Annotated in this window: 39 protein-coding genes; 10 read left to right on the top strand and 29 right to left on the bottom strand. The window is 64.6% G+C overall.

All coding sequences use genetic code 11. The annotated features are described in order from the left end of the window. Positions 1-189 precede the first annotated feature (189 nt). Positions 190-1,425, bottom strand: coding sequence for an NADH:flavin oxidoreductase/NADH oxidase family protein (locus BO1_RS32645; protein ID WP_043287524.1), 1,236 nt, complete (start codon positions 1,423-1,425; stop codon positions 190-192). 68 nt (positions 1,426-1,493) lie between these two features. Between BO1_RS32645 and BO1_RS32640 the strand changes: the two genes are divergently transcribed. Next, complete coding sequence (locus tag BO1_RS32640) at positions 1,494-1,958, top strand: MerR family transcriptional regulator (RefSeq protein ID WP_028221151.1); 465 nt, start codon at positions 1,494-1,496, stop codon at positions 1,956-1,958. 32 nt (positions 1,959-1,990) lie between these two features. Here the strand turns inward: BO1_RS32640 and BO1_RS32635 are convergent, their stop codons facing one another. Continuing rightward, on the bottom strand, positions 1,991-2,353 hold the full coding sequence (locus tag BO1_RS32635) for an ArsR/SmtB family transcription factor (RefSeq protein WP_028221150.1): 363 nt from the start codon (positions 2,351-2,353) through the stop codon (positions 1,991-1,993). Then, the gene (locus BO1_RS32630) at positions 2,350-2,847 is read right to left on the bottom strand and encodes an SRPBCC family protein (RefSeq protein ID WP_028221149.1); all 498 of its coding nucleotides are present in this window, start codon (positions 2,845-2,847) and stop codon (positions 2,350-2,352) included. Before BO1_RS32630 ends, BO1_RS32635 begins: the two co-directional genes overlap by 4 nt. A gap of 383 nt (positions 2,848-3,230) precedes the next feature. On the opposite strand from BO1_RS32630, the gene BO1_RS32625 reads away from it, so the two are divergent. From BO1_RS32625 to BO1_RS32605, 5 genes are all read left to right on the top strand, one after another. Further along, positions 3,231-3,575: a DUF4148 domain-containing protein gene (locus BO1_RS32625; RefSeq protein WP_028221148.1), complete on the top strand. Its 345-nt coding sequence runs from the start codon at positions 3,231-3,233 to the stop codon at positions 3,573-3,575. A 215-nt stretch (positions 3,576-3,790) separates the two neighbouring features. Then, entirely contained in the window at positions 3,791-5,674 is a 1,884-nt protein-coding gene (locus tag BO1_RS32620; RefSeq protein ID WP_028221147.1) for an AMP-binding protein, read from the top strand. A 156-nt stretch (positions 5,675-5,830) separates the two neighbouring features. Continuing rightward, the gene (locus tag BO1_RS53705; protein WP_043287521.1) at positions 5,831-8,683 is read left to right on the top strand and encodes a LuxR C-terminal-related transcriptional regulator; all 2,853 of its coding nucleotides are present in this window, start codon (positions 5,831-5,833) and stop codon (positions 8,681-8,683) included. Positions 8,684-8,792: 109 nt separating this feature from the next. Further along, positions 8,793-10,361 carry a class I adenylate-forming enzyme family protein gene (locus BO1_RS32610; RefSeq protein ID WP_028221146.1) on the top strand — a complete coding sequence of 523 codons (1,569 nt, stop codon included), beginning with the start codon at positions 8,793-8,795 and terminating at the stop codon, positions 10,359-10,361. A gap of 240 nt (positions 10,362-10,601) precedes the next feature. Then, a complete protein-coding gene (locus tag BO1_RS32605) occupies positions 10,602-11,756 on the top strand; it encodes a CaiB/BaiF CoA transferase family protein (protein ID WP_028221145.1) in 1,155 nt (384 codons plus the stop codon). A 99-nt stretch (positions 11,757-11,855) separates the two neighbouring features. Here the strand turns inward: BO1_RS32605 and BO1_RS32600 are convergent, their stop codons facing one another. The 6 genes from BO1_RS32600 to BO1_RS32575 form a co-directional block, all read right to left on the bottom strand. Beyond that, positions 11,856-12,917 carry an MBL fold metallo-hydrolase gene (locus BO1_RS32600; RefSeq protein WP_028221144.1) on the bottom strand — a complete coding sequence of 354 codons (1,062 nt, stop codon included), beginning with the start codon at positions 12,915-12,917 and terminating at the stop codon, positions 11,856-11,858. Positions 12,918-13,089: 172 nt separating this feature from the next. Further along, positions 13,090-13,914 (bottom strand): SDR family NAD(P)-dependent oxidoreductase, encoded by an 825-nt coding sequence (locus tag BO1_RS32595; RefSeq protein ID WP_028221143.1) that lies wholly within the window; start codon positions 13,912-13,914, stop codon positions 13,090-13,092. A 33-nt stretch (positions 13,915-13,947) separates the two neighbouring features. Then, positions 13,948-14,367, bottom strand: coding sequence for a MaoC family dehydratase (locus BO1_RS32590; RefSeq protein WP_028221142.1), 420 nt, complete (start codon positions 14,365-14,367; stop codon positions 13,948-13,950). A gap of 14 nt (positions 14,368-14,381) precedes the next feature. Further along, on the bottom strand, positions 14,382-14,822 hold the full coding sequence (locus BO1_RS32585) for a MaoC family dehydratase N-terminal domain-containing protein (protein WP_028221141.1): 441 nt from the start codon (positions 14,820-14,822) through the stop codon (positions 14,382-14,384). A gap of 28 nt (positions 14,823-14,850) precedes the next feature. Next, the gene (locus tag BO1_RS32580) at positions 14,851-16,041 is read right to left on the bottom strand and encodes a lipid-transfer protein (protein ID WP_028221140.1); all 1,191 of its coding nucleotides are present in this window, start codon (positions 16,039-16,041) and stop codon (positions 14,851-14,853) included. A 31-nt stretch (positions 16,042-16,072) separates the two neighbouring features. After that, on the bottom strand, positions 16,073-17,212 hold the full coding sequence (locus BO1_RS32575; RefSeq protein ID WP_028221139.1) for an acyl-CoA dehydrogenase family protein: 1,140 nt from the start codon (positions 17,210-17,212) through the stop codon (positions 16,073-16,075). Positions 17,213-17,579: 367 nt separating this feature from the next. Between BO1_RS32575 and BO1_RS32570 the strand changes: the two genes are divergently transcribed. Then, positions 17,580-18,806: a porin gene (locus BO1_RS32570; protein ID WP_028221138.1), complete on the top strand. Its 1,227-nt coding sequence runs from the start codon at positions 17,580-17,582 to the stop codon at positions 18,804-18,806. A gap of 228 nt (positions 18,807-19,034) precedes the next feature. Here BO1_RS32570 and BO1_RS32565 read toward each other — a convergent pair whose 3' ends face one another. From BO1_RS32565 to BO1_RS32545, 4 genes are all read right to left on the bottom strand, one after another. After that, positions 19,035-19,310 carry a hypothetical protein gene (locus BO1_RS32565; protein ID WP_028221137.1) on the bottom strand — a complete coding sequence of 92 codons (276 nt, stop codon included), beginning with the start codon at positions 19,308-19,310 and terminating at the stop codon, positions 19,035-19,037. 228 nt (positions 19,311-19,538) lie between these two features. Beyond that, a complete protein-coding gene (locus BO1_RS32555; RefSeq protein WP_028221136.1) occupies positions 19,539-20,837 on the bottom strand; it encodes an MFS transporter in 1,299 nt (432 codons plus the stop codon). A 407-nt stretch (positions 20,838-21,244) separates the two neighbouring features. Further along, the gene (locus BO1_RS32550) at positions 21,245-22,450 is read right to left on the bottom strand and encodes a tyrosine-type recombinase/integrase (RefSeq protein ID WP_028221135.1); all 1,206 of its coding nucleotides are present in this window, start codon (positions 22,448-22,450) and stop codon (positions 21,245-21,247) included. Between the two features lie 200 nt (positions 22,451-22,650). After that, positions 22,651-23,427: an alpha/beta hydrolase gene (locus tag BO1_RS32545; protein ID WP_028221134.1), complete on the bottom strand. Its 777-nt coding sequence runs from the start codon at positions 23,425-23,427 to the stop codon at positions 22,651-22,653. Between the two features lie 346 nt (positions 23,428-23,773). On the opposite strand from BO1_RS32545, the gene BO1_RS32540 reads away from it, so the two are divergent. Beyond that, complete coding sequence (locus tag BO1_RS32540) at positions 23,774-24,127, top strand: DUF4148 domain-containing protein (protein WP_028221133.1); 354 nt, start codon at positions 23,774-23,776, stop codon at positions 24,125-24,127. Positions 24,128-24,173: 46 nt separating this feature from the next. On the opposite strand, the gene BO1_RS32535 is transcribed toward BO1_RS32540, so the two are convergent. From BO1_RS32535 to BO1_RS32510, 6 genes are all read right to left on the bottom strand, one after another. Then, a complete protein-coding gene (locus BO1_RS32535) occupies positions 24,174-25,739 on the bottom strand; it encodes a TolC family protein (protein ID WP_028221132.1) in 1,566 nt (521 codons plus the stop codon). Further along, positions 25,726-27,729, bottom strand: coding sequence for an FUSC family protein (locus tag BO1_RS32530; protein WP_028221131.1), 2,004 nt, complete (start codon positions 27,727-27,729; stop codon positions 25,726-25,728). Before BO1_RS32530 ends, BO1_RS32535 begins: the two co-directional genes overlap by 14 nt. Then, a complete protein-coding gene (gene mdtN, locus BO1_RS32525; RefSeq protein ID WP_028221130.1) occupies positions 27,710-28,762 on the bottom strand; it encodes a multidrug transporter subunit MdtN in 1,053 nt (350 codons plus the stop codon). The genes BO1_RS32530 and mdtN overlap by 20 nt, the downstream gene beginning before the upstream one ends. 1 nt (position 28,763) lies before the next feature. Next, entirely contained in the window at positions 28,764-29,051 is a 288-nt protein-coding gene (locus BO1_RS32520) for a hypothetical protein (RefSeq protein WP_028221129.1), read from the bottom strand. A 147-nt stretch (positions 29,052-29,198) separates the two neighbouring features. Further along, the gene (locus BO1_RS32515; protein WP_028221128.1) at positions 29,199-30,605 is read right to left on the bottom strand and encodes a heavy metal sensor histidine kinase; all 1,407 of its coding nucleotides are present in this window, start codon (positions 30,603-30,605) and stop codon (positions 29,199-29,201) included. Continuing rightward, positions 30,602-31,279 (bottom strand): heavy metal response regulator transcription factor, encoded by a 678-nt coding sequence (locus tag BO1_RS32510; protein ID WP_028221127.1) that lies wholly within the window; start codon positions 31,277-31,279, stop codon positions 30,602-30,604. The genes BO1_RS32515 and BO1_RS32510 overlap by 4 nt, the downstream gene beginning before the upstream one ends. Before the next feature lie 301 nt (positions 31,280-31,580). Between BO1_RS32510 and BO1_RS32505 the strand changes: the two genes are divergently transcribed. Next, a complete protein-coding gene (locus tag BO1_RS32505) occupies positions 31,581-33,371 on the top strand; it encodes an alpha-keto acid decarboxylase family protein (RefSeq protein WP_156992516.1) in 1,791 nt (596 codons plus the stop codon). 26 nt (positions 33,372-33,397) lie between these two features. On the opposite strand, the gene BO1_RS32500 is transcribed toward BO1_RS32505, so the two are convergent. The 7 genes from BO1_RS32500 to BO1_RS32465 form a co-directional block, all read right to left on the bottom strand. Beyond that, a complete protein-coding gene (locus BO1_RS32500) occupies positions 33,398-34,867 on the bottom strand; it encodes a Do family serine endopeptidase (protein ID WP_028221125.1) in 1,470 nt (489 codons plus the stop codon). Between the two features lie 316 nt (positions 34,868-35,183). Further along, entirely contained in the window at positions 35,184-36,326 is a 1,143-nt protein-coding gene (locus BO1_RS32495) for a porin (protein WP_028221124.1), read from the bottom strand. A 537-nt stretch (positions 36,327-36,863) separates the two neighbouring features. Further along, the gene (locus BO1_RS32490) at positions 36,864-37,997 is read right to left on the bottom strand and encodes an alpha/beta hydrolase (protein WP_407670029.1); all 1,134 of its coding nucleotides are present in this window, start codon (positions 37,995-37,997) and stop codon (positions 36,864-36,866) included. Between the two features lie 181 nt (positions 37,998-38,178). After that, positions 38,179-38,772 (bottom strand): OmpA family protein, encoded by a 594-nt coding sequence (locus BO1_RS32480; protein ID WP_043287512.1) that lies wholly within the window; start codon positions 38,770-38,772, stop codon positions 38,179-38,181. Between the two features lie 142 nt (positions 38,773-38,914). Then, positions 38,915-42,025 (bottom strand): CHAT domain-containing protein, encoded by a 3,111-nt coding sequence (locus BO1_RS56640; protein WP_028221120.1) that lies wholly within the window; start codon positions 42,023-42,025, stop codon positions 38,915-38,917. A 41-nt stretch (positions 42,026-42,066) separates the two neighbouring features. Beyond that, the gene (locus BO1_RS53695; RefSeq protein ID WP_043287510.1) at positions 42,067-44,799 is read right to left on the bottom strand and encodes an MGH1-like glycoside hydrolase domain-containing protein; all 2,733 of its coding nucleotides are present in this window, start codon (positions 44,797-44,799) and stop codon (positions 42,067-42,069) included. A 142-nt stretch (positions 44,800-44,941) separates the two neighbouring features. Beyond that, positions 44,942-46,948 (bottom strand): amylo-alpha-1,6-glucosidase, encoded by a 2,007-nt coding sequence (locus tag BO1_RS32465; protein WP_028221119.1) that lies wholly within the window; start codon positions 46,946-46,948, stop codon positions 44,942-44,944. Positions 46,949-47,146: 198 nt separating this feature from the next. Here BO1_RS32465 and BO1_RS32460 point away from each other — a divergent pair, with 198 nt between their 5' ends. Continuing rightward, complete coding sequence (locus tag BO1_RS32460) at positions 47,147-48,604, top strand: NCS1 family nucleobase:cation symporter-1 (RefSeq protein WP_028221118.1); 1,458 nt, start codon at positions 47,147-47,149, stop codon at positions 48,602-48,604. Positions 48,605-48,634: 30 nt separating this feature from the next. Here BO1_RS32460 and BO1_RS32455 read toward each other — a convergent pair whose 3' ends face one another. The 3 genes from BO1_RS32455 to BO1_RS32445 all read right to left on the bottom strand — a co-directional run bounded on the left by BO1_RS32455 (position 48,635) and on the right by BO1_RS32445 (position 51,489). Continuing rightward, positions 48,635-49,387 carry an alpha/beta hydrolase gene (locus BO1_RS32455; RefSeq protein WP_028221117.1) on the bottom strand — a complete coding sequence of 251 codons (753 nt, stop codon included), beginning with the start codon at positions 49,385-49,387 and terminating at the stop codon, positions 48,635-48,637. A gap of 71 nt (positions 49,388-49,458) precedes the next feature. Beyond that, positions 49,459-50,433 (bottom strand): cysteine synthase A, encoded by a 975-nt coding sequence (locus tag BO1_RS32450; RefSeq protein ID WP_028221116.1) that lies wholly within the window; start codon positions 50,431-50,433, stop codon positions 49,459-49,461. A 294-nt stretch (positions 50,434-50,727) separates the two neighbouring features. Then, positions 50,728-51,489, bottom strand: coding sequence for a bestrophin-like domain (locus BO1_RS32445; protein WP_028221115.1), 762 nt, complete (start codon positions 51,487-51,489; stop codon positions 50,728-50,730). Positions 51,490-52,092: the final 603 nt, after the last annotated feature.

Raw genomic sequence — 52,092 nt, 5'->3', positions numbered from 1 at the left:
TTGAGCGGCTTTCTTTTGCCTACTTTTCTTTGCCGCGGCAAAGAAAAGTAGGTGCCGCCCCGCACAGGGGCGACGCTTGCGGCCCGCCGCGAATACAAGTTAAGGCCAACGCATATGGAGCCCCACCAAAACTCAGAACTCCAAACGACCTAATGAAAATCACGCATCAAACCGCGTATCAATACCGCATCACCCCCGCGCCTGCCGCCACTGCAAATACCGTGCAGTCAACCTCCGCGTCCGCATCTGATCAACCACAAGACTATAAACAGCCGAATAACTACGCCCCGGCAGCCTGCCTGCCGCAATCACCCGCAGCCTGCGTTTGACGAGCGCCATAGTCGCCAGCCCAGCCATGGCCTTATCGCGCCACCCCACGGCAATCACCGGGGCATCGACACTTTGCCCGTCACGCCAGCGCCGTGGCAAATCCGGCACCGCAGCAAGCGCACTAGCCATACCCACAACAGCCACACCTTGCTCCAGCACGGCCTGGGCCACCGATTTCCTCCGAATGCCCCCCGTCGTCATGATCGGCATGCGTGCAACCGCGGCAATCTCCAGCGCAAACGTCAAAAAATAAGCCTCGCGCGCAAGCGTCCGACCATCCGCCGTGCGCCCCTGCATGGCAGGACTCTCATAGCTCCCGCCAGACAGCTCCACGAGATCGACAGCCTCGTCATTGAGCCACAGCACGATCTGCCGCGCGTCCGCCTCGGAAAATCCACCGCGCTGAAAATCGGCGGAATTGATCTTGACCGCCACGCTAAACGAAGCACCAACACGCGCACGCACCGCACGCACAACCGAGAGCAGCAGCCTCGCCCGGTTTTCAAGCGAGCCGCCCCACACATCGTCACGCCGGTTGGTCAGCGGCGAGAGAAACTGCGAAAGCAAATAACCATGCGCAGCATGAATCTGCACCCCATCGAACCCGGCCTGCTGCGCGGCCCGCGCAGTATCCGCGAAACGCGCGATCACTTCGTGAATTTCCGCTTCCGTCATCGCGCGTGCTTCAGCAAACAGCTTGCTGTGCCGCCCCATATCGAGCGGAACGGCTGAGGGCGCCCATGCATCGCGCCCCATCGCCGCCATGACCTGACGGCCCGGATGATTGATCTGCATCCAGATCCGCGCGCCGTGCTTGCGCGCGCCGGCCGCCCAGCGCCTGAACGGCTCCAGCGGCGTGCCGCGCTCCAGCACGACGCCGCCAGGTCCGGTCAGCGCCCGTGCGTCGATCATCACGTTGCCCGTGATCAGCAAGCCAGTGCCGCCCGCGCCCCATGCCTCGTAGAGGCGCCACAGCGCCGTGCCCGGCAGTTGGCCGGCATCGGCCAGGTTTTCTTCCATCGCAGCCTTGGCGAGGCGATTGGGCAGGGTGCCGCCATTGGGCAGCGTGAGCGGAGTGAACAGTGTGGTTGCCATCGAAAGACCTTTTCGGCGCAGGAGACCGGCGTATACTAAGTTTCAAGTTCACTTGAAGGTCAAGCGCGATGAAGATTGGAGAATTGGCGGCTCGCACGGGGATCGCCGCCTCGGCAATCCGCTTTTACGAGCAAAGCGGCCTGCTGCCGCCGGCAAGCCGCAGCGCGAATGGGTACCGGATCTATGACGCAGCGGCCGAGGAGCGGTTGAGGCAGATTCAACTCGCGCAGCGGCTTGGCTTTTCGCTGGAGGACATGCGCGCGAGTGTCGAGCAAATTCAGGGCTTCTCGAAGGAAGGGCTGCTCGAGCGCATCGAGCAGCGCTTGCACGAGATCGACGCGCTGCGCGTCCGGCTCGACGAGCAGCGCACGGCGCTGCTGGGCGTGCGCGAGGCGCTCGAGGCCGAATGGGCGGCGGGGCGTTGCTTCAAGGTGGACCGGCTCGAAACGCCGGCGCCGGCTGCCGCAAAGGGGCGTCGCGAGAAGCGGGCGCCAGCGCAGCGCAATCCGGCCGCGCGGGCTCGGGGCGCGTGAGCGCGCGCCAGGGTTTCAGGCTGCAAGCTGATTCAAGCCTCGTCGCGATCCTCGCGCTCCACGAGGGCCGCCAGCCGCACGAGCGCCTGATCCCAGCGCGCGGAGATCTGGCTGAGGTAGCGTTGCGCCTCCTCCAGCCGCAGCGGCTCGAGCCGCCACAGGCTTTCGCGGCCGCTACGCTCGCTGCATACGAGACCGGCGTCCGAGAGCGCGTGCAGATGTTTCGTCACGGCCTGGCGCGAGATGTCCGCGCCCTCGGTGAGCCGCACGATCGACAGGGGCCCCGATTCGCACAGCCTCGAGACGATCCGCAGACGCGCCGGGTCTCCGAGCGCCGCGAATACAGGCGCCGCGCTGAGAAGCCTTTTGGCGGCAGTTGATGAGGAGTGCGTCACGATGAGAATCGCTCGAGGTACTTCGCAATCAGCTGCGCCTGATGCGTCCAGCCGCCGTCGTTGCTCGTGAATGCCTTGGCCCGGCGCTCGAGCGGGATGGCATCGAAGCCCGATTCCGTGATCGTCAGCAGCGTACCTTCGTTCGCGTCCTGCAGCCGGAATTCGACTAGCGTCATGGGCTCGGCCGAATAGTCCAAGTTGCGGTCGACCGCGTTCGGATGCCAGCGAAACGAGAACAGATTCATTGGCTCGATCCGCTCGATATGGAAATCGAACGGAATGCCAGCACAGGGCTCCTGCAGCTTCGCCACCTCGGGGTCGACCTGGGTCGGGGCGATACGCCCGGTGACGCGGGCGCCGGCTGCGAATTCGCCGTCGAAGGCGACGCCGAACCAGGTGCCGAATTGCCGGGCCTCGCTGATCGCGCGCCAGACGCGCTCGCGCGGCGCGCGCAGGACGATACGTTTTTCGATACGGTCAGAAACAGAACTCATAGCGCAACCTCCAGGTTGCATGAAGACTAGCACGGGGTTTCTGGATTTGCAACCTGCGGGTTGCGTGATTTGCGTGCCGCTTGATTGAGCCTCGCGTGCTGGCGAGCGCATACCATCGAGCCAACTCGGCGAACGCGGGCGCGGCGACCTCGGGGCACGCTGTAATGGCGCACCGTCGGGCAGACGGTCAGCGTTGCCGCCGTGCAGACCGCGACGATCCTGCGCAGATAACAAAGCCGTAATGCGCGGGTCAGCTTCAGGACAGCAGCGGAGAGCCAGAATGTACTTAACCTTCGCGGGCACCGGATCACCGGCCCGGTCGAAGGAGGGCCAGAACTGCCTCGCTTCTGGATGCAGCGGCCACTCATGCAAAGGTGGACATCATGAAAGCATTCATTTCCGCATGGCTCGTTTCCTGCGCGCTGGCTGCCCCGGTTTGCGCGTTTGCCCAGTCGAGCGCCGCGGCCGACACGGCCAGCACCAATGGGCCGGTCACGCGCGCCGAGGTCCGTGCCGATCTCGTGCGCCTCGAGCAGGCCGGCTATCGTCCGGCGGCAAGAGACATCAACTACCCGGCAGACATTCAGCACGCCGAGGCGATCGTCGCGCAGCAATATACGCAATCGGCTGCCGGCGCCGTAGGCGGCGTGTCGATGTCGGGCAGCTCGGATTCGGGCGCACAAGCCCCGGCCGCCCCCGCAGGACAGTCGATCTACTTCGGGCACTAAGCCATGCTGCACCGCGGCGTCGGGCAAGGCCACCAGCCGGTGGCCTGGGAAACCACTCGCCGCGGGTGGTGTGCAGCGCGCAGGCCTTGCCTACACTCCATCGTGTCCTGCCGCGGCGTCAAAGCCGCCCAGGCACCCCATAGCGCCAGCAGTCGAATCGTCGCCATCGGGCAGGCGAGCGCCGGCGGAGTGTCCATCCCCAAGGAGAGAACAGCGTGCCACAGCCCACCATCGAGCACCCACCGGCGCCGCGCTACCGTTGCGCCCGCGTCCCGGCGTGGCATACGGAAATAAGGACGCTCCCCGACGGCACCCTCGTCCTGACTTCGCCGCCCGCGCCGGCGGTGCCGCAGAACGGCTTCGCCGATTTCGCGGCGTACTGGGCGCAGCGGCGCGGGGCGGCGCCGGCCTTCAGCGAACGCGATGCCCAGGGCGCGTGGCGCACGATCAGCTGGGCGGAACTCTGGGATCAGGTGAGGGCGGTCGCGGCGGCGCTGCTCAATCTCGGCCTCGGTCCCCAGCGCCCGCTCATGCTGCTTTCGGGCAACTCCATCGAGCAGGCGCTGCTGCTCCTCGCGGCCGAGCATGCGGGCGTGCCCACCGTGCCCGTCTCGCCGGCGTATTCGCAGGTGAGCCGCGATTTCGCCAGGCTGAAAGACGTGTTCGGCCTCGTGCGCCCAGCCGCGCTATTCGTGCAGGACCGGGCCGCATTCGGGCCTGCGCTCGCGGCGCTCGGCGTGGCCGATCTGCCCGTCATCGCCGTGAGCGGCGCCACCGAAAGCCGCCATGCGTGGTCGACGCTCGCATCGACGGAGCTGACACCGGCGGGGCTCGCCGCGCTCGCCTGCGCGCGCGCCGCCATCGAGCCGGCCGACACGGTGCGCCTGCTCCTCACCTCGGGCTCCACGGGCGTGCCGAAAGCCGTTGCCATGAGCTACGGCAATCTGAAGGCGGCGACGGCCTATCTGGCCTACCTGCTCGGCACGCTCGCCGATCCGCAACCGGTGTTTCTCGACTGGATGCCGTGGCACCACACGATGGGCGGCCTGGTGTCCTTCGGGCGCTCGATGGTGACGGGCGCCAGCCACCATCTAGACGACGGGGCGCCGGTGCCCGGACGTTTCGAGCGCACGCTGCGCAATCTGCGCGAAGTCTCGCCGACGATCTTCACCAGCGCGCCGGTCGCGTTTGCGATGCTCGCCAACGCGCTCGAACGCGACGAGGCGCTCGCGCAGACACTCTTCGCGCGACTCATGTGCTTCGGCTACGGCGGGGCGAGCCTCGCGCGCGACGTCTGGGAGCGCATCCAGCGCGTGGCCGAGCGCACCGTGGGCGAGCGCATTGCGTTTCGCACGTCGCTCGGCGCCACCGAGACGAACGGCATGGGCACGTATCTGGCGTCGCCCTCGGACGACCTCGGCAATATTGGCGTGCCGGGCCCCGGCGTCGAAGCCAAGCTCATCCCGCTCGCGGGCGGCGACGGACGCTACGAGCTTCGCCTGCGCGGCGGCGCGATCTTCGGCGGCTACCTCGACGCGCCTGAACTGAGCGCCGCCGCCTTCGACGACGAGCGCTACTTCCGTCTGGGCGACACCGTGCGGCTCGCCGATCCGCGCGACCCCATGCGCGGCATGCTGTACGCAGGACGCATCGCGGAAGACTTCAAGCTTGCGAACGGCACGTGGGTGCGCACAGGCCAGCTGCGGCTCGCGCTGCTGGATCTGTGCGCTCCGCTCGTCACGGACGCCGTGATCTGCGGGCACGATCGCGACTATGTCGCCGCGCTCGCGTGGCCCAACCTCGCGGCCTTGCAGCGTCTCGCGCCCGAGCTCGACGGACTCGACGCCGCCGCGCTCGTGCAGCACCCGCGCGTGGTCGCGGCGCTGGCCGAACGTCTGCGTGCCCCCGCAAACGCCCAACAGGGCGCGAGTCTCGTCGTCAGGCGCGTGCTGCTGATGGCCGAGCCGCCGTCGATCGACGCCGGTGAAATCGCGGACAAGGGCTATGTCAATCAAGCCGCCTGCCGGGCGCGCCGGGCGGGTCTGATCGACGCGCTGTTCCGGGATGTCCCCGAGGCGCATGTCGCCTGCGTGCGCTGAGGCGGCGCGTCCGCGTGCAGCCGCGCGGGCAGGGCTCGCCCGCGCGGCCGGCGCCATACGCAGCGCGTTACAATCCGATCACACCGGCCACGGGATGACCACCGTCCGCGCTGGCGTCGCCGGCGCGCGCCCCCCACCTTTCCTGTTCGCCTCAACATGGATTCTTTCCAGACCCCGCCTGGTTTCGAGACATCCAGCGTCAATCAAAGGCTGCGCCCGCCCAGGCGCAGTACGCGTGTCGTCGGCAGGGAGCGCCTGCTCGCGCAGATGACCGAAGCGCGCCGTCACAACTGCGTGGTGCTCGAAGGCGCGGCGGGCTCCGGCAAGTCCACGCTGCTCGGCGCCTGGTATCAGGCGCTGCTTCCATTCGGCTTCGACGTGGCCTGGCTCACGCTTTCACCGGAAGACAACGATCTGGCGCGCTGGCTCGACGACCTGATCACGAGCCTCGGTCAGGTCGATCAGGAGATCGTCCGCGAGGCCGCGTTGCTCGCCGGGCGCGGCGAGGACGAGGAGGCGACCGAGCGCACCCTGATCGCGCTGGTGAGCGGCATCCGGCGCCGCACGCAACACCTCGTGCTGATCCTCGATGATCTGCACTGTGTTACCAAGCCGGGCATCCACGAGACGCTGCAGTGGCTGCTTGACTACGCGCCGGCCAATTTCCATATCGCCATGGCTTCGCGCGCGGCGATTCCGGTCTCGCTCGGCCGGCTGCGCGACCGCGGCCTGGCGCTCGAGCTGGGTATGCGTGAGCTGCGCTTCGGCGCAGCCGAATCCGAAGCATTCCTGAAGGCCCAGCTGGGCGAGGTCAGCCGGCGCGACGCGCGCCGCATGCACGAATTGACCGATGGCTGGGTCGCCGGGCTGCAACTGCTCGCGGTGCATCTCGAGCGCAGCCGCGGCGCAAAGTGCACGCCGGGCACGGCGGGCGCCCAGCGCACCGAATCGCCGCCGCCACTCACGCGCAGCCATCTGCTGGACGCGCGCGGCTACGCGGAGTATTTCGAGCGCGAAGTGCTGGCACAGCTCGCCGATGTCGAAGTCGATGTGCTCGTCGGGCTCGCGAGCTGCACGACCTTCTGCGCGTCGCTTTCGGTTGCGCTGTCGGCCAACGGCGCGCAGCCCGCGCAGCACGACCGGGTGCTCGCCCTGCTGGCGCGGCTCGAAGGCGACCATCTGTTCGTCGAGTCGATTGGCGAGGCGGGCGGCGCGACGTGGTACCGCTTCAATCCGCTCTTCAGGGAAACGCTGCTGCAGCGCTTTCGCCAGTGGGACGATGTGCGCCAACGCGAGGTCCATCGCGCCGCATGGGTCTGGTTCCGCGAGCACGGCCGGCCCGACGACGCGGTTCGCCACGCGGTGCTCGCGGGCGAGATGACGGCGGCAGCCGATCTCGTGCTGCAGGTCGCGCCCCAGTTGCGCCTGAAGGGCGAGTTGCGCAAGCTGCTCGGGCTCATGCGCCTGTTGCCCGCGGAGGAAGTCCAGGCGCGTGTGGGCCTGCGGTTGTGGGAGACGCAGCTGCAGATCTTCACGCGCGATTTCGAGGCCTGCGCGGCCGGCATCCCGCACCTGCTCTCGGCCATCCCCGCCGAGGACCGGGCCGCACGGTTCCGGCTCGCGATCACGCGCAGCACGCTGGCCGTGCAGCATGACGACACCGAAGCGATGTCGGCGATCGTGCCGGAGCTGCTCACGGTGTCCGATGCGGCCGACAGCATAGGCATTGGCGGGCGCAACAACCTGCTTGCCTGGCATGCGATGCACGAGGGCGAGTTCGAGCGCGCGCGCGAGATTTTGGCATCGGCGCCCACGCTTTTCGTCGATGGCGTGCCACTCGTCGGGACGCCCGCCGGTGCGCTGTTCAGCCGGTGCATGATGGGCATGAGCTATGCGATCGAGGGCCGCTTCCTGCAGGTCGAGCGCATTTGCCGCGACGTGCTCGCGGAAGCCGACCGCCGCGGCAATGAAGCCGTCGAGGCCGCCTGCATCGCGAGCGCGCTGATGGGCGAGGTGCTGTACGAATTCAATGAGCTGGACGCGGCGAAGCAGTTGCTCGAGGAACGAATCGATGTGCTCGAACGCACCTCGATCCCCGATTCCGTGCTGCGCGTGCTCAAGGTGCTTTCGGCGGTGCAATGGATGGCCGGACACCAGCTCGATGCGTTTGCCTGGCTCGAGCGGCTCGAGGAGTATGGCGCGAAATACCGCCTCGACCGGCTGCTCGCGCACAGTCTGGCCGACCAGGTCCAGCGCCATCTGCAGTGCGGGCAGCATCGGCAAGCCGAGGCCGCTCTCGCTCGTCTGGAGACGCTCGGCGCGGGCATCGATCCGTTATCTCGCGGCACGCGCGCGCAAATCGCCGTTCAGGCGTCGCGTGGCCGCATCCTGTGGTCGATCGCCGAGGGCAATGACGAGCGCGCATCGGTGGAGATCGACAAGCTGATCGATGTTTGCGACGCGCACGGCTGGCAGCGCGATGCCGCGCATTTCCAGTTGCTCGGCGCCGTGGTCGAGCAACGGCGCGGGCAAGCGGAGAAGGCGCGGCAAGTGGCGGTGAGCGCGCTGCGCCGGGGGCATCGGCTTGGACTCACGCGCAGCATGCTCGACGTCGGGCCCGAGGTGCTCGACCTGATCGTCAGCGCCGCGCCGGCCGATCCGTCCGATGCCGTGCTGCCGTTCTACGCGAGCCGCCTGCAGTCCGCCCATCTCGCGGCGCAAGCGCCAGGCGGAGAAGGCGCGCAACGGCCCGGCGAGCCGCGCCAGCAGGCAAGCGCGCTCGATCTTCTCAGCGAGCGGGAGACCGAGATCGTCCGGCTCCTCATGCATGCGATCCCGAACAAGCGCATTGCACGGGCGTTGTCGATCTCGCCCGAAACCGTCAAGTGGCACTTGAAGAACATCTACAGCAAGCTCGGTGTGTCGAGCCGCGACGAGGCTGTCGCGCTGATCCGCAACCTCCATCCGGGGTCCGTCGAGACCTCGTGGTTCGCCGACGATCCCCTCTGATACCGGTGGGCCGCCCCCCGACGGGGGTGGCGCGTTCAGCCGGCGCGCTCGCTATGCTTCCTGGAGGTGCAGCCCCACTGGGCCAGCACAACCGAGGAGACAGACTCACATGAAGATGAACTTCGCCCGTGTCACTCAACAGCTCGCGCTGGCGTTCCGCGACCGCGAGGCGCTCGTGAACGTCGAACGGGGCCGGCGCTTCACCCATGCCGAGCTTGACGCGTTCACCAACCGCGTGGCCAACATGATGATGCAGCGGCTGGACTTGCGCCGCGGCGACGCCTACATGTGCATCCTCGACAACGACAACCTGTCGCTGCTGCACGTGTGGACGGTTTTCAAGGGCGAGGCCCGCATGGCCATGACCAACTACCGCGACTCGCCCGACGAGCACCGCTGGCAGTTCGAGTTCATTTCGCCGAAGGTCGTCTTCATCGAGAACGCGCTGATCGACACCCACGCGCCCTTCCTGCTGGAAAAAGGCATCCGGGTGGTCTGCATGGACCCGCCACCGCCGGGCCGCGCCGATCTGCTGTACTTCTGGGACCTGCTCGAGGGCGTCCCCGCGACCAACCCCGGCGTCGAGCATGAGGTCCACGAGGACATCATGGTCTTCCGCTTCACGGGAGGCACCACCGGCAAGAGCAAGTGCGCTCAATACACCCTCGACAACTGGCTGGCCTGTCGAGACTCCGCCTACGCGTTTGAAGAGCAGGGCATCTGCACCGATTCCCGCTTCCTGCACATGGCGCCCATCAGCCACGCCTCGGGGCTGTCGATCCTGCCCGTGCTGTTCCGCGGCGCCTGCAACGTGACGCAGAACGCGCCCGACCTCAAGGCCTGGTGCCGCAACGTCGAGCAGGAAAAGATCACCGTGAGCATCCTGGTGCCCACGCTGCTGTACCGGCTGCTCGAGCTGCCGGAGGCCGCGCAGTACGATCTCTCGACGCTGCAAACCATCAACTACGGCGCCTCGCCGATGAGTCCGGCCAAGCTGCGCTTGCTGCTCGCGCGCTTTGGCAACGTATTCGCGCAGGGCTACGCGGCCACCGAATGCCTGCAACGCGTGGCGACGCTCACGAAGGCCGATCATGTCGGCATCAGTGATGCGCGGCTGGCCTCCGCCGGGCGCGTCACGCCAGGCGTCGAGCTGATGATCGTGGATGAGGAGGGCAGGGAATCGCCGCGTGGCACCACCGGCGAGATCTGGCTGCGCTGCCGCGCCACCATTTCGGGCTACTACGGAAATCCGGAGGGCACGGCGGCCGAGTTCCAGGACGGTTTCTGGAAATCCGGCGACATGGGCTACCTGGACGAGGACGGATTCTTGTTCATCGTCGACCGCAAGAAGGACGTCATTATCACCGGCGGCTTCAACGTCTACGCCGTCGAAGTCGAAGCCGCGCTCAACGCCCATCCGGCGGTTGCCAACTCAGCGGTGGTGGGCGTCCCTCACGAGGAGTGGGGCGAGGCGGTGCACGCGGAGGTGGAGCTGCGTGTCGGCCAGCAGGTCGAAGAGCAGGCGCTGATCGATCACGTCAAGAGCCGCATAGGCCGCTTCAAGGCGCCCAAGTCGATCAGCTTCGTCGAACGACTGCCGGTGACGGTGGTCGGCAAGGTCGTGCGCCGCATCGTGCGCGAGAAGTACTGGAAAGACCAGGCCCGCAACGTGTCCTGAGCATGGATTCACGCGCTCCGGATCACGCGCGAATTCAGATGCCCGGGGAGGGCGGTGAGCGTGTCGGACTCCAGGGCCTGATTCAACACATTCGGATATCTAATTATTGCATGCAGGCCGACATGCTCGAGGCGTGCCGCGTTCGAATCGCGCCACCCGGCGAAGGTGGTCACATTCGCGTGCCGCTCTGGCTTACTGTGCCATCGATACCGGCCAGAAACTGAAAAAACGGAGGCAAAAGTGGGTGTATTAAGTGGAATTCGTGTCCTCGAATTCGAGGCAATCGGCCCCGGCCCGTTCGCCGTGATGATGCTCGCGGATATGGGCGCAGACGTCGTGCGCATCGACCGGCCGGTCGAGCCGGAGGACCTCGGCCCGAAACGCCAGGGCACGCGCGGCAATGTCGTCGGCCGTGGCCGCCGGTCCGTGACGCTCGACCTCAAGCAGCCCCAGGCCTGCGAGGCCGCGCTCGAGCTGATGTCGCGTGCCGACGTGGTGATCGAAGGCTTCCGGCCGGGGACGATGGAGCGTCTCGGCCTCGGGCCGCAGCAGGCGCTGACCCGCAATCCGGGGCTCGTCTATGGCCGCATGACCGGGTGGGGGCAGACCGGCCCGCTCGCGGCGCGCGCCGGCCATGACCTGAACTACCTCGCGCTCTCCGGCGTGCTCTCCGGCATCGGCCGTGCCGATGGCGCGCCGGTGCCGCCGCTGAATCTCGTCGGCGACTATGGCGGCGGTGGCATGCTGCTGGCGCTGGGCGTGGTCGCCGCCTTGCTGAACGTGCAGCGCGGCGGCGAAGGCCAGGTCGTGGATGCCGCGATGATCGAGGGCGCGGCGCAGCTGGGCTCGGTGATCTGGGGCCTGCTCGCCTCGGGAGACTGGCGCGAAGCGCGCGCGAGCAACCTCCTCGACGGCGGCACCCCCTGGTACGACAGCTACCGCACGCGCGACGGCGGCTACATGTCGGTGGGCGCTGTCGAAGCGCGCTTCTATGCCCAGTTGCTCGACAAGCTGGGCCTCGCCGGCGAGGACTTGCCGGGGCAGCACGATCGCCAGGGGTGGCCGGTTTTGCGCCAGCGTTTCGAAGCGGTGTTCCTGACCCGCACGCGCGACGAATGGTGCGCCGTATTCGAAGGCAGCGACGCCTGTGTCGCGCCGGTCCTGAGTTTCTCGCAGGCGCCGCATCATCCGCAGCACCTTGCACGCGGCAGTTTCGTGGAGTCGGGCGGCGTGATCCAGCCGGCGCCCGCTCCGCGCTTTTCGGCCACGCCGTCGAAACTCTCGGCACCCGCGCCCGCACGCGGCGAAGGCGGCCACGAAGCGCTGCGCGCCTGGGGTTTCGACGAAGCCGCCGTGACGCGCCTGCGCGAGAAAGGGTTGGGTTGCGCGGCTTGACGCGCGCGTGAGTCATGTTCAAACCGTTCCAGCGCGCCCAGGCGCGCTGGCTGCGTTTACGGGCATAAACCGCACCCGCAGCGCCGCTGATCGTAGCGTTTATCTTGCCGCGAGCGCGTACCACATCGCGCCGTCGTCGCGCAGCTCGCGGGTGAGCTCGCCCCGATGCAGCAGGTAGTTCAGGCAGGCCAGGCTCTCACCCGTGGCGAGCCCCATCTGGCTCATATCCGTGTCGGCGATCGGCCGGGCGAACAGAAGGGTGAAAACATCGACAGCGCGCCTCGCCTCTTTCAAGCCACTGCGCAGCCGCTCCAGGCTGCGCTGCTGGCCACGCTCCAGCCGGTCCAGACGCGCGTGCAGGCCGCGGAAGCAATCGTTGTGTGAAGGCAGCACCAGGACGTCGTCAGGCACCTGCGCCCTGAGCTTGTTGATTGACGCGAGCCAGTCCGCCATCGGGTCGGCGTCGGGCTCGATGGGATAGACCGATACGTTCGACGAAATGCGCGGCAGGACCTGATCTCCGGATATGAAGAGCTTGAGATCGGGACAGTAAAAACACGCATGCTCGGGCGAATGCCCATTGCCCGTGATGACGTTCCAGTCATGCGCGCCTATCCTGATGGACTCGCCATCCTGAATGCGCCGGTAGCTTGGCGGGAGCGCGTGCACGTGCTGTCCGAAGCGGCCGAAGCGCGCGCGGTAGAGGTCGATGGAAGCCGTGCTCCAGCCCGCCTGACGATAGAAGCGAATCGCGTCGTCGGGCGCCTCGAGGCCCGTGTCGGCCAGCGTCACGCGGCAATTGAAATACTCGCCGCGCGTCATCCACAAGCGGCAATCGTTCGTGCGCGACAGCCAGCCCGCCATGCCCACATGGTCGGGGTGCATGTGCGTGACGAACACGCGCGTCACGCGGCTACGTTCGCGCTCGCGTTGAAGCCAGTCGCGCCACACGGCGGCGGCGGCATCGGTGCGCGCGCCCGTGTCGACGACGGCCCAGCCGTCCTGCTCGGCGATCGCCCATACGTTGATGTGGTCCAGATCGTAAGGCAGCGGCATGCGGATCCAATGCACGCCCGGCGCGACTTCGAGCGCGCCGCGCGGCATGGGCGGTGTCTCGAACGGGTAGGTGAGTGCGGCGGCTGAGGAGGTGTCGTCGTTCATCGCATCGATTCCTGATGATCTGGCATTCGCGGGTCAAGCCCGAAAATAGCACGAAAAGAAAACAGGCAAGCAGACAGCAAAACGGCCCGTGCAACAACGCGCTTTCGGGCGTCCCTGCGCGGGCCTGGGTGTGGCCGCTCCCGTCACGCGCCCGTGGACGCGTGCTCAGGCGTTACTGCACGTTGCCGGCAACGGCAATTGTCTGGCCAGTGATGTAGTTCGACTCGGGCGTGCAGAACAGATACACGCCGCCTGCCGCTTCTTCGGGCGTGCCACCCCGGCCGATCGGATTGCGTTGCGCATGAGTCTTGAGCATCTCCGGATTCAGACCCACGCGGATCTCGCGTCCGTCGATGTTGACCGTGGTGCCCGCGTTCGCGTCGGTCGACGTCATGCGCGTGAGGATCAGCCCGAATGCCACGGCGTTGACGTTCACGTTCAGCCGGCCCCATTCGCGCGCGAGCGCGCGCGTCATGCCGATCAAGCCCGCCTTCGCGCCCGAGTAGTTGAGCTGGCCGGCGTTGCCGTTCAGCGCGGAGACCGACGAGATGTTGACGACCTTGCGATAGACCTCGCGGCCGGCTTCCTTGTCCGCGGCGTGAAGCGCCTTGATATGCGGATAGGCCGCGCGCAGGATGCGGAAGGGCGCGGTCATGTGGCAGTCGAGGATCGCGTACCACTGCTCGTCGCTCATTTTCTGGACGACGTCGTCCCACGTGTAGCCCGCGTTGTTGACGATGATGTCGATGCCCTTGTAGGTGTTCATCGCCGTGCCGATCAGGCGATCAGCAAAGTCGGGCGCGGTCACGTTGCCCACGCAGGCAACGGCCTCCGCGCCCATCTTGCGCAGTTCTTCCACGGTCTCGTGCGCCGGCTCGGCGTCGAGATCGTTGATCACGAGGCGCGCGCCTTCGCTGGCGAGCTTGGTGGCGATCGCATGCCCGATGCCGCGGCCCGAACCGGTGACGAGCGCCACCTTGCCGTCGAGTTTGCCCATGTTTGTTCTCCTGATGATCCAGCCGTAATACGTTTATTGAAGGGCGACCACCGCGTCGCCAACGACGCGCGGTTCGCCATATTGATTCGTGGTCTGAAGCTCGAGCTTCACCCGCTTCTCGCCATCGGCTTCGAACTTCTCGACCACACGCCCGGTGCAGGTGATGCGATGCCCGAGCTGCGTGATGCCCACGAAGCGCACAGCGAACTGGCGAAGCTGACGCTGGTCGACCCAGAGCGTGAGCAGGCGGCCCAGCCACGCCATCGAAAGCATGCCGTGCGCAAACACGTCCGGCATGCCGGCCTTGCGTGCGAAGTCGATGTCGATATGAATGGCGTTGTGGTCGTTCGACGCGCCGGCAAAGAGCGCCAGCGTGGTTCGATTGACCGGCTCGAGCGTGAGCGGCGGCAGCGTGTCGCCGACCTGGACCTCGTCGAATTTCAGTTGGCTCATGTCGTCTCTCCCGATCATCCAGCGCGATGCACGGTCACGCTGCGCAGATCCGCAACGTGCTCGCCGTGCTGGTTGGTCACGCACGTATCGCGCACGATGAACTCGAGTGCACCGCCTTTCTTCTCGTAGATGTCGGCGATCTGCGTCCTGAAGTGCAGCGTGTCGCCGGCATAGGCCATGCGGTGGTACGTGAACGACTGCTCGCCGTGCAGGATCCGGTCGAGCCGGATGCCGGCCTCGTCGCGCCAGCCGTTGGCCGGCGCGAGCATTTCCAGCGAGAAGAGGAAGGTGGGCGGCACCGGCAAGCCGGGATGGCCCGCGTCGCGCGCGGCGGCTTCGTCGAGATACTCGGCACGGGTCTCGCCCGTCGCCTTCGCGAAGAAGCGCAGCTGGCTCGCGGGAGCCGTGGCGCTGAAGTCGGCGGTGACCCGGCCGATAAACTTCTTGTCGATCATTTCGCGTTGCTCCTGAGGACCCGGCTCGTCACGCCACTTTCTTGTAGGCCGTCACGACGCATGCGCCGCCAAGGCCGACGTTATGCGAGAGGGCGTACTGTGCGCCTTCGACCTGGCGCTCGCCGGCGGTGCCGCGCAGCTGGTGCGTGAGTTCGTAGCACTGGGCAAGACCCGTTGCGCCGAGCGGATGGCCCTTCGAAAGCAGGCCGCCCGAGGGGTTGACGACCCATTCGCCGCCATAGGTGTTGTCGCCGTCGTTGACGAGCTTTTCGGCTTCGCCCGGCGCGCACAGTCCGAGCGCCTCATAGGTGATGAGCTCGTTCTGCGCGAAACAGTCGTGCAGCTCGATCACGTCGATGTCTTTCGGACCGATGCCGGCCTGCTCATACACGCTCTGCGCGGCGGCCTGGGCCATGTCGAAGCCGACCACGCGGATCATGTCGCGCGCGTCGTACGTGCTCGGCGTATCGGTGGTGAGCGCCTGGCCGGCGATCAGCACGTCGGCGCGCAGGCCCTTTTTCTTCGCAAACGCCTCGGACACGACGATCGCCGCCGCGCCGCCGCAGGTCGGGGGGCAGGCCATCAGGCGCGTGAGCACGCCTTCCCACAGCATCGGGGCCGCCATCACGTCTTCCGTCGAGACGACGTTGCGGAACACCGCGAGCGGGTTGCGCGCCGCGTGGCGGCTCGCTTTGGCGCGGATCTTCGCGAACGTTTCGAGCTTCGTGCCGTACTTCTGCATGTGAGCCTGGCCCGCGCCGGCGAACTGGCGAATGGCGTTGCCGAGGCCGCCCGGATCGACCACGAGCTCATCGACGAGGTTCAGCGCGCGCTCGAGCGCCGGGGCACGGTCGGTCCAGTTGGATTTGAGGGCGCCGGGCTGCATGAACTCGAAGCCGACGGCCAATGCGCAGTCGACCGCGCCGCTGGCGACGGCCTGGCGCGCGAGAAAGAGCGCGGAGGAACCGGTTGCGCAGTTGTTGTTGACGTTGATGACAGGGATGCCGGTCATGCCGACGTGGTAGAGCGCCTTTTGCCCGCAGGTGGAATCGCCATAGACATAGCCGGCGTAGGCCTGCTGCACGTCGTTGTAGTCGAGGCCGGCATCGGCCAGGGCCTCGCGCACGGCGGTCGCGCCCATCACGTCATAGGTTTCGCTGGTGCCGGGCTTCTTGAAAGGGATCATGCCCACACCGGCAACGAACACGTTACGGCTCATAGTTTGTCTCCTTCGATACGGTTATCTGGAATCACAGCTTGCGTGAGATGAGGTCGCGCATCACTTCGCTCGTGCCGCCGAAGATGCGCGTGACGCGGGCGTCGGCGAATGCGCGGGCGACCGGGTATTCGAGCATGTAGCCGTAGCCGCCGTGCAGCTGCACCATCTCGTCGAGCGCCTTGCCGAGCGTCTCCGTGGCGTAGAGCTTCGCCACAGCCGCCTCTTCGAGCGTGAGGCGCCGGCGCATATGCTCGGCGAGGTAGTGATCGACCATGAGGCGCACGGCGATCGCCTGGGCCTTGATATCGGCCAGCTTGAACTTGGTGTTCTGGAAATCCCACACGGTCTGATTGAAGGCGCGGCGATCCTTCACGTAGTTGATCGTGTGCTCGAGGCTCGCCTCGAGCCGCGCGGCCGCGCCGATCGCGATCGACAGGCGCTCCTGCGGCAGCTCGCCCATCAGATAGGCAAAGCCCATGCCTTCTTCGCCGAGACGATTCGTTACCGGCACGCGCACGTCGTCGAAGAAGAGCTCGGCCGTGTCCTGGGCGTGCATGCCCACTTTCTCGAGCTTGCGGCCGCGCCGGAAGCCCGCGCGGCTCGCCTCCACGACAATCAGGCTCACCCCCTTCGAGCCCGCGGCGGGGTCGGTCTTGCAAACCATGATGATCAGGTCGGCGCACAGGCCATTGCTGATGAAGGTCTTGCTGCCGTTGATGACGTATTCGTCGCCGTCGCGGATCGCGGTGGTGCGCACGGCCTTCAGGTCGCTGCCGGTACCGGGCTCCGTCATGCCGATCGCGAGGATGGTCTCGCCGCTGCAGCAGCCGGGCAGCCACTTGCGCTTTTGCTCCTCGTTGCCGAGGCGGGCAATGTAAGGCGCGATGATGTCCGAATGCACGCCAAAGCCGAGTCCGGACAGGTTCATTGCGCTGACCTCTTCATTCAGGACTGCGGCGTGCCCGAAATCGCCACCGCCGCCGCCGTATTCGGTCGGCAGCGTCGTGCAGAGCAGACCTTCGCGGCCGGCCTTGAGCCACGTTTCGCGGTCGACCTTGCCGGCCATGTCCCATTCGGCCTGTCTCGGCAGGCATTCCTTTTCCAGAAAGCGGCGCGCGGAAGTGCGCAGCATCTCATGATCGTCGCGAAAGACTGTGCGGGTAATGTGCATTGCGGATGTCCTGAAGGTTGGGACGGCGCCGGTCAGGGCGTGCGTCCCGGCGTTCGTTCGTGAGGGGCCGCGGCCGCATGGCTGCGAGGCCCGTGCCCCGTGAGCCAAGAATAGAGATTCGCGTGCCAGTCGGGCACCACCCTCGGGAGGGGGGCACAGCCGGTTTTCGGGCCACTCGGGCCGATGGCTTCGAGCGCGCAAGCCGCTTCGCACAACGTCCTCGGGGTATTCCCGTCCCACTCTCGGAGGGGAGGTGTTTCGTCCCGCCGTCACCGGCACCATGAGCCCAACCCGCCGATCGTGACGCATTGACCGGGGTTTGACATCCACGCCCATCGGGTGCGGCAAACATAAAGAGGAGACGTGCATGCGGTTTGTAACCAAGAGCCTTTGCGGAGCAGTCCTGATACTCACAGCGGGAGGCGCCTCGGCGCAGACGAGTGTGACGCTATACGGCGTCGTCGATGTGTTCGGGCAATACTTGCTCAACGGCAGTGGCACGAAAGGCGGTCCCGGGACCGCTTACGTGCCCGGATCCAATTCGTTATCCGAACGAAGCGGCGGATCGACCGGATCGATGTTCGGCTTGAAGGGCAGTGAAGATCTCGGCGGCGGCCTCAATGCCATCTTCGATGTGGAGAACGGCTTCAACGTCAACAACGGAACGTTCTTCGCCGATTCCACCACGCTGTTCTATCGGCAATCGTGGGTGGGGCTGCGCCACGACGAGTGGGGGCAGCTCACGTTCGGGCGACAATATGAGCCGAGCTTCCTCGCGATCTATCCGACCGATCCGTTCCGCGGCAACGAAGTGCTTTCGCCCATTGCGGCAGCCGATCTCGCAGGCGCACGCGACCGCGCGACACTCGCCACCCAGTATGTTTCGGGGCGCACCAGCAACTCGATCGCCTATCAGTCGCCGGATTGGCGCGGATTGCGCCTCTACGGCATGTACGCGTTTTCCGCGACGGTCACGCAGCCCGTCCAGATGACGTCGGGCAACATGCTCGACTTCGCAGCGACCTATTCCGGATACGGCCTCTATGTCGGGCTCGCTTATCAATTCCAGCACGCAGGCCAGGAGAGCGCGTCGCTCGGGCAATACCCGAGCGGCACACCGCTTGCCGGTCAGCCGCTGCCCGCGAGCACGTTCGACCTCGTTTCGACCGCGCACTATACGGCAGCGCTGGCCTACCGCATCGGCATCGTGAACCTGCAGTTCAACTACAGCTATAACAGCCCGACCGACCCGCCGCCCGGCGCACGCGTCACGGCGCCCGGCGTGGGCGCGCTCACGTCACTGGCGGCGCTGGTCCATCCGTACAGCATCATCGAGGCGGGCGCGACCATTCAGGCGACCGCTGTCGACGTGATCGAGATCGCCGGCATCTACCGCAGCGTGCGGGGTGTGGACGACAACACGCCCGGCTTCGAGATCGGTGCGGAGCACTTCCTCTCCAAGCGCACGAGCTTGTACCTGCGTGCCGGGTATATGAAGAACAACGGCATCGCGAATGTGAGCTGGCCCGGCGTCACGGCGGCGGACGGCTCAAAGCAGGTGCTGGCCGTACTGGGCATGTCACACCGGTTCTAAGGGAGTTCTAAGGGAGGATAGGGATGAAGACGCAACACATCAGGTCTCTGGTAGCGGGGCTGCTGATCGCGCTGACCCTTTCGGCAATATAAAGGCATCCGAACGATTCTGACGTGCGGCACGCGAGGGGATGAACGGCAACGTTCATCCCCTTGTCGTTTGAACCGGCGGCGGGCGGGCAGGCTGTGGGCCGATGCGACTGGCGACTCTACACCGCTGCGCCACGCCTCAGCCCTGATGCGATTCGAATTCGATCTTCTTCAAGATGCCCGAGTTCTTGTCGAAATAGAACGATGCGTTTTTGGTCGTTCCGACCGGCACGCCAACGAACACGAAGCCCACCGCGGCTCGTTTCGTGTACTGGTAACTCCAGATTTCGAAGTCGCCGGCATCCGTCTTTCGGGTCGGTATGCCCAGTTGCAGGACGACGTCATTGCGGGTCGCGACGCCCACTTCAAACTGCTTCTGCAGGGACTCCTGGGAGGCGTCGGAAATCTTCTGCACGCCCTCACCAGGGGCGACGGAAACGGCACATCCGGTTAGTGAAGCAGCGAGCAGGAGTGCAAAAAATTGAGTTTTCATACCATGCATGTCTCTGAATTTGCCAGTCGTGCATGTTCACAGAGACGCTGGACAGGGACAATCGGACGAATACGAAAACTCTGACGATGCTGCAAAAGCGCATGACCACGTCTCGCGTGGCCATGAACGTCGAGTGGATGTGCGTGCGCTTCAGGCAGTAACGGATTGCGCAGGGCGGTTCAGCGTGTGTTGAGTGCGCGCCGGATGGAGCCACCTCAGTGCGCTCAGCGCGGCGAAGATCAACAGTGCCGCGCTAACGGCAATGCCAATCTCATAAGCGTGGCTATTGCCGCTGCCATGCACCTGAACGATGCGCCCCATGACGACGGGACCGATGGCCGCGCCAAGGCTCGCGACAGCCGTATTGATCGCCACCATCGATGCGCGCTGTGCCGTAGGCACCATTTCCGCCAGCAAAGCCGGCGTGATCGAAAGACAGACCGCGGGCAACGCGCTGCCCACCGCATAGAGAGCGAGCTTGGCGCCCGGCGGGAGGTCGATTACGGCGAGCGCGATCATGAGCAGCGCCCCGGCAATCATCACGACGCACGTGAGATGCACGCGCGCCTGACGCGAGCTCGCACCGGCATTGAGCATTCGCTGCGAAAGGCCGCTCAGGCCGATATTGGCCAGTGCAGTCACAAGAATGACCAGCGCGAAGCAACGGCCTGAGGTGACGCCATCGAAACCGAGCCCTTTTTCGAACCACGTGGGCAGCCAGGTAAGGCTCTGACCCAGCAACCAGTAGGCGGAGAAGCAGAGCAGAAAAACGCAGAGCACGGAGCGCTCGGTCAGCAGTTTGAGGTAAGGCTGCCGAAGCGAACCGGACAAGCCCGTGCTGGCTGCGGCTGGGCGCGGTGCGTTGTCGAGCGTGCCTTCGCGCCCGAAGCATAGCCACAGCGCGCACCACACCACACCGACGGCGCCGAGCAGGAAGAAGTTCGCGCGCCAGCCCCATTCCCTCGTGATGAGCGGGATGCCCACTCCGGCGAGGATCAAGCCCATGGCCGCGCCCTGATTGATGATCGCGACGGGCAGATTGCGGTCCCGGTCCGGGAACCACTTGAAGATTGCGTGGACCGAGACCGGAAACGACGGTCCCTCCGCAGCGCCTAGCACCACACGGCACGCGAGCAAGCCCGCGGCGCTGCCCGCAAACGCCTGAGGCAACTGCAGCACGGCCCAACTGGCCGCCATGACAAGCAGAATCCAGCGCGTCGGAAAGCGGTTGGCGAGAAAGCCGACCACGACCGTCGAGACAGAAAACAACCAGAAAAAGCTGCCCGCCACCACGCCAAATTCCGCCGGAGACAAGTGCAATTCGGCGGTCAACGGCACGGCGATCATGCCAAGCACGATCTTGTCGAGGAAGTTGATCATGGCGAGACCGGTCAGCAGCGCGGTCATGGTCCACGCAGACTTTGGCTTGTAGCGGGTGTGGATGGTCATCGAGAGCCTCGAAGGCATCGGGTGTTATGGCGAGCAAGTGCCGGAGATTACCGCTCGAACGGCCGGATGCGATCACCATACGGCGGCCCCAAACCGCCAGGTACTACCCACACGGGGTGGGCAGGGAAATCCTGAACGGGCGCGCGCCGCCAGTCTGGATGGCATCAAGTTTTTCAGGAGATCGGTGTCTGGCCAAGATTGATTGATAATCCAACGTATTACGTATAATTTTTAACGCATTTATCCTTCATACACGACATTAGTACTATAATGTCGTGTATGTAGGATCGTCGACATCGCAGCTGGCGCAATGCCATCCGGAGGCTTCCAGCCGTGAAAAAAATCGACCTTGCCGCCATCCAGCCCGTTGAATCGCTCGAACCGAAGTCCGATTTGCGCAGAGGCTGTCATTCGCCGTTTTCGCTGGCCTGCTCCCAGCCCATTCGGTGACGCTCGACCGTTTCGCGATGGCGCTCGTCGTCTTCGGCGTGCAGATAGAGGCTGGTCGTGTTGAGCGATACGTGGCCGAGATTGTCGCGAATCGTGCGCAGGTCCACGCCGCCGTCCGCCATGTGCGATCCGGCGGTGTGCCGCAGCCAGTGCGCCGAGGCACGGTCGAGTTCATCGGCGCGATCGGCGAAATCCACTCCTTTGCCCCGCAGCCATGCAGCGGCGCCCGCGAAAATGCCCTTGATGGCATCGTGAACGGCGGAACGCGACAGGCAACGCGCCGTGCCCTTGAACGGAAGAATGAGCGGCAGTTCCTCGGCGCGCGTGGGAATGGCGGGCAGGCCATTCGCGGTGCGATACCGCCGCAACTCGGCAATCAGCTCGGGCGACGCGGGCACGATGCGCGCCTTGTCACCTTTGCCCACCGTTTCCAGCCACCACTGGTCCCGGCCATCGGCGCCGAGGCGCCGGAAGAAGTCGCCCATGCGGCCGCCTGCGACTTCCGAAATGCGCATGCCCTGGAGATAGAACAACGTCGTGAGCCAGCGGCAGCGTGCGTGATATTTGCGCTCGGCTTCGCTCTCCAGGGGGAGTTGTTCGACCCAGGTCTTGACCTCGTCCCATAGCGAGATCGACAGATAGCGAGTCACGCGCGGCGCCGAACGCTTCGCGCGCTGGCGCAGGAGCGCCATGGGATTGCCGCGCAAGTAGCCGGCGTTGACGAGCCACGTGAACATCGCGTTGAGGATGATGAGCGCCTGGCGCTGGCTGGCCGGAGAAAGCGGGCCGTTGAACGGGCGCCAGCGTGCGTCGCTGCGCGCGAATTTGCCGCCGGTGGCCGACACCCAGCGCTCCGCCGGCTGCGGGTTCACGAGAAACGCCTTGAATAGCAGCAGATCCTCGTGCGTGAGCGAGGACAACGGCTTGCCCAGTTGCACGACAGCCCAGAGCAGCAGCCGCTCGGCTTCCTTGCGGTAGTTGTCGAACGTGGTCTTGGTATCGGCGTAGTTCGAGAGCCAGGCGCGCAAGGCGTCCAGGTCGTTGTCCGCCGCGAGCTGGCTGCTGCCGGCAACGCCGCGGTTGCTGCCGTCGCGGCCGTCGAGCGCGGACGGAACGACGAGCGATTCAACGGGCTCGATGGCGACGAGGTCGATATTGTTCACGACGGGAAGGCTCCGGATGGCGGCGCGCCGGCAGCGACATCGCATTTATCACACACGCGACATTATAGGCTCCGCACGAGTCCGATCTTCTGTTGTACGGTGAGAAACAAACCTCATCACATGCCGGACATTGCGCGGGTGCTCCCACACCCGCGCCCGCTCGGTTTCGACGACGACTTGAGGGCAACTGCTCAAAAACGTCACTGCTGCTGTTGAGCCGCCTGTTCGATCAGCGCAGCCACTTCCTTCGGATGCGACTCATACACCGAATGGCTCGCACCATCGACTTCCACCGTTTGAGCGTGAGCGCGTTTCGCGTACATGCGCTCGAGATCGGGGTTGATGATCTTGTCCGCCTTCGCAACCATGTAGAACGCAGGCTTGATCTTCCAGGCCGGATCCGGGATCTGCGCAGTGAATACGCCTGCCGCCGTCGGCATTTGCTCATGGGCTTCGAACTCAGCCTGTGCGATCGGAAGATCGGCCGCGAAATCACGCGGATAGTCGGCCGGATTCAAATACAGATAGTCGTCCGCCGTTTTCACGATGTCCTCGTGAGGCGTCGCATTCGGATAACGCTTGCCATTCGAGACCTCGGTTTCCCCGGCATCCAGTGCGTGAGCGGCAATGTAGACGAGCGACTTCACGTGCTCGTCGTTTCCCGCCTCCGTGATGATGGCGCCGCCGTAGCTATGGCCGACGAGCACGCACGGGCCGTCCAGACTATCGATAACGCGCTTCGTTGCCGTCACGTCGTCCTTGAATGACGTCAGCGGTTCTTGCACGAGCGTCACGTTATAGCCGTCCTTCGTGAGGATGTCGTACACCGGACGCCATCCAGCGCCACCCACGAAGGCGCCGTGCACGAGAACGATGTTCTTGACAGGCGCGGCCTGCACAGTCGTAGCGACGCCGGCAACCAGGCAAAGCGCCGCTGCTGCTTGCGCAACGGTAGTACGGAAAGAAGGGAAAGACATTGCAGCTCCTTGGAATGACGCGAAGTGAACGAATCGATTGACAACACGGCCAGTCTAAAAAGCTGCCTCGAACGAGAGGGTTACCCAGTCATTACGAAAAAATGACGTGTCTGCGTCCGTGAATCGAATCAAAGGGACGGAAGGCTTGTTATTTTTTTGTAACGCCTGGGTAACCTTGCCGATCGAGTCGCCTGCCTACACTGCAACCACGCAGTAACGCTTTGCCTCGCTTACGCCAGGTTTCAAGGTGTTGCTTCCTGAGCCAGACCTCGCATCCATGCACAGTCGATACTGCGGCTTTTTTCTCCCGACTCATCCGATTTGCAGATATATAGGAGTATTGATCATGTCCAGGCTTCTTCTCAGCGTTCTGGTTGCTGCCTCCGCCGTCGCCGTTCCGGCATATAGCTTCGCGCAGTCCACTCAACCCCTCACCCGCGCTGAAGTCCGTGCAGACCTCGTGCGTGTCGAGCAAGCCGGATACAGCCCGGGCCGCGGCGACGACATCAACTACCCTGCTGACATTCAGGCTGCCGAGGTCAAGGTCGCGGCTGGACAATACGCGCAAAATTCGGCGCAAACCGATATGGGCGGTGTGCCGATGCAGAGCACGTCGGCTGCGGGTTCACGCACGCGTATGCCTGCACAGTCCAACTGTGTCGGCCCGGCCAGTTTTTGCACGATCTATTTTGGTAGTTGAGCCGGCAAGCGCACGGTCTTCAGTGGTCCTGCCGAGACGGCCCGCCTTACATGGACGGCGAGCCGATCTCGCCCGTTGCCAAAGCGAGTGTCGCGGCAGCGGAAAGCGCGGCGCTGTAGCTGTCCGCATAAGCGTTCTGCGCGGCGAGCAACTGGTTCTGCGTGAGGAGCACGTCGGTAATGGTGCCGACGCCGTGCCGGTAGGCGGCGAACGCCGCGTCGTAGGTCGTCTTCGCGGCCTCCACCAGCGCCTTCGCGGCGTCGTTCGACGCGAGGCTCGTGGCAAGCCCGTTCTGCGCGGCAACGATCTGCCTGACGGCCTCTTGCCTCGTATGGGTCAGTTGCGCAGACGCACTGTCCGCGTCGTTGCGCGCCTGCATCAGCACGGCGGAACGCAAGCCGCCATCGTAAAGAGGAATCGTCACGCCGAGGAATATGCTGCCGCTGCGGCGGCTGCCGTTCAGGTTCACCGTGGCCGCCTGATCGCCAACCGGGGGGATCGCCGTGATCGACGTCGTGCCGGTGCCGTACGCGGCCGTCGCCGAGAGGAATATCTTCGGCATGAACGCCGATTCGGCCGCGCGAATCTTCGCCTGGTTTGCCTCCTCCAGCGCATACGCGCCCTGCACGTCCGGCCGCCGCGCGATCGCGTCCGCAACGATTTCGTCGACGCTCTGATGCAGCGCCGGCGTGAGCGTACGCGCCGGCAGCGGCGCGATCACCGGTTTCGACAACGGTGAAATGCCAAGCGCAGAGACGAGACTCAAATAGCTGTCGCTCAGGGCGCCGTCCGCCTGCACCTTCAGCAGATTGGCTTGTGCACGGTTCTGCGTGGCCTGCGCGACCTCGACCACGGTGCCCACGCCCTGCTTTCGCCGTGCGCGCGCAGCGCTGAGAATGCCATCCGCGTTGTCGAGCGCCTGCTGCGCGGTGTGTTGCCTCGCGCAAGCCGCTTCGTATGTGTAATACGCGATACTCACGTCGTGGATCACGTGCTGGTGAACCGACGTGAACGCGACGTTTGCGGCCACGGAAAGCTGCTTCGCAGCATCGAGGCGCGCACGGCGGCCACCGAAATCGAAGAGCAGCCATTGCAGCGAGAGCACCGAAACCGTACCGTGAATGTCCGAGCTGGTCGATGTGTTACCGAGCAACGGCGTCGATGTCGCGCCGCTCGCCGCCTCGTATCCGCCCATGGCGGTGGCCGTGAGCTGCGGCAAATACGCGGTTTTCGCAATGCCCGCCGCGAGCGCTGCATTGCGCGCGTCGTTCCAGGCGATGCGCGTGAGCGGGTTCGTGGATTCCGCAAGATCGATCAGCTCGGGCAGTGTGTACGCGTGGTTCGCATCGATCGCCGCCGCGGGTTCGATCGAGGCCAGCGCTGCGCTGCGCGGCAACGTATAGCCAGCCTGCGCCGCGTCGCTGGCGCTGCGCGGCGCACCGGGCACGATGTTGCCGTCGGCATCTGTCTGCGGCTGCCACGGCCGGTCTGCCGCGGGTGGCGCGAGATCGATCGACGACGTCGCGCAGCCCTCGAGTCCCGAAATAGCCCATGCGGCAGCCAACGCGGCGGCCACTGCAATGAGCCGGAGCGTCGGTTCAGGCGCGCGCATCGGTCGTCGTCTCCCTGGCCGAAGCCGGGCGCGTCATGTCGGCAATTTGTCCAAAGCGCTTTGCGATGACGTTCTGGAGCGCATCGAGGGCGGGGTCGGCCGCTCGGTCCTGCGCGGCCTCGGCGACACGCTGTGGGGCTGGCACGTGCGTGTCGTCACCAGCAGCAAGACGCCCGGCGATTTCACCCAACCGCGCCGCACCCGCCCGCCCTGCCGCGAGGACCAGTGGCGCCTCCAGCGCCTCCAGCTCCGCGAGCGCGCGACGCCGGCTCGCCACCCATTCCGGCTCGGGACGCACCCACGATGGCTCGTAGTGAATCAGGCCGAGATCCTGGCGCAGTCCCCCGTACTGGGCGAGTGCGCCTCCCGCGAGCGCACTGCGCGTGCGGGTGTCCGCTGCGTGCGCGATGCGGGTCCACTGCGCGACGAGTGCTTTGAGCGTCGCGTCGATGCGGCTGGCGATGCTCACGGGCCAGACGCGCGTAAAGACCAGATAGATCACGACGTTGCCGATCAGAATGCCGATCACGCGGTCGCGCGCAAGCGTGAGGTCGAACGCGGGCGCCGCGCCCTGGATCACGCACAGGAAGAAGGCGAACGCGATCTGCATGCCCGCATACGAGATCCGTGCCGACCCCATCGCCACCCATGCGGCCAGCCACGCGCCCGCGAACACCAGCGCCATCAGCTCGCCCGCCGAGGTTAGCCGGGGTGTCACGAACACGATCGCCGCAGTGCCGAGCAAAGCGCCGACGAGACAGCCCGTGATCCGCAGCGTCAGCTTCTCGACGGTTTCGGCTGTGGTGCTGAGCGAGACCATATAGCAGGTGATGAAGCACGTATGAATGCCCTGCCAGTCGAGCTGCTGATACAGCACGTAGCAGAACATCGCCGCAGCCGTGGTCTTCAGCGCGTAGCGGACGTGATCGGGATTCGAGAAGGCATCGGCACCGAAAAAGCCGCTGCGCGCGGGCGGCCCGGCGGTTTTCTCAGGAGCAGGAACCGGCTCCGCAGGCGGCACCGCGAAGCCCTCCAGCGCGGCGCGCAGGTCTGCGAGCACGAGCGCCTGCAGCGCGCTCCCCTCGGGCAGGTCCGGCACATCGAGCGTGACATCCACGGGATAGCCGCCCGCCTCGAGCATCGCGGCCATCTGCGTCATCGTTGCGGCAAGCTGCGCCGCGCATGCGTCGGGCAATCTCGCGCCGGGTTCGCTTGCCGCGAATTCCGTCGTCACCAGGATCGCCGTCGTGGATGCCGCCGCCTGGCGCAGCGCCGCGCCATCGGCCGGTGTCAGCGTGCCTTCGAGTTTCGAGAGCTTGAGCCACGAGAGGATCTGATGGTCGCCCTGCCGCATGCATGCTTCGAATACGGCGCGCTCCTCGTCGGTCGCCTTGTCCGTGAGGCGGCGCGCAGCGAGCCTCAGTCGCCGCGCAAGCTGCGCGGTGGCGAGCCGGCGCGGCGAAGGCGCCATCACCAGGTTCACGACGATCGCCACGCCGATCGGAATCGCCACCATCAGCCACGCGTACAGCAGGCCGCGCGTGGCCGCTTCGCCGACTGGCGCGAGGCCAAGCTCGTCGAGCCCGAAGCCGACGATCATCGCAAGGATCGCGCCGATTGGCCGAAGCTTGCTTGCCGACGTGGCGAATAGCAGTCCGAATGATAGAAGCGCCATGCTCGCCACCCGCAGCGGAGGCTGATCGATAGTGAGGATTGCGAAGATCATCACGACCCCGATGATCGCGGTCACGACCAGCATCAACGCGATCGACATGACGACGCTCGTCATACGGTCGGGCCGGTTCAGGAAGAACACGATATACACGGAAGTCGCGGCATCGGGCGTGCTGTAGCCGGTCGTCACGAGCACCGTAAGCGCGCAGATCAGCGCAATGCGCGTGACGATCGCGGCACGCCCCGGAAACGGCGCGAGCAGCTTCGCGATTTCGCGCGGACCGGGCCGCCTGATATCACCGGCAAGACTGGCCATGCCGGACCTCGACGATCGCGCTGGCGCCGATGCGCACCAGTCTGTTGACCGGCGCATCGATGCGCACGCGAACCGGGAAGCGTTGAGCCACGCGCACCCAGTTCACCGACTGTTGGACGTACGGCAGGCTGCGCGGCAGGTTCACGCGGTCCGTGTCCATGATGCCGGCGCCGATGCCGATCACCTTGCCGCTCATCGGCTGTTTGCGGTCGATCATCGAGTAGACAGTCGCGCAGTCGCCCACGTCGATCGCGCCGAGCGCCGTCTCGCGGAAATTCGCCACGGCGAACCATTCGCCCGAATGAATCAGCGTGAAAATGGACTGGTTTGGCGCGACCGTCTCGCCCGCGAGGATCGTCAGGCCCGTCACATAGCCGTCGAACGGCGCGCGCACGACCGTATCGTCGAGCGCGCGCTGGGCGATGGCCAGCGCAGCCTCACGCGCATGCAGCGCCGCGATGGCGTCGGAGTCGTCGCCTATCGTCTGCGCGGAAGCGCGCTGCTGCACCTGCGCCTGCGCGAGCGATACGCTCGCGTCGCGCTGCGCCACGACCGCCTGGTCGAGCTGCTGCGCTGAAACATAGCCTTGCGCCGCGAGCGGCCGTAGCCGGTCGACGCTGCGCGTCGCGAGGTCGTAGTTGTGCGTCGCACGGCGCGTCTGATCGGCCGCGATGGCCGCGTTCGACGTCTCGCCGATCAGCGTGCGGCGGCGCGTGGCAAGCGAGGCGCGCGCCAGTTCCACTTCGGCCTGGGCCTGCGCGACACCGAGCCGGTACGGCACCGGGTCGATTTCGAACAGCACGTCGCCCTTCGACACATGCTGGTTCTCCTCCACGGGAACGCGGATGATCCGGCCGCCCACGGGCGAGGCGACGTGGACGACATCCGCGTCGATCGACGCGTCGTCGGTGGACGGATAGCGCGACGAGCGATCGTACGCATACCCGAGCGCCGCCGCGCCGAGCAGGACGATCACGGCGGCGATCGCGCGGCCCTGCCATGCATGTCGAGGATTCTTGCCGGCCATTTTCATGTCAGAGCTGCCCCGCTCCCCACAACCACGCGAGCACCCCGACGACGATACCGATCGCGGTGCAGACCGAAAGCGGGTAAGGCACCTGGCGAACCCAGCCGGTCCCAACGAATACGCGATGCGCGACGATCGCGCCCACAATGCCGATCACGGCGCTCACGAGCCAGTACGGAAAGTACGCGCCGAAGAGCGACCAGGACGGCGCGCCGCGGGCCACGCAACCCGCAAGCGGCATGAAAGCCAGGAATGAACAAACGACAGCGCTTCTGGGCCATGTACGTTGTTTCATCGCATATTCAACGCTTCGTGACTGGAATACATGCTGAATTCCACTCGTACGAACAACCCACATGCGCACCAATGGGTTGCGTCCCGCATTCCCAATTCAAGGCAGCCCATCATAGCGCGGTTTGCCGCCCCGCCGCCCTTGGGGCGCCTACGGGTTCCCGCGCTCGCGCTGCCGCGGAAACACCAGCGTAAAGCGCGTCACGCCGTTGCTGCTCGAAGCGTGCCACGTGCCTCCGTGCAGCTGCATGATGCTGCGCACGATCGAAAGCCCGAGCCCGCTCGACTCCGATGACCGATGCCGCGACGGATCGGCCCGGTAGAAGCGATCGAAGATTCGTTCGAGATGATGCGGCTCGATCGTCGGTCCGCGATTCTCGACGTGGAGCGTCGTGGCGTCCGGTCCCTGATCCGCCATGGTCGAGATCGCCGTGCCCGGTTCCGCGTACCGCAAGGCATTCGCAAGCAAATTCCCCAACGCACGGCGCAGCAGATCCGGGTCCGCGCACACGTGGCCCTCGCCGCGCCACTCGAGGCTCACGTTGCGGTCCTCCGCGAGACCTTCGAAATACTCCTGCATGCGCTCGAATTCCACGGCAAGCGGCACTTCCTTGCGCTCGATGGCATTGTCGGCCTGCTCGGTGCGCGCAAGAAAGAGCATGTTGTCGATCATCTTCGACAGGCGTTGCAGCTCCTCGTAGTTCGAGCCGAGCAGCCGCTGGTAGTAGGCCGTGTCGCGTGTCTGGCTCAAGCCCACTTCGGTCTGCCCCAGCAGATTGCCAATTGGCGTGCGCAGGTCGTGCGCCATATCCGCGGAGACCTGTTTCAACTGCGTGAACCCGCGTTCGAGCCGATCGAGCATGCCGTTGAATGCCGCGATCAGTGCGTCGAGTTCGGGCGGCGCGGCGCGCTGCTCAATGCGCGTCGAAAGCGTGCTGACGCCGATCGCCCCGGTTTGCGCAGCGAGAATACGCAACGGCTGCATGTTGCGGCGGGCAAGGACAAACGCAAGCAAGGCGACGATGATCGCGCCAGCGGAGGCGAATAGCAGTATCTGATTGCGGTATGCCCGCAACAATTGGGTGCGCTCGGTCAGCAAGCGGCCGGAGATGATCTGCAGATCCTGCTTGCCGGATACGGCGTGCGCCGCGGCCGCGACGTAGATGAACGGCGTTCCATCGGCCGCACGCGTATGGTGAACGGCGCCGAGCGTGAGTGGCGCGTTCATCGGCACAGGCGCCACGTCCGGCACCGCCCTGTGCCCCGGATTCACCGTAATGAGAGGGGCTTCACCCGGAAATCCCACAATCAGCAGGGATTCGGTATTACCGAGCATGTTCGCGAAGAGATGAGGCTTGTCCCGAATCAGCTCGCGCACGTCGACATCGTTCATGAGCGTGCGAAGCTGGTCCACCCGCGTCACCAGCGCCGCATCGTCGCGCATGATTAGCTGCCGCTCCAGGCCGCGGTATAGCAAGGTCCCGAGCAGCGCCATCGCCGAAAATACGATGAGTGCGTATAACAACGCAAGGCGCGTGGTGAGCGAAAGCCGCTTCATGCTTCGTACTCGAAACGGTATCCCACGCCGTGAATCGTGTGGATCAGGCGAACGGGGAACGGGTCGTCGATTTTCTGCCGCAACCGGCGCACCGCGACATCGACCACGTTGCTATCGCTGTCAAAATTCATGTCCCATACGCGCGAAGCGATCAGCGCGCGCGATAGCACCTGACCTTGATGCTCCAGAAAGAACGCCAGCAGGTTGAATTCCTTGTTGGTGAGCGTAATGCGCACGCCGGCCCGGTCGACGCGCCGCTTCGGCACATCGACGCGCAGATCCCCGACTTCGAAGATCTGTTCATCCTGCTTTTGCGGCTGACCGCGCCGCAATATGATGCGGATGCGCGCGAGCAACTCGGCAAACGAAAAAGGCTTGACGAGATAATCGTCGGCGCCGAGATCGAGGCCCTTCAGCCGGTCCTCTAGCGTGCCGCGCGCGCTCAGAAACAACACCGGGGTTTTGGTGCGCGCGCCGAGCTTTTTCATGACGGTCCAGCCGTCCATCTCCGGCATCATCACGTCGAGCAGGATCAGGTCGTAGCCCATCTCCTGCGCAAGGTGCAGCCCGTCGATGCCGTTCGTGGCCACGTCCACCACGTAGCCCGCTTCCGTCAAGCCGTTCTGAATGTACTCGCTGGTCTTGGCTTCGTCTTCGATGACGAGGATTTTCATGGCGTCCGATCCCTGCACTCTATGCGCGTGTCACTGATTCTCTGCTTGTTTGCGCCCCTATACCAGCCGGGCGTCATTGCAGTCTAGGCAGTGCGCGCTATCAGGACCGTTACCCAATCATTACAAGGAAATGACGAAGTGCAGCGTGTCCCCTCCCTGATATTTTTTTGTAATGACTCAGTCACGCTGTTGTTTTTGCGCGGCGCCTAGACTCTGAATCCGTCGTACCGCAAACCGAATTACGCATCGGGCTGCTGGTGGTGAAGAACCACAGCCGGGATGGGCGCCTGCTTTCCGCGGAGTGCGATTCAGCATCGGTACCGCACATTCCTCCAATGATCCATCTTGGGAGTCCTCCATGGAAATCACGCAAAACACGGCTAACCCCACCCAACGTATGACGATTGGCGACTTCCTCCTTCGTCGCCTCGAGGAAGCCGGTATTCGTCATTTGTTTGGCGTGCCGGGCGACTACAACCTCACACTCCTGCAACAACTTCACGATAGTGGCGCACTCGAATGGATCGGCACCACGGGCGAGTTGACCTCCTCCTATGCGGCGGACGGTTATGCCCGGCTGAACGGCCTGGGCGCGCTGCTTGTCACGAACGGGGTCGGTGCCTTGAGCGCCCTCAACGGCGTGGCAGGCGCCTATGCCGAGCACGTTCCCGTCATCTGCATCAGCGGTTCGATCCCGCTGCGCTCCATCGAGCGTGGCCTGGGTATGCACCACACCATGGCTGACGGCAACTTCGACCACTTCCTGCGCGCCTATGCGCCGGTGACGGTGGCCCAGGCCAGGATCACGCCGCGCAACGCGGTCGTCGAGATCGACCGGCTGATCCTCACGGCATGGCGCGAAAAGCTCCCGGTCTATATGGAACTGCCCTCGGATATCGCATATCTCGAGATCGAGGTGCCGGCTGCCCCGCTCGTTCTTGCCCACGTTCCGGGCGATCCGGAACGGCTGCAGTCGTGCATCGCCGCACTCGCGCAACAGTTGTCCGCCGCCAGGGCACCGGCGATTCTGGTGGATACGGATGCCGACCGGTTCGACGTCGTGCCCGAGCTCGTGGCGCTGGCGGAAAAGCTGCAGGCTCCGCTCGCGGTGATCAACGCAGCCAAAGGCGTAATCGACGAGTCGCACCCGCAGTACGTCGGCATCTACGGCGGCAAAAGCAGCGAGCCAGGCGTACGTGAGACGATCGAGAGCAGCGACTGTTTGCTCGCCATCGGCTACCGGCCGATCGAGGTGACCACGGGCGATTTCACGGCAACGCTGCCCGTCGCCACGATCCACGCGCGCGCACATGCCGTGGACATCGGCGAAGACAACTATCAGGCGGTGACGCTCAAGGAAGTGCTGCGCGGCGTGATCGAGACCGTAACGCAGGTCGCGACGCACGTTCAGCGTCCGGTTGACGCGCCAGCCGCTCGCGCGCACGTCGAGGCTGCCGCGAAGCTGACGCAAGCCGCCTACTGGCAGGCCGTTCAGGACTATCTGCGGCCCGGAGACGTCCTGTATGTCGACAATGGCACGTCATTTTCCCTGCTCGGGCTGCAGCTTCCGCCGGGTTGCACCTTCATCGGTTCGATCAACTGGGGTTCGATTGGCTATTCGGTCGGCGCCCTGCTTGGCGCGCTGACTGCGGCCCCCGAGCGCCGCCACGTGTTGCTCATAGGCGATGGCTCCTTCCAGGTCACCGCACAGGAGTTGTCGACCATTCTGCACCACGATCACAAGCCGGCGATCCTGCTGATCAACAACGGTGGCTACACCATCGAACGCGGCTACCTCGGCAAGACCGAACCCTACAACGATATTGCGAACTGGTCTTACGCCGATCTGCCGAAAGTGCTCCATCCCGGTGCAATCGTGCAGTCGTTCGTGGCCCGGACCTGCGGGGATCTGCAAGCCGCCCTCGCCGCACCGAACGACAAACTGGTTTTCGTCGAATCGATCATGGACCCGTGCGACGCGCCCGCGGCGATCACGCGAAGCAGCAACCTGGGCGCAGAGCTCGACTACGGTCCGCGCGGCCCGCAGCACCGCGAGAATCTCCAGCTCCGGACCGGCGCAGCACAGCGCTGAATAGAAGCACGCCGCCTCGCAACAACTCAGGTTTGCGAGGCGGTTGGCGCTTCCAGGCCCAGATCGACCTGCACCGACATCTGCTCGCCGTCACGCTCGATGAGCAACGAGACGCTGTCGTCGGCTTGCGCGATCATCTGCCTGAGCTGATCGACGCTGTCGATCGGGTGGCCGTCGACCGCGAGAATCACGTCGCCCGACTGGATCCCCGCGTTCGCCGCGGGCCCCTGCGCCTGCTCGACGAGCAAGCCGGACGACAGTGACGGGTCGCTCTGCTCCTGCGGCGTCAGCGGCCGGACCGCGACGCCGAGCCGTGCATGGCCCGGTTGCGGCGGCGCGGGCTCGGCAGGCACAGTCTGCGCGTCTGGGGCCGCGTTCGCCGACCCGGTCGCGCCGGACAGCGCGCCAATCGTCACGCCGAGTCGCTTCGTGCCGCCGTTGCGCCAGACGCCGATCTGCGCGGTCGAGCCTGGCGTCAGCTGCGCGATCAGCGCCGGCAGCTCGGACGCGTCGGTCACCGGTGTGCCGTTGACCGATGAAATCACATCGCCGGCCTGCATTCCCGCCTTCGCGGCCGGGCCGTCCGGATCCACCGACGCGACCAGCGCGCCCTGTGGCCGGTCCATCCCCAGCGACTTTGCGCTCGCCTGATCGAGCGGACCCACGCCGATGCCAAGACGGCCACGACTCACATGGCCAGTGTTCACGAGGTCGTCCTTGACCTGCATCGCCTCATTGATCGGGATTGCGAACGATAGCCCCTGAAAGCCCCCGGTGCGCGAATAGATCATCGAGTTGATCCCGATTACCTCGCCCTTCATGTTGAACAGCGGGCCGCCCGAGTTGCCCGGATTCACCGGCACGTCGGTCTGGATAAATGGCGTGTAGGCCGAGCCCGGCATCGCGCGCGCCTTCGCGCTGATGATCCCGGACGTCACCGTATTGTTGAAGCCATACGGCGAGCCGATCGCGACGACCCATTCGCCCACCCTGCTCCGCGACGGATCGCCGATCTTGACGGTCGGCAGGTTCGTCGCATCGATCTTCAGTACCGCGACGTCCGACTGCTTGTCGGCGCCAATCACGCGCGCACGGAACTCGCGCTTGTCCTTCAGCTTGACCGTGACCACGTCCGCGCCGTCGACGACATGGTCGTTCGTCAGGATGTAGCCGTCCTGGCTGATGATGAAGCCGGAGCCCAGCGCCTCGCTCGATGCGCCACTGTCTGTGCCGTCTCCATTGTCTTCGCCTTGCGGATCCGGCTGGCCGCCGATGTGCTGGGCGCTGATGTTGACGACCGCAGGGCCGTAGGTCGCGACGATGTTAGAGAAGTCGGGTATGCCGGCGTTCGCGCCAGACCCGATCGGCATCGGGCCGTTTCCGGGATTGACGACCTGTGAGGCGTCGGCAGTGTGATGGCCGACCGCGTAGGCGCCCGCGAGTGCGGCAACGACACCGGCGGTCGCCGCACCGCGTGAAAGGATTTTGCTGCTCATGATTCGAGTACGGAGTGGGAAGCGGTTTTCGAGATTCGAACCGTACGCGTAATCGCTTAAAGCAGGCTTAAGCTCCCGTCGGGATTTGGCATGCCGGACGCGAACGACCGCTCATACAGGATCCCGGATATGCCACGTATACCGAGCAGGACCAACCTGCGAAGCGTTGCATTCCTGGCGTGCTGGAACCGTGCGTTAGCCATCCTGAGCGATTGCCGCTTTCGTCTGTAGATTGATCCCGCAATGCGCGCCGACGCGCAAAGCAGGACCACGAGAAGCGGCCGCGTAACCCGCAAACTCTTTTCGAGACCGTTTCTCAGAAGCGGTGTGTCATGGCTACGCGATACACCATCTGGTTGCCCGTCGAGGATTGGCCCGGCGAGCCGATGATGTTTGCATAGTCAAAGTCTTGGCCCGTGTTACCGTCCACATGCTGATAGGCCCCTTGCACATACACCGAGGTGCGCGCGCTCAGGTCGTAGTCGAGCATGAGCGAGAGCTGATTCCAGTTCGAATCCGAGCTACCCGTGACCGTCGAAATGTGGGCGTGCGTAAACGTATAGGCAGCGCCCAGCCAGAAGTCATGACGGAAGTAGTACTGACCGTTGATTTCGATGTTGTCGAACTTCCACGAATCCTGTGTCCCGGCGATCGGCTGGGTCGAGAAGTACGCATTGCTGGTCGGGTTATACACGTCGACATGCGAATACGCGAGTGAAACAACCGCCTTGTCGCCGAACTTGTATGACAGACCACCGTCGATGTTCTGCTGCTTCGACGCCGTAAACACGACCGTTGCGCTCGGCACCGCGCCGCCGGACGTCGCGCCGCCATTGTCGGTCAACATATACGCCGCAACAGCGGAGAACGGCCCCATCTGGTACTGAACCGCCGCGCTATACATCCGGTTGTTGGCAAAGCCGGTGTCGTTGCTAAAGCCATACATGGCTTCGCCGGTGAAGCCGCTTACGGTCGGCGACACGTACTTGACGGAGTTCTGGATGCGGTAATCCCAATCGGCGTTGTCGTTGTCATACGGATGCGAACCAAGGTCGCCTTCCCAGTTGCCGGCCGCGGTGTAGCCGCTCCACATGTCGATGGTTGGGTCGTATTGGCGCCCCAATGTGAGCGTACCGAACTGCGCCGACGACAGGCCAACAAAAGCCTGGCGGCCGAACAGCAGGCCACCTTGGCCCATTTCGCCATTATTGGTGTCAAACCCGTTTTCCAACTGGAACACCGCCTTCAGGCCACCACCCAGGTCTTCATTGCCCTTCAGCCCAAACCGGCTGCCAACCGTGTCACCGCTCACCATCTGATAGCCCCGATGGCCGTCCGTGTTGGTTGTGAAGTCAAGGCCTTCATCAATAATGCCGTACAGCGTGACGCTGCTTTGCGCGTGTGCGACGTTGCACAATACCAGGGTGGACAACAGCCCCGCCAGACATGTCTTCCTCATTTGCCTTCTACCCGATCATTGGAGTGAATGAATTTGCAGCTTCCTGCTACACACTACGGCGCAGTGCTGCTATAAGCGCTTGCGTGGAACTGCGCGCAAGTTTACGTAGCTGCTTTGCAAATTGGAGGTGACGCGCCGAAACTCAGTCTTTCAAAAAACGCAACCGGGATGCGGCGCCCGGCAGCCTTGAGTGTAGGGGCTTCCCGGCTCTACAGATGAAAATGAATCGGGTTTCGCGACCCATGTGTGTCGTAAGAGAGCGACAAATATCCACCGCTTCAAGAGTGAAAACAATGTCGTCAACTCAGGTGGCGCATCCCATGAACCACAGGGGGAGCGAGTTGGCTCAATTGAACAGGACGGCATTCCAGAGGCAAAATAGCGTGTGCAATCTGCACCATCGCTTCTGAACGGTATTTGTAAATTCTTGCAGCGGCTCCGCCGCACCAGTACCTTGTTTATTCAGGTATCCGATTTAACTGGATGATGGATCGGCCCCTGCCGGCGCGGACATCGCACCGGCGGTCTCCTGAACGATTACAGGTGCTCCTTGAAGAACGGCACCACTTTGGCCAGCGCGAGCGCCACAGGCTCGGGCTTGTCATAGAGGTCGTAGTGCGACCAGCCTTCGGCCACTACGATGTGCTTGTCCTTCGACGCCGCGCGGCCGTAAATCTCCCAGCCGTCGCGGTACGCACCGAAACCGCCGGGCTTGTCGCCAATGACGATCATCAACGGCTGCGTGAGCAGCACTTCGGCTTGCAGGAAGGCATCCCAGCCCATGGCGGCGCTGTTGAACGAGAACAGCCCGCTGGTGGCCCCATGCGGTTGCTGGCCGCGAGGGGACGTGTAGTAGTCCGTCGCCTCCAGCACGTCGATATCCGTCACGCCGTTCTTCCTGCCCTCCTCCACCGAGCCAGGCAGATAGTTGATGACGTTGCGCTGCGCGCCCTTGGCCTCCGCGGTGCGCTGCCTGGCCATGGCTTCCAGCGCGCTCACGGGATCGAAATTGCTGAAGCCCTCGCGCATCAGCCTGCCGAAGTTGACGCCGGTGATCGACGTCAGGGCCCTGATGCGGCGGTCGGTCATGGCAGCGCTAATCGTGTAGGCGCCGCCGCCGCACACGCCGATCGCGCCGATGCGGTTCTCGTCGACATAGGGCAGCGTCACCAGGTAGTCGATGGCGAAACGGATGTCCGAAACGCGGATCGCCGGATCTTCGATGAAGCGCGGCTCCCCGCCGCTGGCGCCCTGGAAGCTCGCATCGAACGCAATGACGACAAAGCCTTCCTTCGCCAGCGCGGCTGCGTAGACATTGCCGGAGGTCTGTTCCTTGCAGCTGCCGATCGGATGCGTGCTCACGATTGCCGGATATTTTTTCGTCTCGTCGAAGTTCGGCGGCAAATAGATGTCGGCGGCCGAATGCCAACCGAGGTTTTTGTAGGTGACGGTTCTGATGTTGCTGGTGATCGTCATGGTCGGATGCTCCCGCGTGGAAATGTCTGGTGCGATGGATTTCATCATAGGCGCGTCTTTGGATAAGAAAAACGCGCCTTTAAAGACACCAGCGTTAAGCTGCGGTTGACAATATGCCGCTGCATGATTGTCGACTCGTCGTTTCGCGTGATCGCTGCGTCCGACGAGAGAGGCATCCTGACCGAGCGCTTCCACCTGCAATCCGACGGCAAGCAGACGGGCTTTTATCGCACCGCCGACGGCACGATTGTTGCGTTCGCCGCGACGCCGGGATACGAGACCTGGCGCGGGCTGGGCTGGTATGGCGTGATTTGCCAACGGCCGGCGTGACACGTGAGAGCCACGACGTTGCCCAAGGCATGGATAAACGAGTTGGTCAGTCAGGCAGCCTCACGATCGTCACGCGCCGGTTCTCCGGTGCGGCCGGATTACGCGTGTTCAGGGGCTCGGATGAACCCTTTCCGACCGCAGAAAGACGCTCGGGCGCGATGCCGTCCCCACGCGTGAGGTAATCCAGGACGGCCACGGCGCGATCCGCGGAGAGCTTCATGTTCGCGACGGCCGAACCTCGGGGGTCGGCGTGCCCCTCAATGCGGAACTTATATTCTGACAATTGAGTTGACTGTAGCGCGTGCGCGACCTTGTCAAGCGCGGCACGCGCGCCGTTGGTCAATGTTGTCGAGTTAGTCGAGAAGGTGATCAACAACGCCACGGACGGCTTGCTCGCGGGTGCCAGCGAGTCACTCCCGGTACCAGGATCCCTGTACCTCAATCCGCGAGTGACCACACGATTCTCGGCCTTTTCTGGTGTCAGCGCCTGGATGATCGATTGCTCATCGACGTCCTGCTCTTGTATCAAGGGTTCGGCGGCGCAGGCGAGGCGTGCCAGGCTGGCGACGCACAGAACCGCCAAAAGCAGACCGTTGCGCCCGCGGGCCGCATTAAAGTCAGGCTGAGTCAGATTCCACATATCAGAGTCTCCATCACGCTTCACGTCCTGAGTTGTTGGAGGCGGCGACGCAGCGCCTGCATGTTGAGTTATCGATGATTCGGGCCGTTTTTGGAAGGACGCTCGCCATAATCGAAGCCGGTTTGCACCTCGGCAGGCCGGCTCAACGTGCTCCGTCGCCCACTAGCGAAAAAGCCGCCCAGAATGCCGGATGCCCGTAGTCGCTGCCTCGCGCGGACATGAGTTCGAGCATGGATTGCCGCAGCGCCTCGGCTCGCGTGATGCCTCGATTGGCGGCTTGTATCCGAAATAGCCCCGTGGTCAGCAGCCGCGCGGAGACCGTCTCCACTGCCCAGTTCGAGACCAGCAGGCTGCGCGCACCGGCATAAAAGAAGGCCCGGCCAAGTCCGGAGACCGCTTCGTTGCCCACGCCATCCGCGCTCCCTGTGTCGCATGCCGACAGCACCACCCAGTCCGCGTCGAGTTTGAGCGCGAACACGTCGTCGAGACTCAGAAAGCCGTTGCTGCACTCGTCGTGTACGAGTGCGGGATTGGACATCGCAAGCACGGGCTCGTCGAGTCCGATGACTTCGCCGGCGGCGAGGCTGTGGGTTGCAAAGGCCACGACGCGGTATTGCGACAGGTCGGTGGCTTTCACGTTGCAGACCGTCGCCCGGCGTTGAAGAAAGAGATCGCGCTGCGGGTCGGCACCCATCACCTTGGCCATGTCGCGAAGTTCGTCGCCGGTATCGGGGAGTGCCGGGAGATATGAATAAACCTCGCCTGGCGAGATGGCCGGCATGGCCGACGCGTCTGGCAGCACAGCCGCTGGTTGGCTGGCCTGCTTCGCGGGTTCGGCTACGCCAGCCGAGTCAGGCAGGGAGGGCGTCATGGCGAGGTGGCGAACCGCCAGGCTGCGCGTCGTGGTGGCTCGCTGCGCGTCCAGGTCAAACACGGGATCGCCAAAGCCAACAAATGGCCGACGCTCGCTCGCCACAGGCGCTGCCTTGCGCAGCGCAACCAATCCGCTGGCCGATGGATACTGTTCGATCGCAAGCTTTTTGATGAGCCAGGGCATGTCCGCATAGGTGCCACGCGTGCCGGGTCGAGGGATATCGCCGGGTTCCGTCAGTAGAAGGGCGAAGGGAACCTGCCCAAGCGGGCCGTCCGGAATCACGTCGAGCGTCCGTGCCGATGCCCACAGGTCAGCGTCCGGACCGAGCAGCACGGAATAGAGCCGCTGCGCATCGGCGACATCGAAGGGCTTGATCCGACCGTCCGAGAGATCGACGCTCTGCCGCAGCAACGCGACCTGCTCCCGCCAGTGCTGACGGGCGACGCCAACCGCCCGAAAGCTTGTTCGCTCGCCAGACAGCGTCCAGACATACGTTTGACGGGTGCCGACATAAATCGCGACGAGGGCCTCGCCCGGCCGAAACAGTCGCCGTACGTCATCGATCGACGCTGGACGTGGCTCGGTCAAGTCGGCGTAGCCAGGGAATCGATCATTGATCTCCTTTCTCAAACTGGCTTGCTGCCCGGCCGCGCCATGTAGCTCACGCTCGAGCGCCGTCACCGTCGCGTCGTCAATCTGCGAGGGCGGCAAGGCAGTCAAATGCTCGAGCAGATGACCGAGCGACTGTGCGCGATTTGCGGCATCTTGCTCGCGGCGGGCTAGTGCGGCGAGCTGCGGGTCCGGCAGGTTGGCGCGAGCCACACTCGCAACGACCGCCTGCTGCACAGCGGAGTTGCGTGCAATATCGGCGACTTTGAACGCCTCATTCGCGACATCGACGCCCGGTTTCGATGCACCGGACGCCTGCATGTTCGCAAGCAGTTCCAGATATCCTTCGACGACCACGCGCAGCCGGTATTGGCGCACAAATCCGCCCGGCCAGTCGCTGTCGGATCCGCCCGATTCAGACCCGTTCAGTCCGGTTATCTCCGGGAGCGAGAGCCGGTATTGCTCCAAAGCCTCGTCTTGCTTGTGTTGCGCAGCCAGCGCGTTCGCCAGGTATCCTCGTATATAGGCGGTCACAAGGGGATCGCTGAACCGGTGACGCTGTCTCCACGCAAGCATGCGTCGCAACATGGCTTCGGCGCGTGCGGGCTGGCCGCTATTTTGCAACGCAAATGCCCAGTCGAGATTGCTCGATCCGCGCTGCGCGAATTGCTCAGGGCTGCGTCGCTGGCCGGCATCACGAGCGGCAAAGGTATTGGCCGCCTCTGTCCAATTTTCCCGCATGACCTGCACGAGTCCGATCCATGCGCGACGGTCCGCCAAGGCCAGCGAATACGGTTGTACCTGCGCTTGCTGAACGGATTGCAGCGCCTGCTCCAACAGCGCCGCGGCCTGGTCCAGCTGGCCTTGCTGAAGCCGGATCACGCCTAGCTGTTTGAGCGCCGCACTGGTAGCGACGGTGCTCGGGCCGGACAGGGCCAGGGTTTCGGCCAGGGACTCGCGAGCGTAGTAGGCGGCTTCACCCAACTTGCCCTCGCTGACGAGCGTGGCCACCAACCTGCGTTCTGCCGATGTCAATGCCTCTCGATGCCACCGCACCACGGCGCTGTCCGGCGTGTGCCTGTCGTTCAGCTCGGCCAGGAAACGTCGACGTGCGTCGACTTCTCGCCGTTCGAGGTCCTCGGCAGCCCGGTAGTTGCCCTGCACCATCTGCAGCCGTCCCTCCAGCGAGTAGACCACCGCCAGATCCAGGTCCTTGAACCCACCGCTGCTTTCGTCTCCTGCGTCGGACAGCATGTTTTTGACCTGCTGCAATTCCTCACCGGACTCATTCAGCATGCCCAGCGCCATATAGGCATCGGCGAGGCGCGCGTGGAAATAGGCCTGGTGACGCAGCGCCGACGCTGGCATGGCTGCAAGCGTGCGCTTCAAATAGTCGATCTGGGCAACGATGTCACCCGAAGCGGCATAGGCGGTCGAAAGATCATATCGAATGCGCCATTTATCGCAGCGCTCGGTGACTTTCTGCGTTGGCGGGCTTAACTGAGCCGCCTGCGATAGATCGGAAATCGCTTCCGGATAACGCCCGAGGCTATAGTTGGCCAGCCCTCGCGCCTGATAAAACGCGCACAGGTCGGCGTCCGATGCCCCCTCGGGCACAGATGCCGCGGCACGGGCTTCGAGTTCCGCGATGTGTCGTCCGTCCACCTCGACGGGCAAACCCGCATCGGCCGGGTCCCGGGGAACGATCGACTGGGCGCTCGACGCCTGGACGGCGCACGCAAGCAGTATGGCCGTGGCGAGATGGAGCACAAGGCGGCAGCGCAGGACTCGCGGTGTCGAAAGAGGAATCCTCACTTGACCACCCCCACCTCCTTGAACTCGCCCGCGACGGGGACGTTGCCCGATGGACTCATCACGCGCGGCTGCAGCATCAATGCGACGAGCGCGGTCCAGCCTGTCTGGTGCGATGCGCCGACGCCGCGCCCGCTGTCGCCGTGGAAGTACTCGTGAAACAGCACGAGGTCGCGGCAACGCGGATCAGCCTGCAGCAGCGGGTAGGCACCCATCACCGGACGCTCGTTGTTGCGGTCGAGCAGAAACAGTGTCGTGACGCGGCGCGCAAGCTCGTCGGCGATCTGCGCGAGCGACAGCTTCGCGCCCGAGCCAGTCGGATACTCGACGAGAAAGTCGTCGCCGTAGTAGCGGTGGAATTCGTACAGCGACTCGATCAGCAAATAGTTGACCGGCATCCACACCGGGCCGCGCCAGTTCGAATTGCCGCCGAACACGCGCGAGTCCGATTCGGCGGGCAGGTATTTGACGCAGAAATGGCAGCCGTGGTAGCCGTAGACGAAAGGCTCGTCGAGGTGGGTGCGCGATAGCGCGCGTACGCCATGGTCCGAGAGGAACTCGCTTTCGTCGAGGACGCGCCGCAGCAATGCCTTCATCCGATGCCCGCGCAAGAGCGACAGCAGCAGCGAATTGCCCTTGCCCGGCGCGTTCCAGCGCGACACGAGCCGGGCAAGGTCGGGCCGGTGCTCGAGAAACCAGACGAGCCGGTCGCGCAGGCCTGGCAGGCCGCCGTGCACCCGCTCCTCGAGCACCCGCACCGCGAAGAACGGAATCAGCCCGACGATCGAGCGCATCCGCAACGGCACGGCGGTGCCGTCGGGCAGCCGCAGCTTGTCGTAGAAGAATTCGTCGACGCTGTCCCACAGTCCGGTCTCGCAGCCGTCATCGCAACTCACGGCGCCCGCGATATACAGAAAGTGCTCGAAGAACTTCACGCCGATGTCGACGAACACGTGATTCTCGAACGCGAGCTCGAGCGCAATGCGCATCAGGTCCAGCGCATACGCAGCCATCCACGCGGTGCCGTCCGCCTGATCGAGACGGCCGCCCGTTGGCAGCGGCGACGAGCGGTCGAAGATGCCGACGTTGTCGAGCCCGAGGAAGCCGCCCTGAAAGATGTTGTGGCCGTCCGCATCCTTGCGGTTGACCCACCAGGAAAAATTCAGCAGCAGTTTGTGGAAGACCAGCTCGAGAAATTCCCGATCGCCCTTTCCCGTGATCGAGCGATCGATCTCATAGACACGCCACGCGGCCCACGCATGCACCGGTGGATTCGCGTCGCCGAATGCCCACTCGTACGCGGGTAGCTGGCCGTTCGGATGCTGGTAGCGGTCCTTCACGAGCAGCAGCATTTGCTTCTTCGCGAACATCGGATCGACCAGTGCGAACGCGGCCGCCTGGAAGGCGAGGTCCCACGATGCGTACCACGGATACTCCCACTTGTCCGGCATCGAGAGGATGTCCGCATTGCACAGATGCTGCCAATCCGCATTGCGCCCGCGCTGGCGGCCCGCGGGCGGCGGCGGCTGCAGCGGATCGCCTTCGATCCAGCGGTGCACGTCGTACTGGTAGTACTGCTTCGACCACAGGATGCCCGCGAGTGCCTCGCGCTGCACGAGTCGCGCGTCTGCGCTCTCGATGTCGCGCTGCAGTGCGCCGTAGAACGCATCCGCTTCGTCGATGCGGTGCGCGAAAAGGGCGTCGATGTCGAGCGGCACCTCGTCCCTGGGCGCGCACAGCGGCCGCCAGCGGAACGTGAGCACGGCGCGGCCGTGCGCCGCGAGTTCGAGATGAACCCGCGCGGCAGCCTTCGTGCCGGCGTCGCGCCGGATCGCGTCTGCGTGGCCATGCACGACATAGTCGTTGATGCCGTCCTTGAACGGGCCGCCACCGTCCATACCAAAGAGCCGCTTCACGTTGGTGTCGTTCTCGCAGAACAGCCACTCGACGCGCTCGCCCCCCTTCGACGCCGCCGTCACGACGAGCGGCTCGTGCGAATTGTCACCCTTGCACTGCGCGAGAACGTGTTCGCCGTCCGACGACGAGACGAGCGTGAGCGACGGCTTGCCGACTGTGGCCTTCCACGACCACGTGTTGCGTGCCCAGATCTGCGGCAGCACGTCGAGCGATGCGTGCTGCTCCGCGCGATTCTCGACCGCCACGCGCATCACAATATCTTCCGGCGTGTGCTTTGCGTATTCGATCTGCACGTCGAAATAACGTTCGTCGTCGAATACGCCGGTATCGAGGATTTCATACTCGGGCAAGTCGGCGCCGCGCCGTGCGTTCTCGTCGATCAGGTCCTGGTACGGAAACGCGATCTGCGGGTACTTGTAGAGCATGCGCATATACGAATGCGTCGGCGTGCTGTCGAGGTAGAAGTACAGTTCCTTCACGTCCTCGCCATGATTGCCCTCTTCGTTCGTGAGGCCGAACAGCCGCTCCTTCAGGATCGGGTCGCGGCCGTTCCAGAGTGCAACGGAAAAGCACCAGGCGAGCCGCTCGTCGGCAAAACCTGCCAGGCCGTCCTCGCCCCAGCGATAGGCGCGCATGCGCGCGTGGTCGTGCGGAAAGTAGTCCCACGCGGTGCCGTGCTCGCTGTAGTCTTCGCGCACCGTGCCCCACTGGCGCTCGCTCAGGTACGGCCCCCAGCGTTGCCAGCGGGCATAGTCGCTCGAGTACAGGCGTTGGCCTTCAATCGTCTGAATGAGGCCGGCGGCACGCTGCAGCATGGGCTTCTCCCTCTCGTGGGGCTGCCGGGGTCGTACCTCGGGCGCACCACGTCGGACGGCGCGCGAGCGCGTCGAGAGTCACATGCTAGCGCGCTTTTGGCGCTGCGGCTCACAGCCAGGCGGCGCAGCGTACCGAGACGGGCTAGCCTGGATCGCCAAGCCGTTTGAGCATGCGCAGCAACTCACCGAGCGACCACGCCTGGAACGGTGCGCCGCCCGGCGTGTGCGGCGCGTCGCCATCGGCGACCTCGGAAATGTGATCGAGCCCGGCGCGGTCAAGATGCGCGAGCAGCGGCGCGACAAAGCGCTCGTGTGCGAGCGCGCGTTGTACCGCGGTATCGCCATTGACGCGCAGCCATGCATCCACGAAGGGTCCAAGCAGCCAGGGCCAGACCGTGCCCTGATGATACGCGCCATCGCGCTCCAGCACGCCGCCACCGTAACGCCCGCAATAGGCGGGGTCCGCCGGCGCCAGCGTACGCAGCCCCATCGGTGTGAGCAGATGCGTTTGAACCTCCGTGACGACCGGGCGTGCCGCATCGCCTTCGAGCAGCGCGAACGGCAGACCGCCGGCCGCGAAGATCTGATTCGGCCGGATCGAGCGATCGACCTTGCCCTCGACATGATCGACGTCGATCACGTCGAATAGCGCGCCCGTCGATGGATCGACGAAGCGCTCGGCGAACGAGGCGCTGGCGCGCGCTTCGAGTTCGCGCCAGCGCGCATCCCACGCGCCCGCAATGCGTAGCGCATTGATCCACAGCGCCTCGACTTCGACCGGCTTGCCGATGCGCGGCGTGACGACCCAGTCGCCGGCCTTCGCATCCATCCAGGTGAGCTGTACGCCCGGCACGCCGGCGCGCAGCAGCCCGTCACGCGGATCGGCTGCGATCCGATAGCGCGTGCCGCGCGCATAGCCGTCGAGGATCGCGTCGACCGCGCCTTGCAACACACGCCGCGTTGCGCCCGGCACCTTCGCCGCTTCGAAATAGTCGTGCACCGCAACCACGAACCACAGCGATGCATCGACCGAGTTGTATTCCGGCACACCGCCGGCGTCGGGAAAACGATTCGGCAGCATGCCTTCGGAGACTGTCGCCGCCCATTCGAGCAGGATCGCACCCGCGTCCTCGTGGCGGCCGTTTGCGATCAGCAGGCCACGCATGGCGATGAAGGTGTCGCGGCCCCAGTCGGTGAACCACGGGTAGCCCGCGACGATCGTGCGGCCCTCGCCTCGCGCGACGATGTAGGTGTCAGCGGAGCGTTCCAGGCGCGAGCCGCGCGACGCCCTGCGCAGTTCCTCGAAGCCGGCAAGCAGCGCCGCGCGCCTCACCGCGCTGTCGCAGGCCCCATGAGGGGTACCGGCCGCTTCTGTAGATAATTGCGCACGCAACATAATCACTGCGTCGCCTTTGCCGAGATCGAACGAGAAAACTCCCGGCGTCGCGAGATCCTCGATGTAGTCGAGACCGCGCTCTCGTTCACGCGGGTAGCAGAAGCTGCGGTACCAGTCCGGCGCATGCGTATAGCTGCCGTTCGAGAAGGCAACAATCCCGGGCAGATCGCCGTACGGTTGCCAGCGCACCCGCTCGCCGTCGATCTGGGCATCGAACGCGAACGCCGGGTTCTCGTGGTGCAGCGCATGATAGTCGCGGCCCGACATCAACGGTCGGACTTTCAGCGTGGGCGCCGGCGGCATGGCGTGCGACGCGGGTGCATCGGTGCGCGTATCCGGCTTGATCCCGGACGGTGCTTCGAGGCGCCAGCGCAGCACGGTCTCACGGCTTGCCTTCGCAACGAACAGCTCGGCTGTGAGCACCGCGCCGCCGTCCAGAAGGAAGCGCCACGTCGGCCACGGCGACGTGGCGAAGCTCGCGATGCTCGCCGAGATGTCGGGATAGAGCAGATCGGGCGCATAGCGCTGCATCGTCAGCGCTGTTTTGCGCTCGCCATCCTCGATCCAGGCTTCGATGCCGTTGACGAGCACCACGCGGCCGGTGGGCGGCTGCGTCGCCGCGAGCAGCAGCGCGTGGTAGCGGCGCGTACGCGCGGTGCCGGCCGTGCCGGACGCGAATCCGCCATTGCCGTCCGCTTCGAGCCATTCGTCGTCGAGACGGCCAGCGTCGATAGGACTGTCAAGACGCGTCATCGGGTCGTCCTGCCCTCGTGGTTATTCCGGTTGGTCTGCCCGTGATTCAGGTGCATAGTGGTCAGGGTTAACCCATTCGGAACTGTAAGGCAAGGTAGCTACAGTTCTTGCATACCATCTCGCTTCAGGCACAGCGGTATCTCTGCCCAGGAGGTCTGTCGTTGTTGCCTGATTTCAACGAGCTCAAAGGAGATGCAGATGGAAACCCTCAGCCCTTCCGCCGGCCTGTACAACGAAGATCTCGCGCCCGCGAGGGAGCGCAACTGGGGAGGCTTCAGCATCTTCAACGTCTGGACCTCGGACGTGCACAGCCTCTGGGGCTATTACCTCGCCGCCAGCCTGTTCCTGCTGTGCGGCAACTTTACCAACTTCATTCTCGCGATCGGGCTCGGCTCGCTGGTGATCTTCGCGCTGATGAACCTGATCGGCTACGCGGGCGAAAGGACCGGCGTGCCTTACCCGGTGCTGGCACGCGCCTCTTTCGGTGTGTGGGGCGCCAATCTGGCGGCGCTGGTGCGCGCCGTCGTAGCCTGCTTCTGGTACGGCGCGCAAACGGCAGCGGCTTCGGGCGCGTTGGTCGCGCTGCTGATCCGCAGCAGCAGCCTGATGCAATTCCACCAGGGTACGCGCTTGCTCGGCCACTCGGGGCTGGAAGTGATTTGCTATGTGATCATCTGGGCGCTGCAGTTGCTCATCATCCAGAAGGGCATGGAGACGGTGCGCAAATTCCAGGACTGGGCGGGGCCCGCGGTGTGGGTCGCCATGCTGATTCTCGCGATCGGTCTGTGCGTCAAGGCCGGCGGCTTCTCGTTCAGCCATGGCATTCCGATGAACATGCTGCTCGAGAAGACCCGGGACGCCGGCGTCAGCGGCGAGCCTGGCTCGTTCTGGGCGCTGATGGCCGTGGGCGCGACCTGGATCACCTACTTCGCGGCGTTATACCTGAACTTCTGCGACTTCTCGCGCTACGCGAAGAACCGCGACGCGGTGAAGAAGGGAAATCTGTGGGGCCTGCCGGTCAACCTGATCGCGTTCTCGCTGGTCGCTGGCGTCACCACCATCGCCGCCTTCAAGGTGTACGGCGAAGTCCTGCTGCACCCCGAGCAGATCTCCGCCAAATTCGACAGCTGGGCATTGGCGCTCATCGCCGCACTGACCTTCGCGGTCGCCACGCTGGGCATCAACGTGGTGGCCAATTTCGTCTCGGCTTCATTCGATATCTCCAACGTGTTCCCGAGGCAGATCAGCTTCAAGAAAGGCGGCTACATCGCCGCGGCCATTGCGCTGGTGCTCTACCCGTTCGCGCCGTGGGAAGGCAACGCCGCGCATTTCGTGAACGCCATCGGCGCCACGATGGGCCCGCTGCTGGGGATCATCCTGGTGGACTACTATCTGGTGGCCAAAGGCAACATCAACGTCGCCGCGCTCTATCAGGAGCACGGCGAGTACCGCTACGAAGGCGGCTGGAACGTCAACGCGCTGGCCTCTGCGGCGCTCGGCAGCGTGTTCTCGACCTTCCTGCCGAACCTCACCAACCTGCTGCCGGCCTGGTGGAACACCTACGGCTGGTTTTTCGGTGTGGGGATCGGCGGCGGCACGTATCTCATCATGGCGACGCTGCGGCCGCGCACCGTGGCCGCGCCGACCAGCGCTTGAGGACCTTGTTTCAGGAGCCGGTGGTCGGGTTCAGCGCGAAGGCTTGAGCAGAAAGCCGAGCGCCTCCCGCCACCAGGTTTCGTCGACGCGGCCAATCCAGTCGTTATGGTCGGCCGCCTTCACCACGATCAGCCGTTTTGGTTCTGCCAGCGCGTCGTAGAGCGCTTCGCCAAAGCGCGCGGGGACGATGCTGTCGCGCTCCGCAAGCACGACGAGAACCGGGAAGCCGCACGACGACAGGTGGGTCACGCTGTCGTATCGGTCGCGCAGCAGCCACTTCACGGGCAGCCACGGAAAGTGATGAGCGGCGACGTGCTCGAGCCGGTCCCAAGGCGTGATCAGCAGCAAGCCAGCGGTCTTGTCGCGCTCACGCGAGCTGGCCGCAGCCGCCACGCCGGCGCCGAGCGATTCGCCGATGAGCAGCTGCGGTGCATTATAGAGACGATGCGCCAGCACGATGGTCTGCAGGGCATCGGCGACCAGGCTCTCTTCGCCCAGCGTGCCGTCACGCGGCCCGTAGCCTGGATACTCGGCAAGAATCACGCGCAGCCCGAGCCGGGTGAGCACCGCCGCGTAGAACGAACGGTGTCCGGCATGCCCCGCATTGCCATGAAAGACGATGGCGGTGGCGCGCGCGGATCCAGCCGGTTCGGCCACGAGACCGCGGAACGCCGCGGGTGTCGGCCACGCACGAAGCCCGCCGGAGACGACGTCACCGATTGCAGCCTTCTCAGGGAAGTAGAGAAAACGATCCTGCAAGTTAGCGACTCCTGCGAACCGAATCGGGCACGCAACGCAGCCGGGCCAGCATTAACCTGGTGAATTTCATCACGGATGCTTGACTGACTGGCCACCTATGCCGGAACCAACCCCCTTTGCTCGAGCCAGTCCGGATTGAAAAGACGGGATCGGTAGAGTTCGCCGCGGTCGCACAGCAGCGTGACGATCGTATGTCCCGGCCCCATGTCTCGGGCAAGCATGACAGCGGCCGCGACGTTGATGCCCGTCGAACCACCCACATAGAGCCCTTCCTCACGCAGCAACCGGTAAACCATGGTGACGCATGACTGGTCATCGACCCGGTAGGCGTCGTCGATCGGCGTGCCCTCGAGGTTCGCCGTGACGCGGCTGGAGCCGATTCCCTCGGTAATCGAATTGCCTTCCACCTGAATCTCGCCCGTCTTCACGAAGCTGTACAACCCGCTGCCGTGCGGGTCGGCGAGAACGATCCGCACGTTGCGGTTCTTTTCCTTCAGGAAGCGGGCCACCCCAGCGAGGGTGCCGCCAGTACCGGTGGCGCTGACGAACGCATCGACCGTGCCAGCGCTATCACGCCAGATTTCGGGTCCGGTCGTCTCGTAGTGAGCCCTGCGGTTGGCCAGATTGTCGAACTGATTCGCCCAGATCGCGTGATCAAGCTCCTGGGCGAGCCTCGCGGCGATCTTCTGGTAGTTGTTCGGATCCTTGTACGGAGCAGCCGGCACCGGGCGGACTTCGGCCCCCAGGACGCGCAAAAGCTCCATTTTTGCGGGGGACTGCGTCTCCGGAATAACGATCACGCAGCGATAACCGCGAGCCGCACAGAGATGGGCAAGGCCGATGCCGGTATTGCCCGCGGTGCCCTCCACCACGGTGCCCCCGGGCCTGAGTTCGCCGCGCTGCTCGGCATCCTGAATGATAGAGAGCGCGGCACGGTCTTTGACCGAACCGCCCGGGTTCATGAACTCGGCTTTCCCGAGAATCTCGCAACCGGTCTCCTCGCTGAGCCCGGCAAGCCGGATAAGCGGCGTGTCGCCCACACATCCGGCAAACCCCTCGCGCACACGCATACCTCCCCCTGCAACTGCCCGACTGGCAACAGAGCGCTGCCAATTGAAAGCATAGGCGAAGATCCCGTGCCCGTTGCTGGCTTCGACCCACCGCTTGATTGCGACGTGTGCGATACGCGGATCGCAGCCTCTTCCTGGATATTCCGACGCCACCGCCTCTGATCATGGCGGCGATTCCCGAACACGAATGGCCTATGCGGTGGTTATACCGCGTGCAACTGCAGCCATGACTGATCCTGCGCACTGGCCTTGCTGGACTGCAAGCCCAGGATCTTGGTCCCGCGCCTCGCTTTGCTATTGGCCGAGAACGGCGAGCGCCTCGCGCATCGGCGTGAGCGAGACCGTGACCAGCCCCTCGAGTGGCGTATTCATTTCCAGAATCAGGAAGATGGCGCCGGACGTGGATAGCGCGCCTAGAAGCAACGCGATAGCGACCGTCGCATTCGGGGGTGTGAACAGGCCAAAAGCGCCAAAAATGATGCACAGCCACAACACGAGGGTGATCAACAGCGGCGTTGGGGTCGAGCCCACCGCTTGTAGCAGTCCAAGTTCGCGGATGGCCAGCACGTTGTCGGCCATCTCGATCGCACGCGCCTGCAGCCGCCGCTGCAAGTCGTTTTGCGGCGACAGTTCCTCTAATTTGCGCTCGAAATTTTCCCCGCGCTTGAGCGCTTCGGGGCCGTGCATCCGTGCCAGCTGCGCTGCGTCGGCTGACGCAACTTGCTGAACTCCCGTCGCAACAATCTGCTTCAGCAACTCGCGGATTTCCTGCGTTTCCGGCCCATACTGGGCAAGCACGCGATCGAGCAGGATGACATTGGCGGCTTCGTGGGTGACTTCGGTGTTCACGGTATCGAATGAGCTTTTCGCCGATGAGATCAGCAAGCCAAGTACCAGCGCGGCCATCGTGGCGATCAGGCCAGCTGTCAGTTTGACGACAGCCATAGAGTCCTCACCCAGATGGTGCTCCGGAAGCAAGGTGCGCAAATACAAACCGAGCAAAGCGCTGCAGAAGACACACACGAATACGATCAATGCGACGCTCAGATGGTGCACCTTTGAGGCCTCCATCAAATGTTGCACGGGTGCGGCGGCAGCCGGCCTCCTGTGCATGCACGCGGCCACGCTGGGCAACGCGGGGGGCTGGCCGCATTCGCGTATGTCATCGTAGGGGACGCAAGACCAGGCCGATAGTGGACCTTGGTCCTATCCGACATAGCCCTGCGCCGCGGCCGGCGTGACCATTCACGGCATCGCGGGCGCGCTGTGGGCGTTCGCGTATCTCGGCACTGTGGAAGCGGACGGCTTCAACCGCAACCTGCCGTAACACTCGGTGGCCGCACGTGTGTGCTCGCCGGACCGATCGGATGCGCCGTGCCCGATGCGTTTGCGTCCGCCAGATGTGCGCTGAGCGCCACCACCCGCACACCGCTGGAAAGAGGACGCTCCGCCGGCCTCCCCTGTTAGCGGGGTCCGTGCGCCGGGAACCGGCGATAGTTGAGCGCTACTTTCCAAGGCTGTTAGTTGCATTAGAACTCGAAAGCCATTCCCGCACCTTGCCCGGGCCTCAAGGCACTGGCGCGCTACGCGGCAGCCCTGGGCGCGACCTCGTTTGAGTGGTGCACGATCCGGGACAATTTCGAGGAGCTTTTGCTGCGC

Origin of the sequence: Paraburkholderia oxyphila NBRC 105797 (assembly GCF_000685075.1) — a bacterium.
Lineage (GTDB): Bacteria > Pseudomonadota > Gammaproteobacteria > Burkholderiales > Burkholderiaceae > Paraburkholderia > Paraburkholderia oxyphila.
This window is presented reverse-complemented; position numbering and strand designations above follow the sequence as displayed.

Excerpts from the sequence above, each read along its gene's own strand:
- BO1_RS32610 (WP_028221146.1), top strand. The coding sequence starts at position 8,793 with ATGAAGATGAACTTCGCCCGTGTCACTCAACAGCTCGCGCTGGCGTTC.
- BO1_RS32460 (WP_028221118.1), top strand. The coding sequence starts at position 47,147 with ATGGAAACCCTCAGCCCTTCCGCCGGCCTGTACAACGAAGATCTCGCG.
- BO1_RS32495 (WP_028221124.1), bottom strand. The coding sequence starts at position 36,326 with ATGAGGAAGACATGTCTGGCGGGGCTGTTGTCCACCCTGGTATTGTGC.
- BO1_RS32510 (WP_028221127.1), bottom strand. The coding sequence starts at position 31,279 with ATGAAAATCCTCGTCATCGAAGACGAAGCCAAGACCAGCGAGTACATT.
- BO1_RS32450 (WP_028221116.1), bottom strand. The coding sequence starts at position 50,433 with ATGCGTGTGCGCGAGGGGTTTGCCGGATGTGTGGGCGACACGCCGCTT.
- mdtN (WP_028221130.1), bottom strand. The coding sequence starts at position 28,762 with ATGAAAATGGCCGGCAAGAATCCTCGACATGCATGGCAGGGCCGCGCG.
- BO1_RS53705 (WP_043287521.1), top strand. The coding sequence starts at position 5,831 with ATGGATTCTTTCCAGACCCCGCCTGGTTTCGAGACATCCAGCGTCAAT.
- BO1_RS32630 (WP_028221149.1), bottom strand. The coding sequence starts at position 2,847 with ATGAGTTCTGTTTCTGACCGTATCGAAAAACGTATCGTCCTGCGCGCG.
- BO1_RS32500 (WP_028221125.1), bottom strand. The coding sequence starts at position 34,867 with ATGAGCAGCAAAATCCTTTCACGCGGTGCGGCGACCGCCGGTGTCGTT.
- BO1_RS53695 (WP_043287510.1), bottom strand. The coding sequence starts at position 44,799 with ATGCTGCAGCGTGCCGCCGGCCTCATTCAGACGATTGAAGGCCAACGC.
- BO1_RS32625 (WP_028221148.1), top strand. The coding sequence starts at position 3,231 with ATGAAAGCATTCATTTCCGCATGGCTCGTTTCCTGCGCGCTGGCTGCC.
- BO1_RS32595 (WP_028221143.1), bottom strand. The coding sequence starts at position 13,914 with ATGGGCAAACTCGACGGCAAGGTGGCGCTCGTCACCGGTTCGGGCCGC.
- BO1_RS32520 (WP_028221129.1), bottom strand. The coding sequence starts at position 29,051 with ATGAAACAACGTACATGGCCCAGAAGCGCTGTCGTTTGTTCATTCCTG.
- BO1_RS32535 (WP_028221132.1), bottom strand. The coding sequence starts at position 25,739 with ATGCGCGCGCCTGAACCGACGCTCCGGCTCATTGCAGTGGCCGCCGCG.
- BO1_RS32555 (WP_028221136.1), bottom strand. The coding sequence starts at position 20,837 with ATGACCATCCACACCCGCTACAAGCCAAAGTCTGCGTGGACCATGACC.
- BO1_RS32645 (WP_043287524.1), bottom strand. The coding sequence starts at position 1,425 with ATGGCAACCACACTGTTCACTCCGCTCACGCTGCCCAATGGCGGCACC.
- BO1_RS32590 (WP_028221142.1), bottom strand. The coding sequence starts at position 14,367 with ATGAGCCAACTGAAATTCGACGAGGTCCAGGTCGGCGACACGCTGCCG.
- BO1_RS32540 (WP_028221133.1), top strand. The coding sequence starts at position 23,774 with ATGTCCAGGCTTCTTCTCAGCGTTCTGGTTGCTGCCTCCGCCGTCGCC.
- BO1_RS32570 (WP_028221138.1), top strand. The coding sequence starts at position 17,580 with ATGCGGTTTGTAACCAAGAGCCTTTGCGGAGCAGTCCTGATACTCACA.
- BO1_RS32585 (WP_028221141.1), bottom strand. The coding sequence starts at position 14,822 with ATGATCGACAAGAAGTTTATCGGCCGGGTCACCGCCGACTTCAGCGCC.
- BO1_RS32575 (WP_028221139.1), bottom strand. The coding sequence starts at position 17,212 with ATGCACATTACCCGCACAGTCTTTCGCGACGATCATGAGATGCTGCGC.
- BO1_RS32465 (WP_028221119.1), bottom strand. The coding sequence starts at position 46,948 with ATGACGCGTCTTGACAGTCCTATCGACGCTGGCCGTCTCGACGACGAA.
- BO1_RS32600 (WP_028221144.1), bottom strand. The coding sequence starts at position 12,917 with ATGAACGACGACACCTCCTCAGCCGCCGCACTCACCTACCCGTTCGAG.
- BO1_RS32530 (WP_028221131.1), bottom strand. The coding sequence starts at position 27,729 with ATGGCCAGTCTTGCCGGTGATATCAGGCGGCCCGGTCCGCGCGAAATC.
- BO1_RS32480 (WP_043287512.1), bottom strand. The coding sequence starts at position 38,772 with ATGTGGAATCTGACTCAGCCTGACTTTAATGCGGCCCGCGGGCGCAAC.
- BO1_RS32515 (WP_028221128.1), bottom strand. The coding sequence starts at position 30,605 with ATGAAGCGGCTTTCGCTCACCACGCGCCTTGCGTTGTTATACGCACTC.
- BO1_RS32545 (WP_028221134.1), bottom strand. The coding sequence starts at position 23,427 with ATGTCTTTCCCTTCTTTCCGTACTACCGTTGCGCAAGCAGCAGCGGCG.
- BO1_RS32580 (WP_028221140.1), bottom strand. The coding sequence starts at position 16,041 with ATGAGCCGTAACGTGTTCGTTGCCGGTGTGGGCATGATCCCTTTCAAG.
- BO1_RS32640 (WP_028221151.1), top strand. The coding sequence starts at position 1,494 with ATGAAGATTGGAGAATTGGCGGCTCGCACGGGGATCGCCGCCTCGGCA.